Genomic DNA, 57,671 nt, shown 5'->3' with positions numbered 1-57,671 from the left:
ACCGGTCTTCAGCTGGCGCGCGAGCGTGCTCGGACGGTATTGCAGCGCGGTCATCGCGGCCTGCACGCGCGCGAGCGTTTCCTGACGCATCTGGTCGGTGCGGCCGTTGAGCACGTTGGAAACCGTGCTTACGGATACACCAGCGTGGCGGGCCACGTCCTGAATGGTGCTCATGAAAGTTCTTGTTTCGGACTTCGGACAACAGGCTACAGGCCGAGCCGGGTCGGCAGCCACAGAGAAAACGATGGCACCAGAATGAGTACCACGAGCGCGGCGCACAGCACCACCAGATATTTGACCATCGGTTTCGCGACGGCCTTCATTTCCGTGCCGGTGATCGCGCAGGTCGCGAAAAGCCCCAAGCCGACGGGCGGCGCGAACAGACCGAGCCCCATCGCCACGACGATCACCGTGCCGAAGTGCAGCGGGTTGATGCCGAGCTGCGTGGCGATCGGCGTGAGAAGCGGTCCAAAGATGATAAGCGCGGGTGCGCCTTCCAGCACCGCGCCGAATACGATCATGATGAGCACGGACAGCAGCAGGAACATCGTCGGTCCGTATTGATGCGCGAAGTTGATCATGGCATCGGAGACGAGCGCGGGAATCTGCTCGATGGTGAGCGCGAACGACACGCTCGACGCCGCCGCCACGATGAACAGGATGCTGCTTGCCATCGACGCCGAACGCACGAACACGCGCGCCACCTTGCGCGGCGTGAGTTCGCGAAACGCGAGCCAGCCGACCACGAGCGCATAGACCACGGCGAACGCCGACACTTCCGTCGATGTCGCGATACCCGAGGTCACGCCCTTGCCGATCATCGCGATCATCACGAGCGCGACGAACGCGCCGCCCATCAGCGGCAGAAACGCACGCGGGTTCTTGAGCGCATCGGCCACGTTGATACGACGCCCGAAGATCACCGCGACGACGGCAAGCGCGAGCGCCAGCACCGCCGCCGGGACCACGCCCGCGAGAAACAGCCCCGCGATGGAAATGTTCGCGACGAAGCCCATGATGATCATGTTCACGCACGGCGGAATGGTCTCGGCCATCACCGCGCTGCACGCGAGGAGCGCCGCCGCTTCGTTCGGGTCCTGCTTGCTCTGACGCACGGCCGGCATGACCACGCCGCCGACCGCCGCGATATCTGCGAGCTTCGAGCCGGACACGCCTGAGAAGAACGCCGTCGCCATGATGGTGATGAGACCGAGCCCGCCGCGCACGCGACCGAAAATACGCAGCAGGAGTTCGATCAGCCGCGACGACATGCCGTTGGTTTCCATCAGCAAGCCCGCAAGCACGAAGAACGGAATGGCGAGCAGCACGAAGTGGTCGGCGCCGGCCATCACCTGTTGCGAGTAGACGAGGATCGGCAGGGTCGGCTCGGCGAGAAAATACAGCAACGCGGAAAACGCGAGCACGAAGCCGATGGGCACGCCGAGCACGAGTCCGCCGACGAAACCGGCCGCGAGCAGAATGCCCGGCTTGATCGCGTGATCGGGCATGAGCGCGTTCCAGCCGAACAGCGCCGCCGCGACCACGACGCAACCGATGAGCGCGCCGAACACCGTCTTGCGCGGCCCGTTCAATGCATTGGCGAGCGCGAACACCGCCATGAACACACTGCCCGCGACGAGCGGATACACGTTGATCCACGCGGGCAGGCCGCTTGGCGTCATCTGGCCGTAGGAATCGACGAGCAAGAGGCACGACGAGAAGCACAGATTGGCCGCCACGGCCGCGATGATCCAGTGCCCGGCCTGAATCAGCGCCGGTTGCCAGCGTGCGGGCAGCGCCGCGCGAAACAGATCGACGCCGACATGCTGACTGCGCGCAAGCACGGTCGCCGCGCCGAAGAAGACCAGCACGATCATCAACGCACGCGCGATCTCCTCGGCCCAATCGACTGGATCGTGCAGAAAGTAGCGATAGATGACGGAGACGAACACCACGATCACATCGGCCGCGAGCACGGCGGCGCAAATGTATTCGATCCAGCGCATGACGACGGCGAGCGCGCGCGTGAGCGCGGTCTTCTGGCCGAAGCCGGGCGCGGCCGCAAGCTGCGCTTCGGGGCCGGGCGTCGCGGAGAAAGAGGTCATGGCGTTCAGCCTCGTGCGGCGGCGATGGCCGGAAAAAGCGGCGCGGTCGCGGGATACTGTTTCGCGAAATTCGCGTACAACTGCGTCTGCATTTCGTGACGCGCGGTCTCGCGGTCCGCGGGCGACATCGGGAAGAAAGTCATGCCGCGCTGCTTCAGTTCCTGCTCGGCGCGCGCCGCCGTCTGCACGGCTACCGTGCGTTGCTTCGCCGTCGCATCCTGCGCGGCCTTCTGGAAGGCCGGCCGAAGATTCGCGGGAATCTTGTCGAGCGAGCGGCGGCCCATCACGACGACGAGCGGGCTGAACACGTGCTGCGTCTGCCAGCACGACTTCACCACTTCGTCGTATTTGCTCGCGAGCACGGTCGCGCAGTCGTGCTCGAAGCCGTCGACGACACCGGTTTGCGCCGCCATGTACAACTCGCCGATGGGAATGGGCGTCGGCACCGCGCCCATCAGCTTGAACGTGTCCATGAAAGCGGGCGTGGGCAGCACGCGCAGTTTCACGCCCTTGATTTCCGCGAGCGAGTGCGCGGGCTTCTTCGTGAACACGTTGCGGCCGCCGAACGAATAGCCCCACGTGATGACCGAGCAACCCGCGCGCTTTTGCAGCAGGCTGTCGAAGCTCTGGCCGACGCTGCCGTCCATCGCGCGGCCGACGTGATCGAAGTTATCAAAGACGTAACCCAGATCGAGCATGCCGAGTTCGGGCAGAACCGTTGCCCAGATGGACGAGCCCGTCACCATCATGTCGACCGCGCCGACCTTCACTTGCTGAACGACGTCGCTTTCCTTGCCGAGTTGATTGTTCGGAAAATAATCGATGCGAATCTGCTCGCCCACGCTCGCCTTCAGGTTTTCAGCCAGGTACTGATACCAGACGTAGTGCGCGGCGTTTTGATTCGCGGGCATCGACGACGAAAGCCGCAGCGCGACCGGCGCCTGCGCGCGTGCGAGCGACGGCAACGCACCGCCCGCCACCGCGAGCGAGGCCGCCGAGGCGGTTTGAAGGAAGCGTCGCCGGGATGTCGATTGCATGTCTTGTCTCCTAAGAGCCGCGGATCGCAGTGCGCCGGTTGCGGCTGTATCGATTTAGTGTATCGATACAGTAAACGGCGGGCGGATCTTCACCCATAGGGGTTATCCCGCTGATTCTGCCGCGCTCCGATGGTTCTCTACGCGTCGACTCGCACAGCGCTAGCCCGCTCGCTGCGTCCGGCAAGCACCCACACCGCCGACGCCACGAGCAACGCACTCACGCCCGCCACACCTAACGCAGCCGCGAAGCCGCTCGCGAAACTCGTACGTGCGATCGCGACGACAGCCGCGTTGCCGCCCGCGCCCGCATGTGCCAGATCGCCCGCAAGCACGCGCGAGAGGAAGGTTTCATCGAACGCGTGCATGAGGGCAGGGAAACCGCTTGCATGCAGATCGAGCGCGCTTTTCGTGCGCGCCGCGAGCACCGCGCCGAGCACGCCCACCGACGTGACGATGGCCGTAAAGCGCGTCGTCGTGCTGATACCCGACGCCATGCCCGTGCGATGCGCCGGCACACACGCCATGATCGCCTTCTGCGTGTCGCCGTTGAGGATGCCCGCGCCGAGTCCGGTGACGATCATCGAGACCGCGATGAGCCCGTAATACGACATCGACGCGAACCACGCCGTCAGCAGATTGCCCACGCCGATGGTCGCAAGCCCGAACGTGAGCAGCGCCATTGCAGGCACGCGCTTGCCGAGCGCCGCGCCGAGATGCGGCCCGGCGATCATCGCGAGCGCGAACGGCAACATGCCGACGCCCGCGCGCACCGCGGTCAAGCCGAACGCGTTTTGCAGATAAAGCGGCAGGAACGTCATCATGACTTGCGCGCAGGCCGCGTAGCCGAACATGGCGAGCACGGCGGCGACGAAGCGCGATTCGCGAAACAGCGAGAGATCGATCATCGGATGCGCGCGCGAGCGTTGCACGCGCACGAACACGACCAGGAGCGCCGCGCACGCGGCAAGGCGCGCTTCGGTGCGCCAGCTCGTCCAGCCATCGGCCTGACCGCCGATCAGCGCCCAGATGCCGAGCGAAAGCGACGCGGCAAAGATTGCGCTGCCGAGCAGGTCGAGCGATCCCGCATGCGGATTACGCGACTCGCGCATGCCGCGCCACGCGCACCAGGCGAGCAGCGCGCAGATCGGCAGGTTCATGAGGAAGATCCAACGCCAGCCGAACCATTGCGTGATCGCGCCGCCGACGAGTGGCGCGACGGTCGTCGAAATACCCATGCAGGTGCCCCAGATCGCCCATGCACGAGCGCGCGCCGCGCCTTCGTGGAAGGTGTTGGCGATGATCGCGAGCGCGGACGTGAGCAGCATTGCCGCGCCGACGCCCTTCGCCGCGCGCGCCAGATTCAGCGCGAACGCGGAAGGCGCGAGGCCACAGCCGAGCGAGGCCAGCGCGAACGCCGCGAGCCCGGCGATCAGCATCTTCTTTCTGCCGATGCGGTCGGCGAGCGCGCCCGCCGGCAGCAGACACGCGGCGAACGCGACCATGTAGGCGCTCACGACCCATTCGACATCGGCGAAACCGGCGTGGAAATCGCGCGCGATGGATGGCAGCGCCACGGCGACGACGTTGGTATCGAGCGTGATCAGCGCGCAGGTCGCCGATGCGGTGAGAAGCACGAAGCGCGCGGCGGACCGGTTCGGCGAGACATCGGCGGTGTTGGACATGGCGGGCGAATGTTGACGATGAAGCTATCGATGCTAGTGAGATCGCTCTTGTCTGTCATTGACATAGAATCTCCAAATAATTGATGCATTCGACAATACGAAGCGAGGCTCTCATGCCAGTGGAATTGCGCCATGTGCGCTGCTTTTTGAGCGTCGCGCGGCATCTGCATTTCACGCGTGCCGCCGATGAACTCGGCATTGCGCCGCCCGCGCTCACGCGACGAATTCAGGAAGCGGAGCGGCTCCTTGGCGTGCGGCTTTTTCAGCGCACGAAGCGCTCGGTGGCGCTGACCGCGGCGGGCGAGGCGTATCTCGTCGAGGCATCGAGCGCGCTCGATCATCTCGCGCGCGGGGCCGAGCGCGCGGCGCTGGCGGAGCGCGGCGAGCTGGGCAGGATCGTGATCGGCTACGTCGGTTCGGCGGTTTATTCGGGCGTGCTGCAGACACACGTGCGCGGCTTTCGTGCGCGCTATCCGCAGGTTGCCATCGGTATCCGCGAGATCGTCATGCGCGAGGCGGGCGCGCTGCTCATCGACGGTCATATCGATATCGCTTACGTGCGGCCGCCCGTGCCGTATCCGGATGGCGTCGAGGTGCGCACGGTGCGTCGCGATGCGTTCATCGTCGCGCTGCCGGCCGATTCTCCGCTGACGGAAACGGAAACCATCACGCCCGCGCAACTGCGTGGTCAGTCGTTCGTGTTGCCGGAGCAGGAGTCCGGCACGCTCGAGGTTGGAAGACGCGGGCGCTTCGAGCCGCACATCGCCGGACAGCCGGGCACGCTGTCGGATGTGCTCGCGCATGTGTCGCTCGGCGGCGATGTGGCGGTCGTGCCACGATCGCTCGCGCAATGCGTGACGGTGCCGGGCGTTGAGTATCGCGAGATCGCGGGAAAGCCGGTGCCTTCGGAAGTCGCGGTGGTGTATCGGCGGTTCGAGAAAGGGGCGGCGGTGAAGGGGTTTTTGGAAATGGCTTCGAAGGCGTGAAGCGCATTTCCGGTTGCATTGTTGGCTTTGCTTGGATGATCGATACATATCAATGGGATTGGCCGATCGGGGTAGTTCTCTGATCAGGCGTCAAGATCGAAAACTGGCTCGACGGTCCCGCTTGAGACGCGCGTCCTGACGCAAGAGCCTTGCGGCCTCACGCTTTCCTAACTCTTCGCGCCCAGACTTCCCCTCACACGCTGCATGACAGGAGGGGAAAATGAAGATCGAACCGACACCCATCGCAGGCGCATCGCTCGTCGACATCGACATCGGGCGCGACGCACCCGTGATCGATACCGCGCCCACCTTGCCCGACACGCAAGCGACGGCCATGTCTTACGAAGCGCTGCTGCCCTATCTGCTGTTGCCGATCGCAGGCGCTTACTAAGCGAACAAGCCATGTTCGAACGAGACGGCGTCACTTACGTGTTTCACCACGTCTGCATTCCGATCGCATCGCCATGAAGCCGTCGTAAAGACGCTGAACGAGGAAGACTCGGCGCGCCGCACGGTCGTGCATCGCGCTTGACCTGTGCTTTTTCAGCGCCTATACAGGACGTTCACCGCGCGCATCGCACGATACCGCCTCGATCGAGACCGGAGTCCAGAGTGACGATAACCACAAGATTCAAGCCGCCAGTCCCGCTGACTTTCACATTGCCGCTCGCCCTGAGTCTCGCGCTCGCGGCCTGCGCAACCGACTCTTCCGCTCCGCCACCGCCCGGCACCGTCACGACGACGCTGCCATCGGGCGGCGTCTACAAAGGGACAATCGACAACGGTCAGGCCGATGCCACGCTGCTCGTGCTCTTCGATGGCTCGGCGTATCTCTTCTACGGCACTCCGAACGACACGCGCGGCACGAACCTGTCGGGCGTCGCCATCGCCACGGGCGGCACGCAGACGAGCGACGGCAAGTTCGCGAGCACCTCGGCGTTCGACTATCGCGTGGGCCGGGCGCCCGCCACCGCCGCCAACTTCAGCGCAAACTTCGCGCAAGCGCCGGCCGTAAGCGGCACGGTCGCAAGCAAGAACGGCGGCGCGGGCCTCGCCTTCAACGTGAATGCCGCGCCGATGCTCGACACCGGACCGAGCCTCGCCAACGCTGGCGGCCTCTACAGCGGCCGCGGAATGTCGCTCGGAGGCGCGACGACCACGCGCATCACCGTCGCCGCCGATGGCTACGCCGCCGGCACGACGAGCGCCGGTTGCATCTTCAAGGGAACGGTGGCGCCGCGTCCCGGCGCGAACGCCTACGACGTCTCGGTGACGTTCGGCCCCGCGCCCTGCCCGCTGCCCGACGCGACCGTCAAGGGCGCCGCCGTGCTCGACGGCCCGCGCCTGCTAGTCGCGCTGCCGAGCCCCGACCGTGCCAACGTCTTTCTCTTCGATGGCAGGAAATAGCTGCCGACGCTTTTTATCAGCGCGTGAAAAAAGCCGGCTCGCTGCTTGCAGCGGGCGATTCGTATTCTAAGATTGTTGCTACCGTAGGCAGCGGCGTCGTGATACGCGTGCTTGGTCGAGGTGCGCGTGACGCCGTCTCCTTCGGCGAGAGTCATCAGTCGTGTTGTTCAGTGAGGTTCAATAAGCCGTAACAACAAGGAGACAACCAGATGAACGCAACGCTCAAGCTTTTGCCGTTGGCGGTCGGCGCCATGCTCGCCTGCCTGCCGTATGCGAACGCCGCGCAAGACAATCTCAATTCGCTGTCCAACTTCAAGCAGACCGGCACGAGTCAGGCCGAAAAGGTGCCGCAAGGCGGCCAGACCGCCGACGCGCTGCGCGAAAATCTCAAGCAAATCAAACTGCCGCCAGGCTTCAAGATCGACCTGTATGCAATCGTGCCGGAAGCGCGGCACATGGCTATCGAGCCTTCGACGGGCGTGGTGTTCGTCGGCACGCGCAAGAATCGCGTATGGCAGGTGACGGATCGAACCAAAAGGCGCGTCGCGGATGACGTCGTTCAATTCGCCTCGTCGGTCACGTTCAAGGTGCCGAACGGCGTCTGCTTCTCGCCGGATGGCGTGCTTTACGTGGTCGAGCAGAATCGCGTGCTCGGTTTCCCGGCGGCCCAGTTCTTCGGCGACGGCGGGCCGGACGTGGCCGCGGCGGTCGTCGTGCCGCAAGGCAAGCTGATCCCGGCGACGTTCGAGAGCTTCAATCACGGCGCGCGCGCGTGCCGTATCGGGCCTGACAAGAAGCTATATATCGCGCTCGGCCAGCCGTGGAACGTGCCGCCGAAAGACAAACTCGCCGATATCGATAAGAACGGGCTCGCGGGCATCATCCGTCTGGATCAAGACGGCAAGAACCGCGAAACCTACGCGCACGGCGTGCGTAATTCGGTCGGCCTCGACTTCAATCCGAAGGACAAGACGCTCTGGTTCACCGACAACCAGGTCGACGGCATGGGCGACGACATTCCTCCGGGCGAACTTAACCGCGCGACCAAGGCGGGCGAGAACTTCGGCTTCCCGTGGTACGGCGGCGGCAAGGTGCGGACCGTCGACTACAAGGATCAGAATCCGCCGGCGAACCTGGTGTATCCGCAAGTCGAATTCGCGGCGCACGCGGCCGACCTCGGCATGTCGTTCTATAACGCTAAGACGTTCCCGGACAAGTACCAGGGCGGCATCTTCGTCGCGGAACACGGTTCGTGGAATCGCACGAAGCCCATCGGCGCACGCATCATGTACGTGCCCGTCAAGGACGACGGCACGGCGGGCGAACCGGAAGTCTTCGCGGATGGCTGGCTCACTTCGAGCGGCGAGTACATGGGACGCCCGGTCGATGTCCAGGTATTGCAGGACGGCTCGCTGCTGGTATCCGACGACTATGCCGGCGCCATCTATCGTATTTCGTATTCGGGGTCGAAGTGATGCGGCCGGCGCAGACAGCGGTGGTGGCGAGCCTGATGCTGGCGGTATCCAGCGTCGCGCTCGCAGCGGGCGATATCAAGGCGGGGCGCGCGAAGGCGGCACAGTGTCAGGCGTGCCACGGGCTCGACGGCATGTCGAAGCTGCCGGAAGCGCCCAACCTCGCGGGGCAGACGGAGGAGTATCTCGTGAAGGCGCTGACCGACTTTCACACGGGCGCGCGCCAGAACGAAATGATGTCGATGGTCGCGAAACCCTTGTCCGAGGCGGATATCGCCAATCTCGCGGCGTACTACCACAGTCTCGGCAAGCAATGACCGAAGCAGACTTGCTTGACGATGCCCTTCCCCAGCGCAAATTTTTTGGTTTGACGCTTGACTTGGATGGGTAAGGGTTTATACTAAGCCTTGTCTCCTCCATGTCTCAACCGATATGGATTCAAGCCCGCTCAATGCAGCGGGCTTTTTTTTCGCCCGCTTGCGGCGCTTACGCACGTCTCACCACCGAAGCGCACCCCCGCGCGCCTCGTTCCCCGCATTGACTGTTGGTCTCCCCTGCGCTTTTCCGCGCGGTGAATTTTCGTTCGTATCGAACATCGAACCTATTGGCCCCGCTCGCCTGGACGCCTTCGCGTCTCATCGTATGTGGTCTCCCCAGCGCTCCCCGTGCGCCGGTTGGGGTTTTCGTTTCCAGGGCGCCCCCGGCCCTGGTTGTCCACAGATCTTCTGCACAAGCCTGTGGATATCGTTATGGAAATCAGTGCAACGTGCTGATTCGAAACCGCTAACCGGGAGCGCCTTTGCATCGTGCGGCGCGCCTCGATTAGTGTCAGTCTGCGTCTGTCACGCACGACGCCAGCATCGTCGTCATGCGATTCAATTCGCTGCTGAAGAAAGTGTGCGGCGCGGTCGCTACGCTGAGTTCGTCGGCGGCCGAGCGCGGCATCGCCAATACGATCGTGCCCGTTGCCACGAGCGCGACGATCATCGATAAGAGCCAGGAGAAGACGTACATCGCCAGTTACCTCGTCTGTCTGATTTGCGCTCGCAAACGTGAGCGCCTGATGAGCAGATTAAGGTTCGATGGCGTTCTGCACAGCCCCGCGGATGGGGGGACGTGAAGGAGGGACGACGTGCGCCCGCCTTCACGCGTCGAGCCGGAAGGCTGTTAGCGCGAGCCGAACGGCCGCATATCCGGCGATGGATCGGGCGACACGCCCTGCGCGACAGCCGCGTCGCTTTGCGCGCGCATGGCTCGCTGGAAACCATCGCGTTCGCGCAATCGGGACCAATAGCGCGCGATCGGCTCCGCGAAGCGTTCGTGCAAACCGATATGCTCCGCGAGCATCAACGCATAACCAACCGAGATATCCGCGGCCGTGAACCGCCCCGCGCACAAAAAAGCCTCGCGCTCCAGCAGCGGCACGAGCGTGCGCAGACGCGCATGAAACCACTTCGCGTAATCCTCGGCGACTTGCGGCTGCCGGCGCTCGGGCGGCTCCAGATGCGTGTAACGCAAGACGAGCGTCTGTGGAAACGTGAGCGTCGCCTCGCCGAAGTGCAGGAAGTTGAGATAGCGGCCGAAGTCCGCTTCGTGCGAAGCGACATCAAGGGCGCCGGGCGAATAACGCGCCGCAAGATACTGACAAATCGCGGCCGATTCGGTCATGAAAAGCGCGTCGTCATTGAAGGCCGGAATCGTACCGAGCGGGTTCACTTGCATGAACTCGCGCGCCACCACACGCGGCGGAAACGGCAGCATCTTCAGTTGGTACGGCACGCCGATTTCCTCGAGCGCCCAAAGCGGCCGGAACGACCGCGCGCTCACGCAATGATGCAGCGTGATCATCGCGTCACCCGAGCCATGACGGCTTGCGCTTTTCGAGGAAGCTCTGCACGCCCTCGCGCCCTTCGTCCGATGCCCGAATGCGCGCGATGCGTTCGGCCGTATCGGAGATCAACGAATCGTCGATGACCTTGCCCGCGAGTTCCGACACCAGCCGCTTGCACTCGCCCACGGCGTTCGGGCTGTTGGACGCGATGCCGTTCGCCATTGCATCGACGGTTCGATCGAGCTCGCCGCTCGTCGTCAGTTGATGCACGAAGCCGATACGCAGCGCTTCCGTCGCATCGAAACGCTCGGCCGTCACGAAGTAGCGATGCGCGGCGCGCGCGCCCATCGCGCGAATGACGTAAGGCGCGATGGTCGCGGGCATGAGCCCGAGCTTCGCCTCCGATAGGCAGAAGTTCGCGCTGTCCACGCTCACCGCGATATCGCACGCGGCGACGAGGCCCATGCCGCCCGCGTAGGCATCGCCCTGCACGCTGGCGATCACCGGCTTCGCGCTCGTGTAGATGGTGTTGAGCATGGTCGCAAGCCCGAGCGCGTCCGCGCGGTTTTCCGCCTCCGAATAACCGGCCATGCGCTTCATATAGTTGAGGTCGGCGCCCGCGCAAAAGGCCGGGCCGTTCGCCGCGAGCACGATGACGCGCACGCTCGTGTCGTCGTTGAGCGCGCGGAAGGCGGCAGTCAGTTCGACGATGGTCGCGTCGTCGAAGGCGTTGCGTACATCGGCGCGATCCAGCGTCACGCGGGCGACGTGTCCCGTCACCGAGAGCTCGATGCGTTGCAGATTCATGGCGTCGGACATGTCCTTGTCTCCTTATGCTTGCCGCCGAAAGTTGAGCCGTGCTCAGTTCCCGGCGGATGAATTGCAAAGTTTCGGCGAACATCGCGGCGGCGGTCAATCGATTTTCATGAGTCTCACTCACACGAAATCATCCGAGGAGACCCATACTCGTCATGTGACGCAGCGAGCATGCCCGAACGCAATATAGTCGTATATATTACGGTGCTCGCCGGATTGCATGACCGCGCGAAGATCCAAGACCAGCATCGCGCAATCCGGTGCAGCCAATAAAACAGAACCCAAGGAGCTTTACGTGAAGACTCGTTTGTTGCGCACTTTGCTTTCGTTGGCGGTGGGCTTCGCCGCTTCGTCGGCGTTTGCAGGCGAAGTGCAGATTGCCGTGGCGGCCAATTTCACAGCGCCCGTGCAGGCCATTGCAGCGGACTTCGAAAAGGATACCGGCAACAAGGTCGTCGCTTCGTTCGGCGCGACGGGTCAGTTCTATGCGCAGATCAAGAACGGCGCGCCCTTCGAAGTATTCCTCGCCGCCGACGACACCACGCCCGCCAAGCTCGAAAGCGAAGGCATGACGGTGCCGGGAAGCCGCTTCACTTACGCGACCGGGGCGCTCGCGTTGTGGTCGGCGAAGGAAGGTTACGTCGACGACAAAGGCGAAGTGCTGAAGAAGAACCAGTTCACGCATCTGGCGATCGCCAATCCAAAAGCCGCGCCGTACGGACTTGCCGCCACGCAGACGCTCGACAAGCTCGGGCTCACGCAGGCGGTGGCATCGAAGATCGTCGAAGGGCAGAGCATCTCGCAAGCGCAGCAGTTCATCGCGACGGGCAATGCCGAACTCGGCTTCGTCGCACTCTCGCAAATCTACAAGAACGGCAAGATCACGAGCGGTTCGGCGTGGATCGTGCCGGAATCGCTGCACGAGCCGATCAAGCAAGACGCGGTCATTCTCAACAAGGGCAAGGACAATTCGGTCGCGAAGCAGTTCGAGGATTACCTCAAGGGACCGAAGGCCGCCGAGGTGATCCGCTCGTTCGGCTATCAGCTCTGATTGTTCGCGATGCCGCTCGATAGCGCCGATCTCCAGGCCATCACGCTGACGCTCGAACTGGCGTCGCTGGCGACGGCGCTTCTGCTCGTCATCGGCACGCCTGTCGCGTGGTGGCTATCGCGCACGCGCTCGCGGGCGAAGGGTGTCGTCGGCGCGGTGGTGGCGTTGCCGCTCGTGCTGCCGCCTACCGTCATCGGCTTTTATCTGCTCGTGCTGATGGGGCCGAACGGTTACATCGGCAAGCTCACGCAGGCGTCGGGCATCGGCCTCTTGCCCTTCACGTTCGCGGGGCTCGTAATCGGCTCGGTCATCTATTCGATGCCGTTCGTCGTGCAGCCACTGCAGAACGCGTTCGAAGCCATCGGCAGCCGTCCGCTCGAAGCCGCCGCGACCTTGCGCGCGGGACCGTGGGACACGTTCTTCACTGTCGTGTTGCCGCTTGCGCGGCCGGGCATCATCACCGCGACGATCCTCGGTTTTGCGCACACGGTCGGCGAATTCGGCGTCGTGCTGATGATAGGCGGCAATATTCCCGGGCACACGCGCGTGGTCTCCGTGCAGATCTTCGATCACGTCGAAGCGCTCGAATACGCGCAGGCGCACTGGCTCGCGGGCGGCATGGTGCTGTTCTCGTTCATCGTGCTGTTGCTGCTCTATTCGAGCCGTCGATCGGCGGCGGTGCATGCCTGAAATCTCGTCAACCGGTCAGGCCATCGAGGCGCGCTTTCTCGTCGAACAAGGCCGCTTCACGCTCGATGTCGATCTGCGCTTGCCGGGACGCGGCGTGACCGCGCTCTTCGGCCATTCGGGTTCCGGCAAGACCACGCTGCTGCGCTGTCTCGCGGGACTCGCACGGCCGCGCGCGGGAAGGCTCGTCGTCAATGGCGAAGTGTGGCTCGATACCGACCGCAACGTTTTTCTGCCGACGCACAAGCGTCCGCTCGGCTACGTTTTTCAGGAAGCCAGTCTCTTTGCGCATTTGAGCGTGCGCAAGAATCTTCGCTATGGGCTCGATCGCGTGGCGGCAAGCGAGCGACGCGTCGACCTGGAACAGGCGGCGGAACTGCTTGGCATCGGGCATCTGCTGGAGCGCGATCCGGGCGGATTGTCGGGCGGCGAACGTCAGCGCGTGGGCATTGCGCGGGCGCTGTTGACGAGTCCGCGTCTATTGCTTCTCGACGAACCGCTCGCCGCGCTCGATCAAAAGCGCAAGCTCGAAATCCTGCCGTATCTCGAACGTCTGCACGACGAACTCGATATCCCCGTGCTGTACGTGACCCACGCGCCCGAGGAAGTCGCGCGCCTCGCGGATCACCTCGTTCTGCTCGAAGCCGGCCGCGCGCTGGCGAGCGGCGCAATTGCCGATACGCTCGCGCGGCTCGATCTGCCGCTCGCGCTCGCCGACGATGCATCGGTGGTGCTGGAAGGCATCGTCGCCGATCACGATGCGCGTTATGGTTTGCTGTTGCTCGCGCTGCCGGGTGGCCGCGCCTCGCTCACCGTCGTGCATGCGCCAGTCGAACGAGGCCGCGCGATGCGTGTCGCCGTGAAAGCGCGCGACGTAAGCCTGATCGCCGGCAATGAACCGCACACGTCGAGCAGCGTTCTCAATCTGCTGCCCGCAGTCGTGTCCGACATCGCCGACGATGCCGACCCCGCGCAAGTCGTCGTGCGCCTCGACGTGGACGGCTCGCCGCTCCTCGCGCGCATCACGCGTTATTCGCTGGACCGGCTAGGGATTATCGCGGGCGTGCGGGTCTGGGCGCAGGTAAAGGCCGTCTCGCTGCTCGCCTGATCGCGGCGCTCTTTTAGCGCGGCGTATTGCAGCAGCATGATGGTCTTGCCGTCGGCGATTTCTCCGCTGTCGATCATGGCCAGCGCTTTCTCCAACGGCACCTCGATCACTTCGATTTCCTCGCCTTCGTCCTCCACGCCGCCGCCGTCACTGACGCGCATGGAGCCGTCGTATTCGCCGAGATAAAAGTAGAGTTTCTCCGTCACCGATCCGGGGCTCATGAACGCCTCGAAGATCTTTTCGACGTGCTGCACGCGATACCCGGTTTCCTCCTCGACTTCGGCGCGGATGCGTTCTTCCGGCGTCGAGTTGTCGAGCAGGCCACCGGGCGCTTCGATCAACATGCCGTCGTGGCCGTTGACGAAAGCCGGCATGCGAAATTGGCGCGTCAGGAGCACGTGGCCGTTATGCCGGTTACGCAGCAAGATGGTCGCGCCGTTGCCGCGATCGTAGGTCTCACGGCTCTGGCGCTGCCACGTGCCGTCGCGGCGCAGAAAGTCGAAAGTCACCTTTCTCAGCACGTACCAGTCGTCGGATAAAACAGCGGTATCGAGCACGCGTACTCGTTCCTTGGTCTCAGTCATTGCAGTCTTCCATGGCGTGGTGGTGGCTTCCATGGTAACGTGCAGTTTCGTGCAATTACAAGCAAATTCGTGCAACGATCATGCTCACGAGTCAACGCAAGAAAACAATCCTCGACGCCCTCGCGCGCGACGGTCAGGTGCTCGCCAGCGAGTTGAGCGCGAGCTTCGGCGTGTCGGAAGACACGGTGCGCCGCGATCTACGCGAGTTGGCTGCGGAAGGTCTGCTGCAACGCGTGCACGGCGGCGCCCTGCCCGCTTCTTCGGCCGTGGCGCCGTTTGCGCGTCGGCAGGAAATGGAATCGGAGGCGAAGCGCCGTATCGCGCGGCGCGCCGTTGAGATGATCGAACCGGGGCAAATCGTGATAGTCGATGGCGGCACGACTTCGGCCTTGCTCGTACAGCAACTTCCCGCGAGCCTCGCGGTTACGATCGTCACGCATAGTCCGAGCGTGGCCGTCGCGCTCGCCGAACACGCGACGGTGGAAGTCGTGCTGATCGGCGGCAAGCTTTTCAAGCATTCCATCGTCACGGTCGGCGCGGCGGCCGTCGAAGCGATGTCGCATATCCACGCCGATCTGTATTTCATGGGCGTCACGGGCGTTCATCCCACTGCCGGGCTGACCACCGGCGATTTCGAGGAAGCGCATATCAAACGCGCGCTCGCGGCGCGCGCGGCGGAGACCGTCGTGCTCGCGTCTGCCGCCAAGCTCAACGCGGCATCGCCATACCGTATCGGCGATATCGAGCTTGCGCAGACGGTCATCGTCGAAAGTGCGACGGATGCACGTCTCACCGATCCCATCGAACAAGCAGGCGTGACCATCCTTCGCGCCTGATCGATGCCGCAACTTGTTACGGGGTAACGCGCCGAAAGATTCATCGGGAGAGCCGTAATTGAATTTCCTCCGCAACTGGAATAGCGTAGAAAAATACGCCAAACGCGGTCCGGGCAGGAATTCTCCATGCTGTACGGTAACGGGTCAGGCGAAATTTTTTGGAGAAATGTCGTGAATCGCGTGAAGGCTCTCATCGCGTTGTCGGCGCTTGCCGCGGCGGGTTTCGCCGCCACGGCGCACGCGGGCGGTCACGTCGGCGTGTTTATCGGCGGACCGCTGTACTACCCGTATCCGGTCGCGCCCGTGCCGTACTACTATGCGCCGCCGCAGGTCATCGTTCCGGCGCCCGCCGCGCCGACCACTTATGTCGAGCAAGGCCAGCCCGACCAATCACAGGCTCAGGCTCAGTCGGGCGGCACCTGGTATTACTGCGAGGGATCGCGCACGTACTACCCGTATGTCAAGCAGTGTCCCGGTGGATGGCGCGAAGTTCCGGCGCAACCCCCGCCGCCATCGAATTGAATCGAAGCTGGCTTTTATGAATACTCGCAGGCTCGTTATTTTTCTCGCGCTCTCAGGCTTGGGTCTGTCCGCGTGCACGGTCATGCCGACCGGACCCAGCGTGATGGCGCTGCCCGGCACCGGCAAGACCTTCGACCAGTTCCGCGCGGACGACGCATCGTGCCGTCAGTTCGCGTTTCAGCAAACGGGCGGCGTCACCGCAGATCAGGCCGCGACGAACAGCGCGGTGGGGAGCGCCGTGGTTGGGACCGCCATCGGCGCGGCAGCGGGCGCGGCGTTCGGCGGCGGCACGGGTGCGGCTATCGGCGCGGGCGCGGGATTGTTGACCGGCAGCGCGGTCGGCATGGGCGCGGCGCAAACGTCGGGCTACGGCGTGCAGCGCCGCTACGACTACGCGTATCTGCAGTGCATGTACGCAGCGGGCGATCGTGTTCCGGTCGCAGGTCCGTTGCGCACGGCGCCACCGAACGGCGCGGCGTATTACGCGCCGCCACCGCCACCTCCGCCGGGCATGCCACCGCCTCCTCCGCCTTCGAGCTGACATCGACACGCGCCGCTTGAGCCTTCCTCAGCGGCGCTTTTTTTACGAAGGCATCGCAGCTCAGAGACGCGGTTTCCATTGATCATCGTCGGGGCGCGCCAGTGCCGGCGCCACGATTCCCGGCGCCACGAGCAGTCCGGTCACCCAGCCGATATAAAACCGCAGATCGCTGAAGAACTCGGCTGTGTCGTAAAGGCGAAACGACTGCACGTGCGCGAGCCATAGCACGCATTGCACCGCGCCCGAGAGCACGAGCCACGCAAGCGCGATCACCGCGAGTGCCCGTGCGCAGCGGCGAAACGTGTCCGCATCCCACTGTTCGCGCACGATGATGCATCCCGAGATCAGCACGAGAATCGCCGGAATCACGCTCGTGACCAGCACGTGCGTCTGCCATTCGAAAAGCACGCCGGTCAGATAGCTGAAGATCACGGCGAGCCCGGCTGCGGTCCACATCATCCAGACTGCCCCGCGCGCCGACATCCACGCAATCGTGATGACGAACGGGATCGCCGCCCATTGCAGCGCCTGTCCCACCGCCTTCGCGAGGTTCTCGCTGGCCTGTTCGTTCGAATGGCTCGCCGCTACATACACGGTGATCGCTTCGTGCACGCACACCGCGACGACCGCGAAGCTCAACGCTTCGCACGCGGCGAAGGCGGGCGATTTCTCCGCGCGATGCACGTGTCCCTGCAACCCGCGCAAGCGCTCCAGCAGCGGCTCGACGAAGAACGCGAGAATCGCGCCGATGAGCAACGCGGCGGCGGCATCCCTGAAGGAGAAATGTCCGAAGAGCGAGAACAGCCCTTGCCAGAGAAACTCGGGCGCGGCGGCGCACACCGCCACCCACAGCGCAAAAAAGAAACCGTTCGAAGCGAGTCTGAACGGCATGATGACCTCGATGGTCGATGAGCGCTGCGTTAGAGAGGAGCTTGCGGCAAATCGGCTGCCACGACGCGCGCCGCGATGGCATTTCGCACGCGCTCGCGCAGCCCGGGCGGCATGCCGAAACCTTCGTAGGCGAGCGCTTGCGCCACGGTCACCACTTTCATCTCTTCATAGCGCCGCCCGCTGCCGATGAGCGCCTCGAACGCATTCGCGCGCTCGTTGATCTCGATGGGATCGGCATCGACGAGCAGAACGGCGTGAGCCAGCACGGCATGGCGCGGTTGCTCGTCGAGGGACGACGACACGCGCCGCCAGTATTGCGCCGTGCCGGCGATCTTGCGCGCATCGTGGCCGGGACCCCAGGCGAGATTGAAGCGGCCATCGCAGAACGAACCTTCTACCGCTTGCCAGTGCGTGAGCACGCCGAGGGTGTTGAGCGCATCCGCGATGATGCCGCACAGATGCAGATAGACCGGCTCGGCAAGCGCGCCCATCGGCGCGTGCACGGGATACGCGAGACTCAGATTCAGAATGCCGGGACCTTGCGGAACCAGCCCGCCGCCCGACAAACGCAGCCAGACGGGACAGCCGCGTCGCGCGAAATCAGTGCGAGCATCGGCCAAGGGCGCATAACGCTGATAACTGCGCGGCACGATCAGCGAGCGCGGCGCTTCCCACAGATGCGCCACCGCATCGCCCGCTTTCGCGCGGTCGAGCAGCGCTTCCTCGGCTTGCAGCGGATTCCCGGGCAGCGTTTCGAAATCGAGCAATTCGAAGGGCATGGAGTGGATGTCAGGACGCGCGGTGACAGCGACATCGCACATAGTAGCGAAGAAGCGGGCGCGCGGCTGAGAACGCGCCGCCTCGACGGCGCGTTGCCTCGAACCTGCGCGCGATCAGACGCTCTTGCCCACATGCTCCTTCAACAACGCGTTGACCTCGTTGGCTTTCTCCATCTGGCTCATGTGCCCGGCATCGTCGAATATGCGCACGGTCGCATGCTTCGGCGCGTTTTCGGCATGCGCGGCCGGGATGATCTGGTCTTTCGCGCCCCAGATCACGAGCACCGGCTTGCCGCTTTCCTCGAGCTTTCTTCCGGGCTGACCGCTCTGGCGGCCACCGCCGAAGAGCGCGCCACCGAGCGCAGTCAGTGCTTCGCTCACGCCATCCAGACGCTTGTACTTGAGCAAGTCGTCGAGCATTTGGCGGCTGACGAGCTCCGGATTGGCGAACAGCAGCTCGACCACTGGCTTCAGCTCGCGACGCGATTGCGCGCTCACGAAACCCTCGGTGTACGCGTTGTTCACTTCATCGCCGAAACCGGAGGGCGACACGAGCGCGACCGATTGCACGCGCGCGGGCGCATCGACGGCGAGTTGCGCGGCGATGCCGCCGCCCATGGAGTGCCCGACGAGATGCGCCTTTTCGATATTCACCGCGTCCATGAAGTGCGCGACGAAGCGCGCGAGATCGGCGAGCGTCGTGCCCGGCACCTTGGGCGTCGATTGCCCGTGGCCCGGCAAATCGAGCGCGAACACGCGATTGTGTTCGGCGAGCGCGTCGAGATTGAAGAGCCAGTTGTCGAGATCGCCGCCGAAGCCGTGGATGAACAGCACCGCGGACTTGCCCGCATCGTCGCCGCCGCGCGCGGCATAGCGCACGCGAATGCCGTCGACATCGACGAAGTGATATGCCGACGCCGCTTCGTCGCCCTCGCCTTCCTCGTCCGGCGGCGTTTCGTAGGACGACACATAGGCGTCGATATCGGCGTCGCTGACCTCGGCCGGCGCGAGCACGCCGAGGAGCGCTTTCACCGGCAGCGTGTCGCCCGCCGACGCAACCCTGCGGCGCAACGTACCCGCGTCGGGCGCTTCCACCGCGTTGGCGATCTTGTCGGTTTCGACATCGAGAATCGGCATGCCGACGGCGATCTGCGCGCCCTCTTCCACGAGCCACTCGTTTACCGTGCCTTCTTTCATCGACAAGCCCCATTTGGGCATGACGATCGGTGTGATTGCGGGCATCAGTGCTTTCCTCCTTTCATCGTTTTACGCGCGGCGTCGGCGATTTGCGCGGCGCTCGGAATGTACAGATCTTCGAGCGTCGGCGAGAACGGCACGGGGGTGTGCGGCGGCGCGACCATTTCGATGGCCGCTTTCAGCGCGCCGAACGCTCGCTGCGCGACTTGCGCCGAAAGATCCGTGGCGATGTTGCAGCGCGGACTCGCTTCATCGACGACGACGAGCCTTCCCGTGTTCTCGACCGTTTCGAGCACGGTGTCCATATCGAGCGGCGATAGCGAGCGCAAATCGACGATCTCGGCTTCGATGCCTTCCTTCGCGAGCGTCGCCGCCGCCTCCAGCGCGCGGTGCACCATCAACCCGTAAGTGACGATGGACACATCCTTGCCGTCGCGCACGATGTTGGCCTCGCCGAACGGAATGGCATACGAGTTCTCGGGCACTTCGCCTTCGAAACCGTAAAGGTTCTTGTGCTCGCAGAAGATGACCGGGTCGTTGTCGCGAATCGCCTGAATCAAGAGGCCCTTGGTGTCGTAAGGCGTGGACGGACAGACGACCTTGAGACCGGGAATATGCGTGAAAAGCGGCGTCAGCATCTGGCTATGCTGCGCGGCCGCGCGAAAGCCCGCGCCGACCATCGCGCGAATCACGACGGGCGTTTCGGCCTTGCCGCCAAACATGTAGCGGAACTTGGCGGCCTGATTGAAGATCTGGTCGAAACACACGCCCATGAAGTCGATGAACATCAATTCCGCGATCGGCCGCATGCCGCACGCCGCCGCGCCGATTGCCGCGCCCACGTACGCCGATTCGGAGAGCGGCGTGTCGAGCAGCCGGTCGCCGTGCTTGGCGTACAGTCCTTTCGTGACGCCCAGCACGCCGCCCCACGCGTCTTTCTCGCCGTCCGCGCCGGCGCCGCCGACGATATCCTCGCCAAGCAGAATCACGCTCGGATCGCGGGTCATTTCCTGGTCGATGGCTTCGTTGATCGCCATCTTCATGCTCAGTTTTCGGGCCATGATGATTTGTCTCGCTAAGTGTTTTGAATGGGCGATCAATACTTCACGTACACGTCGGTGAGCAGGTCGGCCGCGGCCGGCAGTGGCGCGTCCTTCGCTTCCTGCACGGCGCGGTCGATCAGCGCGGCGACTTCGCGGTCGATGGCATCGAGTTCGCCGGGAGAGATCACGTCGGCTTGCGTCACGGCATGCGCGAACTTCTTCAGGCAATCCTTGTTCGAGCGGATATCGTCGAGTTCGCCGGGCGCGCGGTACGTCTGCGCATCGCCTTCGAAGTGGCCGTAGAAGCGGATCATCTTGCATTCGAGCAGCGCCGGGCCGCCGCCTTCACGCGCTCGGCGGATCACTTCGCCCGCTGCTTCGTGCACCGCGAAGAAGTCGGTGCCATCCACCGTCACGCCGGGAATGCCGAAGCCCGCCGCGCGATCCACGTAGCTATCCACCGCCGTGCCATAATCGCGCGCGGTCGATTCCGCGTAGCCGTTGTTCTCGATCACGAAGATCACCGGCAGATTCCACACCGCCGCGAGATTCAGGCTTTCGAGAAAGGTGCCCTGGTTCGACGCGCCATCGCCCGCGAAGGTGATGCCCACCTCGCCCTTGCCGCGAAACTTCGCCGCGAGCGCCGCGCCGCAGATCAATGGCGCGCCCGCACCGAGAATGCCGTTCGCGCCCATCATCCCTTTGGACAGGTCGGCGATATGCATGGAGCCGCCCTTGCCGTTGCACGAGCCGCCCTTTCTGCCGTAGATCTCTTTCATCATGGCGACGGGATCGACGCCTTTCGCGATGCAGTGCCCATGTCCGCGATGCGTGCTCGCAATGCGGTCGCCGTCGTTCAGGTGATGCATGATGCCGACGCCCGCCGCCTCTTCGCCCGCATAGAGATGGACGAAACCGGGGATGTCGCCGCGACCGAAATCGACGTGCAGACGCTCTTCGAAATCGCGGATCGTGCGCATCTTGCGGTAGACACTCAGCAGTTCTTCCTTCGATAACGGCAAGCCTCCCGCATGCTGCGGGGTTTGCGACGATGTCATGTCTGTCTCCTTCGATCGGGTTAAACGACGGTGCTGGCAGTGTTGCCGGATAAGCGCATGAGTCCGGCGCGCGCGGCATAGCGCATGCACGCGGCGACATCGATGCTGCGAAACGCGTTCTCACGCAAGGTGATGGTCACTTCGTCGCCGGGGCCGAAAGCAAGCTCGCGCTCGCCGTCCAGCGCGACGATGCCCGCGCGCTGCTTGACGCGTTGCGGCACGCCGTCGGCAAGGCGCTGCCAGCTTGCGATCGGCACGCGCTCCATCAAGCCCGGCGCAATGGGCGCGCAAAGTTCGAATTCGCCCTTGCCGGATGCGGCCAGTTCGACGGCGAGGCCGCCCGGCTCGTGACGGCCGATTGGTTCGAGCAAGCCCGCGATGGCCGACATGCCGATGGCCTGCGGATCGGCATAAGACACGTAGACGGCCGCGAGCGTGTCGATCTTCCAGAGCGCGCGTGCGCCGACGAATTTTTCGTGCGAGATGACGGCATCGACGAGCGCGATGTCATGGCGCACGGCGCCGTTCTGATCGCGTATGTCGATGTCGAGGCGCTTGTTCGACATGAGCGCCTGCGCAGCCGGAATGCGGCCGGTGGCGTAAAGACCCGTGGCGAGCCCGGAGATGGTCGGCTCGCGCATTTCCGGGTAGGCGTTGTTCGTGCCCGTCGATAAACCCGCGAGCGGCACCGCGCCGCACTCGCGCACCACCGCGCGATGCGTGCCGTCGCCGCCCAGCACGATGAGCGCCGCCGCGCCCGCGTCCTGCATCATGCGCGCCGCGCGAAAGGTGTCGTCGACCCGCGCGGTCACGGGCATATCGAGAAATTCGACGCTCGCGAGATCCGCGTCGTGCCCGTGCTTGCGCGCGAGATGACGCGCGAGCATGACCTTGAGCCCTTCGCGATCCGGCATCATCAGGACGCGCTCGACGCCGCACGCCGCAAGCGACGACAAGAGCCGCAGCACGATATTCACGCGATCCGCGAGTTGCAGGCTGTTCGCGTTGGCGATCACGCGCCGGATGTCGCGCGCCGAAACCGGATTGGCGATGATGCCGACGAGCGGCTCGACGCTGTCACGCATGCTGGTGTCTCCGTTGACCCTGGCCGAAAGAAAGACGCTTCGTCGGGCGTTGGAATGGTTGTGAGGCGAGTAAAGGCAAGCGCTATGCCAATTGGAATAGCGAGGGATTACCCGGAAATAACGGGTGTTTTACGAGAGGAAGGGCACGTTGCACGCGTGCCGCCGTGACAGGTGTCACAGCGGCAGGTGTCTCATGGAGTACAGGCGTATCGCGAAATGCGGATGCTCAACGTTCGCCCGCGTCACGTTGATTCGGCGAACGAATGCCATAGCGCGCCATGCGCCGATACAGCGTCATGCGGCTCACGCCGATCTGCCGAGCCACGGCGCTCAGGTTCCAGCTCGCCGCGCGCAGATACTGCATCAGCAACATGCCTTCGGGCGGCAGGCGATGTGTATCGAACGCTTCGTCGGCCACATGTGCATGCGGCGGTTGCGGCGCGGCGTCGTGCGCGGTCGATTCGACGAATCCATCCGGAAGATCGTCGACCTCGATCACGCCATCCGCGCACACCGCGCGCGCGTAGCGCAGCACGTTGTTGAGCTCGCGCAGATTTCCCGGCCACTCATGCCGATGCAAACAAACCCGCGCCGCCGGCGACAACGCAACGGGACCATGCGCGGTATCGGCATCGAGGAACTTGCGGATCAGCCAGTCGAGATCGGATCGTTCGCGCAGCGGCGGCAACGCGAAGCGCGCGCCGTTCAGACGGTAGTACAGGTCTTCGCGAAAGCGGCCGTCCTGCATCAGCGCGTCGAGCGAATGATGCGTCGCGGAAATCACGCGCACGTCCACGGAAACCGGACGCGACGCGCCTATCGCCAGAACTTCGCCTTCGGCCAGCACGCGCAAGAGACGAGATTGCAACTCACGCGGCATGTCGCCGATTTCATCGAGGAAAAGCGTGCCGCCATCGGCTTCCTGAATCAGGCCGCGCTTTGCTTTTGGACCCGCGCCGGAAAAGCTGTTCGGCAGATGCCCGAACAATTCGCTTTCGATGAGCGTCTCCGGTATCGCCGCGCAGTTCACCGCGACGAATGGACCCGCGCGCCGCGCACTCGCGCGATGCAGCGCCTTCGCGAAGAATTCCTTGCCGCTGCCGGTTTCGCCGTTCACGAGCAGATTGATCGGCGAATCGACGAGTTTGGCGGCGCGTTCGAGTTGCCGCGCAAGCGCGGCATCGCCGCCGCCGAGGGCGGCCAGCGGCGCGGGAATGCCGGGCGCACTTGCGGATTTTTCTTGCGTCGATGGCGCGAAACATGGCGCGGGCGGCATCACGCTCAGATAAAGCAGTGCGCCGCTGCGCGCAAGCGGCAGCGCGCGCAGTTCGCTCGGCCGCGAATAGACAAAACGGCTCAAATCTTCCAGACGCGCTTCGAAGAGCGCATCGAAACGCATGCCGATAAGCGACGCCGCCGTTTCTCCCGGCGCGATAGGCTTCCCGATCTCGGCCGCCAGCATTTCGTGCGCGCGCCGGTTATGTCCGACGATGCGCCCGCCCTCATCGAGCGCGATCAGATATTCAGGATCGACATCGACGAATTCGGGCGATGTGTTGAGCTTGAGAATCCAGTCCTGCCGATGCGTGCGCAGAAAAATCGCGTTCTCGATATGCCGCACGTAGATGCGCACGAGTTGCAGCGCGAGGTTCTGACTGTCGCGCGCTTGCGGTGAAGTCAGCGCGGAGATGTCGAGGATCGCGGTGAGCGCGCCGCGCGAATCGAAGAGCGGCGCGGCCGTGCAAGTGAGCGGGATATGCGTGGCGTCGAAGTGATCGATCTGATGCACGGTCAGCGCCTGCCCCGTCGCGAGCGCAGTGCCGACCGCACACGTGCCCGCGCCGTCCTCGCTCCATTCCGCGCCGAGATAGAGCCCGGCACGACGCAAGGCCGTATCGGCGTTCGCGTCGCCAATGTAATCGACCGTCACGCCGAGCGCGTCCGTCAGCAGCACGACGTAACCCATCCCCGCGACCTGCTCGTAAAGTGTTTCCAGTCCATGTCGAGCGATGCGCGCGAAATCGTCGATCCGTTGCTGATGCTCGCGCAAGCGCGTCTGCGTCAGGATGCGCGCTTCCTGCATGCGCGACGGATCGAGCCCGTATTGATGAACGCAACGACGCCATGAAGTCTGAATGATGCTTTCCTGCGTGCGCGCAGGCGCCAGAACCTGCGCGCGCGTCGTCGCCGCGACGACTGCCTCGATGTGCTCGCGTTGCCGCATGTCCATGCGTGCTCTCCTGGGTGTCTCGTGCCCGGACGCTCGTTGGCTGGCGTCTTTTGTCGCTCGCGCACGGTCGTGCGACCGCGGGTAAACCGCTCCGCGCGCGGCGTCGTTCAGGCCATATGATGCTCGAATCGGCAGGACGCGTCATGCAGCGCACTGGTTGCGCCGCAGCAATCAACGTGGAAAAACAGGAGACGAGCGATGGCAAAAATCGCCTACGCAGACTTCGAGCGGCAAGTCGTGCAGCATCACCTGATCAAAGGCAACGTGTATGAGAACGGCGCGACGCTGGTCGAGCGCGCGAACCGGTGGATCGAGGAAAACGGTGTGGATGTACTGAACGTCGAGAGCCTCTCGACGTTCGGCGCGGGCGACGATACCAGCGTCAGCCATTGGTACTCGGGCATTCGCGTCTGGTATCGCACCACATGAAAGGCGCGTTCGGCCGAATCAGCCGCGACCGACGAACGGCATCTTGGTCGCCATCACGGTATGGAACAGTACGTTGGCTTCGAGCGGCAGATTCGCCATGTAAAGCACCGATTGGCCGACGATCTTCACGTCCATCATCGGTTCGATGGCGGTCTCGCCGTTCGCCTGCGGCACGCCGCGCGACATGCGCTCGGACAGATCCGTCAGTGCGTTGCCGACGTCCACTTGACCGACCGCGATGTCGTACTTGCGGCCATCGAGCGATGCGGATTTCGTCAGTCCACCGACCGCGTGCTTGGTCGCCGTATAGGCGGCCGAATTCGGACGCGGCGCGCTCGCCGAAATGGAACCGTTGTTGATGATGCGGCCGCCTCGCGGTGTTTGTGCGCGCATCGTCCGGAACGCCTGTTGCAGGCAATAGAACATGCCGTTCAGATTGACGTTCACCACGCCTTGCCATTGCTCGGGCGTCCATTCCTCGAACGGTCCCGGCGGATTGCTCACGCCCGCGTTGTTGAACAGCAAATCGACGCGTCCGAAGCGCTCGACTGCCGCCGCAAAGAGCTTTTCGACCGATTGCGGATCGGAGACATCCGTCGGAACGGCAAGCGCGCGTTCGCTTGCGTCGGCTTCGCCGATGACCGCTTCGAGCGGCGCCGCGCGTCGGCCCGCGAGCACGACCGACCAGCCGTCGCCGAGTAGAGCAAGCGCCGCCGCACGGCCGATGCCGCTCCCCGCTCCGGTGACGATGGCAATGCGCTTCTGCTGATTCACTGCGTCGGACATGTCGGCGTTCTCCTGTTGTGGTGCGCGCGCACCCTTGTGAGTGCGTCGCGCGATTGGAAGAACATTATCGACGAATGCGGAGACAAGCGCGGCGCTTTTCAGCGAGCGCTTTCAAAGCCGTTTCAACGATTACTCGATGCTTCCGTCGCCACCGTGCGCGCGGTGTTGCGCATGTTGCTGCCATCGCAGAAGACGACGGTCATCATCATCGGCACGACTTCATGGACGATTGCGTTGCTGCCGGACTCGCGCACGCGATCCTCGACCGTTTCTTTCGCGCCGAGCACGACTACGCCGTAAGCCGAGTCGTTGATCGGACGGCCGTTGCCCTGCTTAAACATGGCATCGCCCTGTTCGTAGCCGAGCACGGCATATACGCGAAAGCCGTAGGCCGTGAGTTCGCTGCCTTGAGTCGGCTTGAACGCGTTGACCGAGTTGGCTTCGACGCGCATCGGCGCGGCGTCGATCGAGCGGTCGTCGCGCAGTGGCGCGATGAAGCGATGCGCGCTGGATTGGCAGTCGAGCTGGCTTTCGAGCGGACGGGCAGTCGAGAGGCCGGGTATCAGCGCGCCGGCGAGTGCGGCAAGGACGGTAAGCGTGGCGAAAGGGACGGTTTTCATGGCAGCAGCAATTCAACGGTTGAGTTGATCGACACGACATGGACTACGTTTTGTGTAATGCAATAAGCAAGCCAATTTTTTAGTTCGTCTTTGTTTGCGGTTGCCTGGGCGGTGAGTCGTGACGGTGGTGTGCGCTAACTGCTTGTCTTCGCTGTGGTTTTTACAATTGCGCGTGTAGTTGATTCGTGCGGTTTTGTAAGCGCGATTGAATTGCTTCGATACCCGATGTGTTTGGGTTTGGACGACAAAGTTGCATGTGCAACGACAGTCGGCCCGAGTGTGCGTCGGCGAAACAACGGGACCTTTGGATAGAAGTAATTGCAAGCGCCCAGGCCAGCTAATGATGCGAGCCGTTGATTACCATCGGCTATATTGAGCAATTCTTTTCTTCTGGAACCAGCATGACTTCTTTAGTCGATTTTCCGATCACCCAGAGGTGGCCAGCACAACACCCCGAACGCATTCAGCTTTACTCGCTACCGACGCCCAATGGCGTGAAGGTGTCGATCATGCTGGAAGAGACAGGGCTGCCTTACGAGCCGCATCTCGTGCGATTCGATACCAACGATCAAATGTCGCCCGAATTCCTGTCGTTGAATCCGAACAATAAGATTCCCGCGATCATCGATCCGAACGGTCCGAACGGCAAACCGCTGCCGCTTTTCGAATCCGGGGCGATTCTGCTTTATCTCGCCGATAAAAGCGGCCAATTCGTTCCGGCAGACCCGGCGCGACGCTACGAAGCCATTCAATGGCTGATGTTCCAGATGGGCGGTGTCGGCCCGATGTTCGGTCAGGTCGGATTCTTCAATAAATTTGCCGGCAAGGACTACGAGGACAAGCGTCCGCGCGATCGGTACGTCGCCGAAGCGAAACGCCTGCTCGCAGTCCTCGACAAACACCTCGCCGGCCGCGACTGGATTTCGGGGAATGAGTACAGCATCGCCGATATCGCGACGTTTCCGTGGATTCGCAATCTAGTCGGATTTTATGAAGCACGCGATCTCGTCGGTTTCGACGATTTTGCGAACGTAAAGCGCGTGCTCGATGTGTTCCTCGCGCGTCCGGCGGTTCAACGTGGACTGGAGATTCCGAAGCGCGTGTGATCGTTGGATTTTTGCTTGATCAACCGTCGCTGACGATATTGCCGAAATCGTGCGGAAACGGTTAAGGGCGAACGCACGCGCCAGTCGCAGCTTTTTGACACGTTAGACGCGTTCGCTGGGACAGGTCCACAATGTGGGGCATCGCGCGAAAATCAGACGTCGGGTTAAAAGCGTTTTGCATCAACGGTTTGCACCGACGTTGCTCAGGTTATCCACAAGCTTGTCCAGTGCGGATGTGGATAAAATCGAACCGCGCCTTTTCATTGCAACCGTTTCGGGAGCCGGCAACCCATGAATGTTATTTCCTGTTCCCAAACCGCGACGCGGCCCGGCCGCCGATTCGCCGTTGCCGTGCTTGCGTTGATTTGCGTGGTCGCTCATGCGGAAACGCAGTGTCCGGGTTACGTCGAAACCGGCGCCGGCAGCGCGTTCGATCTGGCTGGCATCATCAAGGACACCGGGTCGCCGCAACTTGCGCTGGATCGGGTGCGCAAAGCGGTATCGAAAATCGATGCGGGCGGCGGCTGCTCGATATTCGCCAACACTCGCGCGTGTGAGGAAACGCTCAACCTTGCGCATAAGGCAATCGACGCGTTGCAGACGTGTTCATCGACGTCGGCGCCGAAAGGCACATCGCACGGTTGAGAAAATCGCGGACGAAAAAAAACGCGCCGCCAAAACTGGCGGCGCGTTTCGATGCCTCAACAGCCCTTAAAACGATCAGCGATCCAAGAAAGGACGTAGCTTGTCCGCGCGGCTCGGATGCATGAGCTTGCGCATTGCCTTGCTTTCAATCTGGCGAATACGCTCGCGCGTCACATCGAACTGCTTGCCCAATTCTTCGAGCGTGTAGTCGGACGCCGTATCGATACCAAAGCGCATGCGCAGAACCTTCGCTTCGCGCGGCGAAAGCGCGTTGAGCGCATCGTCGATTGCGGCGCGCATATTCGCGTGCACGGCCGCATCCGCCGGCGATGCCGCGCCTTGGTCCTCGATCATGTCACCGAGCGTCGCGTCGGCATCTTCACCGACCGGCGTTTCGAGCGACACAGGTTGCTTCGCAATCTTCAGGATGCCGCGAATCTTCTCTTCCGGCATTTCCATGCGTTCCGCGAGCACCGACGGATGCGCTTCCTGTCCCGTCTGCTGCAGGATTTCACGCGAAATGCGGTTCAGCTTGTTGATCGTTTCGATCATGTGAACCGGCACGCGAATCGTGCGCGCCTGATCGGCAAGCGAACGCGTCACAGCCTGACGAACCCACCAGGTTGCATACGTCGAAAACTTCCAGCCACGACGATATTCGAACTTGTCCACTGCCTTCATCAAGCCGATATTGCCTTCCTGAATCAAGTCGAGAAACTGCATGCCGCGGTTGACGTACTTCTTCGCAATCGAAATCACGAGACGCAGATTTGCCTCGATCATTTCACGCTTAGCCTGACGCATTTTCAACTCGGCAGCCGTCATCTGACGATTGATCTGCTTGAGCTGCTTGAGCGGCAATGCAACACGCGCTTCGATGTCGATGAGCTTTTGCTGTTCAGCCTGAATGGCCGGCAAACTGCGCTCGAGCGACGCGCCGTATTGACGCGAAGCCGCCGCAGTGCGCGCCGTCCATTCGAGATCGGTCTCGTTGCCCGGGAACGATTCGACGAACTTGTCGCGCGGCATGCCGCAACGATCTACCGCGATTTGCAGCACGCGACGCTCGATCTCGCGAACTTGCGCAACCTGCTGCTGGACGTCCGCGCACAAACGGTCGATGGTCTTCGCCGTGAAGCGAATGGAACCGAGCTCGCGTTGAATCTCCGCGCGTGCCCGTTCGACGGCCTTCGAAGCCGCGGCGCCTGAACTCTTCGGACTGCTTGCTTGCTCGGCAAGGTCGCTCACGCGCGCGAAAACTTCCAGGCAATCCGCTTTGAGTTGCTTCAAACGCGCTTCATTCGATGCAGCGGAATCGCCGCCTTCGAGGTCGTCTTCGGAATCTTCATCGTCGCCGGATTCTTCGGTGTCCGTATCAATCTCGGAAGTGTCCGATGTATCGGATGCCGAAATATCTTCTTCTACCGTATCGTCTTCCTTCAGACCGTCGACGAGTTCGTCGATCTTGATCTCACCCGATTCGACCTGAGCCGCGTCCGCAAGAATAGTGGCGACCGTGGACGGGCACGCAGCGATGGCCTGAATCATTTCATGCAAGCCATCTTCAATGCGCTTCGCAATGGCGATTTCGCCAGCGCGCGTCAACAGTTCGGTTGCACCCATTTCACGCATATACATGCGAACGGGGTCCGTCGTGCGGCCGAACTCGGAATCGACGGTTTGCAGCGCGTTCTCGGCTTCTTCTTCCGACTGTTCATCGGCGACGACAGCAGGCGCGTTATCGCTCAAAAGCAGTGTTTCAGCATCGGGCGCTTGCTCATACACCGCGACGCCCATGTCGTTGAACGTGCTAACGATGGTTTCCATCGCCGCAGTTTGCGCGAAGTTGTCAGGCAAGTGGTCATTGATTTCGGCGTGGGTCAAATACCCCCGCTCCTTGCCCAACTGAATGAGCGCGCGCATTTGGCGCTGACGCTCCTCTTCCTGCTCCGCCGTCGTGGGGACATCGGGCTGCATCGTGCCGGTCTGGCCCTTACCCTTCCCTGCCCGTCGACCCGCGGACCTGCGCGCCGGCGCGACAATATCCAGCTCCGAATCTTCCCGATCAAAACTTGCCATACTTTCTCCTCGACAGGTTTGCTCGACGATGACAGGTCCGTGCGCGAGCAAAAAGGCTCGCTGACTTTGGTAAGCATTCGGCGCACGCTTTTCGTTGCCGAGACTGCTGACTCTATATGGACGGGTGGCTGAAAATCGCTTCGAGCAAAATGCACAGTCCCGTCTAGTTCGACGTACTGCACCTTCCATTCGCCCTAGCGGGCGCAACCTTAGACTATATCAGCATTCGTTACGATGTGGGCTGTTTTTTCAATATGCCAGCTTGGGCTTCAATATAGCCAGTGTCGGCGACAAGGCTCGAGATTCGCGTACGCGCTGGCACTTGTTCGATGCTCGCCTTTTCGATGACGGACGCACTGTTCAACGCTCTTGGCAGTCCATTTAGCCCTTCGGCCTGTTTAGCAAGTATGAGCAACTTCAGCGCTTTCAAGCGCGACTGCGCCGCGTGCGAGCAAGTCGACGTCTTTAGGTCATGCGTGTCATCGATTTGAGATTTAGAGCGCGAACCTTGCGCTGGCGGCGCATCAGATCTGTGCGGAACGATCTTCCCGGCTTTGATGGCCGCGAGGAGGTCGGTCGCCCAGGCGCCTGCCCTAGTGCGGGAGTGTCGCTCGTTGCGATGATGCGTGGTGACGGATTTTGCGTCCTCAGAAACGAGGAATGTTCTTGCTCCGTCATGGCTCACAAAAGATTGACCGGCAAGTTCGGCAGAGGCTCTTTGCAGTTCGATGTCGCGAGCAATTTGAGTTTGCGTCTCAACGTGTCCTTCGTGAATGGTCCGCACGCGGTATGCAAAGTCGACGGGGGCACGAAGTAGTGCCCGAAGATAGCTGATCGGATGCTTCGCCCGTTGGAGGTGTTTCCAGGAGGCTTCGACTACATCGGACAGACGCTTTGCGTGTTCAGACGCTTCGCGCATGAGCCGGAAGATCAGGAAATGACGAAAGCCCAGACCGCGCAGGCGTTCGAGGTCCGCGGGGAGCTTTCCTGGTTGTCTCTTTTGATTAGTAGGGTATAGATCCTTATATATAGTGCCGTCTGCCACCGTGGCAGACGGCGAGGCCAAGGAAGAAGGTTGCTCGCGGTTTGATTTCGGCTCGTTTAAATTTTGAGCCTGAGTTGTCGTATCGCTACCTGGCTCAACAAGACCCAGAAGCGTAACGATCTTTGGGGTGAGATGTAGATAGGCACGTCCGAACAGCCCAGCGGCGCCGTAGCGAGTCTGCGGAGGGCGTGCAATCAAGCCTTCCTTCTCCAGATCCTCAAGGCTTCGATAGAACGTACGCATAGACTGCATTGCGCGGCCGGTTAGCAATTCACGGCGAGCGAAGATTGCCGCGTAGGGACGACGTGCGTCGACAGTGCGAGCCAGAGCGGCGAGTAGGGCTCGAGCGCGGGCAGGCAGTGCGGCGAGATGATTCGCTCGGTGAGCGGCTCGAAAGATGACCCAGGGAAGATTGGACCGATCGCAAGCGTAATCATCGAGCGCTTGTTGGTCCGCAAAGTTCTCGGATAATTCGTGGTTTTCGAGGCGAGAAAAGTCCTCGCCTGCAACGGAAAGTTGCGCGATATGCATGTCAAGTACATCCATTTTTGAAAATGGAGGACAAACGCTTGACTGCCGATCGCGATCCGCTAAACTTCGATCTGTGTACTTCGTGACCCGATTGGCGTCGGGAAGCGGACCGGGCGAGCAGCAGTTGAGCCCGAATTCAAAAGCCTTCGGTTGGCGCCGAAGGCTTTTGTCTTTTTAACGCAAATTACTTACATCGTTGCCTCGCGTTTATATTTTCAAGTGATTGATTATTAACGAGTTTCTAGTAGGCTCATCGGTTGGCGCCATCTGAGCTACAAGTAACTCGTTGATTTAAAAGTAAAATCTAGTAGAGCCTCAGCTTCTTTCGGTTTCGGTCAACGTCTTGTTGATGAAGTCTGCAATTCGTTGCCCCCATTGCTCGGCGTCACCTGCGTCGTTCTCGAAGAATCGAACTCCGACTACGCCGTTCCTCGTTGAGACCTCGCAGACCTTTCTCCGTCCCGCACGAACGACAGTAGTACTAGGTGCGATCGCCTTAGGCTTCTCCGCCGCCAGCGCCACTGCTTTGTCTTGCGTAAAATTTTCGTCATCAATCAATCGGCGAATTGCTTCAACGACTTTTTCCGCTTTGCCTGCCTCAGTTAAAGCGGCGAGCTTTTGCGCAGCATTGCTGCCGAGTCTTTCCGGCTTTTCCGCAAGCGCCGCTTTCGCAGCCTCTGGCAGAGCGTCGAACGAAAAAATGCGGGTAACGTGGCTTTTGCTAAGTCCCGCGCTCTCCGAAATTTCGGTGCGCGAAAGCCCGCTCAGCTCCTGCAGGCGTTTGAAATTCCAATACTTCTCGAAGTCGGTCAGAGAAGGTGAAAGCAGGTTCGAGAAGAACGCCGCAAATTCAATTTCACCTTCTTCGATCGACGCCACGTTAGCGCGGATAGTGTTGCGACCAAGCTCGCGATATGCGGCCACACGGTTGTGACCAGCCACGATTTCATAACGCCCATCGGTAAGCGTGCGCACCAAAATTGGCGTTGCAAGAGCGTGCTGGGAAAGGTTGCTCTTCAGTTCCTGGAACTGTTCGCTGGTCAGCTTCCGCCGCCGCCCGCTGACCTCGATCAGCGCGTCAAGCGGTACTTCCAAGGCGGCTCGCTCTTCGAGCTGCGTTTCCAATTCTTTGATGCGCGCCTGCGCCGTGTTGATGCGATGCTGCGCGTCCATCAACCTTCCGGGTGACGTCCGCGCCTCCGTGCTCGTGGCACGCGGCTGATTTGGCTCGGCCGCCTTGGTTCCAATGTTTGCCGTCTTTGCCAGCAGTCTGTCGCCGATACCCATTTAAGCCTCCGATTGATTCCAGGCGCGGACGAACTGCGCGTCGAGATGTTCGGCGAGCCGATCGAGCGGCTCTTTGAACCGGTTGTACGCGGCAGTGCTTCCATCGGGCTTCGACAAGTCATAGACCGTGGACAGCTGAGCAGAAGCGCCCTTCGGTACCGTCGACTCGGGAATCTCAAACGGAAGGACGCGATCGCCATAAGCCTTCTGAAGCCAGCCGCGCACGACGCGCGACACATCGTCGGACTTTGCCTTGGTCAGAATCACATTGACGAAGTCGAAGCGCTTCTGTTCGAGCACGCCGGGCAGCTTCTTCGCGATGTCCGCGAATAGATGCCAGAATTGAGTCGAGCTGGCAAAGTCGAGTGCTTCGGGCGGGCAGGGCAGCAAGATTGCGTCGGAGGCGAGCAGAGCGTTGATCGTGAGGTAACTAAGCGCAGGCGGCGTGTCTATGACAACGGCGTCATACTCCGCCGTTAGCGGCAACAGGCCTTTGCGCAAAATCTCCCAAAACTCGAACGTGCTGTCGTTGAGAACCTTGGCAGGAATCTCGAACTCGGCGTCAAACAAGGACGATGACGCTGGGACGAGATCCAGGTTGTGCCAATAGGTCTCCTGCACCGCGTAGTGCAGCGTTTGCTGATCGCCGTATATAAGTGGAAGGAGCGTCTGATCGTCGGAGATCTCCGCATCCGGTGCCCAGCCGCAAAGCTGCGTAGTCGTGCCTTGCGGGTCGCAATCGATTACCAGCACGCGCCGGCCGAGCAGAGTGAGCGCTTGGGCGGCGGATACTGCAGTGGTGGTTTTCGCAACACCACCCTTGAAGTTCGCGACAGTAACGATACGTCCGCGTTTACCCTCGGGTCTTCGCGCTCGCTCCTTGGTCGCCCGAATCCACGTCAACGTTTCTTCAAGCGTGAACTCCTTGCTCCGGCCGGCGCCTTTCGACGTTCCAGCGGGAAGTTCACCCTTGGTCGTGAGGTACTGAAACCGCTGCTTATCGACTCCGCAAAGCGAGGCCACCTGAGCACTCGTGAAAGTCGGCGCGCTTTTGCGGGGATACGGCTCCAGCATTGCGTCGCGGATCTGATTAAGAATGTCAGTGGCTTGGGCGGCCACTCCCAAGAGCGTCTCGATTGAGACGGATTGATCGACTTCGGGAAGCCGAGCGCTTAGCATTGAATTCGCGGTCACTGGCGGGCCTAAGTAAGCTATAGATTCTTCGGTTTGTGGAAAACATGCTGCAAACCGAAGAATAAACGGCCAACCGGTAAACCTCAAGTAAACTCTGAAGTTGTTTTATCCCGAAATCGGGCGTTTTTACAACACGACGTTTACTTGACGGGCAGCGAATCAGTCGACAAGGGCCCTTGAGCGGCGAATGTTGCCCTCCGAATCAATCGTTCGACGCCTAGTAGTTTGGACGAATCCTGATTTTCCAGGTAAACCTTCGTCGTCGAAAGTTTCGAATGACCCAAGTTAGCGCTGACCTCCGGTAACGCAGCGCCGTGCGTCAGCGCATGAACGGAGTGCGTGTGTCGAATCCAATGAGTGCTGGCCTGTGCGAGGCGCTTGCCGGAGCCGGGAACATAACCCTCGGCGAGAGCGGCCGCATTTGCGAACACCCGCTTGAACAGTTTGCCGATGCCATCCGGCCCAAGTGCATTGCCGCCGCGAGTCTGCGCGAGAATCGGCGTGCCTTCTGGACAGGCCAAGGGATCAGACAAACCGCGAAGCGCCAGATTTTCGATCAGCGCTTCCGCAACGGCCGGCGGCAAAAACACTGTTCTTGGTTCGCCGCGCTGACGCGCGACGCGTACTCGCCAGATCGGACCGGCAACGCCGGAAAGCCGTCCGACCGATAGCGCTTCCGTAGTCGCTGCGGCTAGTTCTCCCCGACGCATGCCGGTGGCATACGCCAAAAGCAGCGCCAAGCGGTCACGATGCTCGGCGAAACCATAGACATCGCGCGATACCGACTGCAGCACAATCTGCCACTGATCCGTATCGAGTGAGCGGTCCACGGCGTCGAAGACCGGCGGCTCGGCCACACGCGTCTGTGCAATAAATGGGTTTGTCGCCAGATACCCCTGCGCCTCTAGCCACGCGCCCATCGCGCTTAAAATTGCGCGCGCGGATTCCCGGCTTCGATCAGAAAGTGGCCCGGCAAAAGGCCGCCAGCTCGAAAGGCATCGATCGACGCGACCTTTTGCCACCCAGCGCGCGGAAGGCTGCGGATTCGGTAAAAAAGCCGTGATGTACTCGTTGCAGTCGGCCTCGTCTAAAGACGACATCGGCTTGTGTTTTTCCACCACGGCCCAGAGCAGCAACCGTTCTGCTTCCCGGCGATAAGCCCTTTGCGTGTGCGCGCTGGCCGTTCGCGCGGCGAGCCACGCGTGGATTGCCTGCAGATCCGTGCCAAATTCTGACGGCCGTCGATTCGTCCCCTTCGACCCATCAAGCGCAGCAGGAACTCGCAGCGCTTCGAGCGGGGCAATCCGAAGCGTCTCGTCCCGCGACCCGGTCCATTCAGAACCTCGTGCCGATGCGTCACTCGGCCAATCGCGCCGCGGCACAAGGGCCAACGGTGAAAAAGTATGGCGAAGCGCGTTCGCGTGAAGTTGCAGCCAGTCCACGATTCGCTGCGCGCCTTTCGGCCCGAGTCGCGGAACCACCGTGTACCAGCGGTGGCGCCGAGTTTCGATCAGCGAAACGACGTCCCCGACGGTGGAAAGCCCGACCGCCGCGAGCCGCGCGGTCACAGCCGGTTCGAACCAGCCGTCCAGCGGGTGATCCGGCCGTGGCTCTTGCGCGAGACTTGCCTCCATTCGCGAAAGCGCGTCGGTCTGCCGCCGTCGCAGCCGGAGATTGCGGGAAGCCCGCCGATCCAGCGCCGGTGTGGCGCCGGGTGGATATTCTTCCTCGTGGAGCGCTAGTAATTCGGCTTCGCTATAGACGCCGTCGGGGTCGATCCGCTCACGGTATTCATCGAGCGATGGCGTGTCTTGCGTCTGCGGCGGCTCGAAAAGCGGGATACTGCCCGGCCGCAACCGTAAGAGGTAAGCGGCGTCGGTATCGTGCGCGCGTCGGGCCAGCACGGAAAGCGTGTCGCGCAACGTGACGATAAGCCGACGCGTGGTGCGGACATCCGTACCGGCATCGCCATAAGACGCGTGAAGTTTTGCCTCGGAGACGCCATCTAAATAGCCGCGATACAGCGCAAAGTGTTGGCGAGTCAGGCGGCGCGTGAGCGAAAAGCGGGGCGTGTCCGCAGCCGGATTGGTTATACTCGCCGGGTTAGCTGTTGCCATCCTGCTTGATTTCCCTTTGTATTCAACAATTTGCGGGAAGGTTATCAACCAGCTTCGAATTTGACAAGGAAAATCGCACAGTCTGATAAGTGGATTAATCAGACTGTGCGATTCGAAGGCCGATGTCGAACGAACCGTCAGCTTGAATGTTCAATTCGCAAGGCGCATATTTCCAGCACGTTCATAGCGGACTTTCAGGAGAGACGTGCCGATGCGCGGACCCAGACGCCCCGAGTTGAAGCAATCGGGAGAGGACGACGCTCCCCGCCCGAGTCTTCCGGAGGTCTTCGCGTCGGTGCGCGTGCCGGTGGGCGGATGGTGGTTCAGGCGCTTTCTCGCTTTCGCCGGGCCAGGCTACATGATCTCGGTCGGCTATATGGATCCGGGCAACTGGGCGACGGACATCGCGGGGGGATCGCGCTTCGGCTATACACTGCTCGCCGTCATCCTTCTTTCCAATCTGATGGCGATTCTTCTGCAATCGCTTGCCGTGCGGCTCGGCGTGGCGACCGGCCGCGATCTGGCGCAGGCGTGCCGCGATCATTATTCGAAACCGGTGAATCTCGCACTTTGGCTCGCCTGTGAGGCGGCGATCATCGCGTGCGATCTGGCCGAAGTCATCGGCACGGCCATCGCGTTGAAGTTGCTGTTCGGTATTCCGTTGATCGCCGGTGCCCTCGTCACCGCGCTCGATGCTTTCCTGCTGCTCTTCCTGATCAACAAGGGTTTTCGCCTGCTCGAAGCGTTCGTCATCGTGTTGCTCGTCGTGATAGCAGGCTGCTTTGCCTTGCAGATCGCCGCAGCCGCGCCACCTTGGGGCGAGGTCATGCGCGGCTTCGTGCCATCGACGGAAATCGTGACGAATCGCGAAATGCTGTACGTGGCCATTGGCATCCTCGGCGCGACGGTCATGCCGCACAACCTGTATCTGCATTCTTCGGTGGTGCAGACGCGCGCGTTCGGCGATTCGATTCCCGCCCGCCGCGAGGCGATCCGTTTCGCGACCATCGACAGCACGATCGCGCTGACCCTCGCGCTCTTCGTCAACGCGGCGATCCTGATCGTGGCCGCCGCCGTGTTCCACGCGAAGGGCCATTTCGAAGTCGTCGAGATCGAGGAAGCGTTCCGGCTCTTGTCGCCGCTTTTGGGTTTCGGCATTGCATCGACCTTGTTCGCGGTCGCGCTGCTCGCGTCGGGCCTGAACTCGACCGTCACCGCGACGCTCGCCGGCCAAATCGTCATGGAAGGTTTTCTGCGACTGCGCATTCCGAACTGGGCGCGACGGCTCATCACGCGAGGTCTTGCTATCGTGCCGGTCGTTGTCGTTACCGCGCTGTATGGAGAGAAGGGCACGACGCATCTGCTCGTCCTGAGTCAGGTGATCCTGTCGATGCAATTGCCTTTTGCCGTCATCCCGCTCGTCCGATTCGTTTCGGACCGACGCAAATTGGGTGTCTTCGTCGTTTCGCGCTGGACCGCCGCGCTGGCGTGGCTGGTTGCGGCGGTGATCGTCGTGCTCAACGTGAAACTGCTCGTCGATACCTTTTTCGTTTGAACGCGCCACGTCCTCTATATAGATAGAACGGCCGAGTAGTCGAAATGGCTTAAGGACGGAGTGATGGCACAAAGCCTTTCAACGACCATCCATCAAAGACGAAGTCCCTGAAAACGCCGACGCGATAGATTCTTCAGCATGCTTTGCTTAAATGAAACCCGTGCACTAACCTGACCTTTGCACCGTGGTAGCAGGTGAGTCGGTCGTTGGCGTGCGTGCAACTCTCCGCATCCACGCCAGGAAAAACGAAACAGTCGGGGCGTCGGAAAAAACATGAACTGCTTGAGGCCCGCTGTTCACCTGACGCCGCTCGTTCGAGGGTTATCGCTCGCGTTCGGTGTCTTTTGTCTTTCGCGCGCGCTGCCGGCTCTGGGCGCATGTGATAACAACGCACCGCAATCCGGCGAGACGGCTACGTGCGATACCCGCGTGCCCAATCCCTCGACCTCGCCGGTCATCGCGGTTTCAGGCAGCGTCAACGTAACGATCGAAGTGTTGCCCGGCGCCGAACTCGATGTCGGTAGCAACAGCGGCATCCTCATCCGCGACACGAGCCTCGCAAGCAACGGCGGCACGCTGCGGATCAACGCTGGCGGCGCCAATGCCATGACAAGTCAAGGCATTGGCGCCGGACGAAATACGCTGCTGAACGGCGGCGCCGTCTTTACCACCGGCTCGGGCGCAGCGGGCATCTTCAACTCCGCTGCCGCGGTCACGATCCACAACGAATCGACGGGCGTCATCCGCACGAACGGTGCGAACGCCGCAGCGATGATCGACTCTCAAAGTTCGGGCAGCGGCACGCTGATCAATGACGGAGGCGTCGCCACGAGCGGCGCGAACTCGTACGGCATGGCCGCCGTGACGCATGGCGATTCCCTCGTGAACAACGGCACGATCACGACGACCGGTGCATTGGCGCACGGCGTCTTTGTCAACGCCAGTGCGGGCGGCAACGTCATCACGAACAATGGCGCGATCGACGTGTCGGGCGATGGCGCGCATGGCATCGCTTCGCTCGATGCCTCGCCAGGCGCAATCGCCAACACCGGCACGATCACCGCGCGCGGCGCTGGCGGAACGGGCGCCTCCATCACCGGGCGCGTGTCCTTCGTGAATGCGGCGGGCGCGAGCATCGTGAGTCAGCAGGCAAGCGGGATCGCAGCGAACGGCGGCGGCACGCTCGACAACGCCGGCTCGATTCAAGGCGCGACCGGCGTGACGATTGCCAACGGAGCCGAGACGATTAGCAACTCCGGGACGATTCGCGGCGACACCGGTGAGGCCGTCGTGGCGAACGGGCGCATCAACGTGTCGATCAGCAATACGGGCGTGATTGCCGGAAGCGCGGGCGTTGCCGTGCGCACCGATACCGGAAGCGACACGTTCAACATGAACGGCGGAACGGTCACGGGACAGGTCCGCCAGGGCGATGGCATCGACGCCTTCACGATGACGGCGGGCCAGCTCGATTCGCTCGATCAAGGCGATGGACGCGACACGCTCACGATGTCCGGAGGACGCATCGTCGGCGTGTTCGCGAATGGCGATGTTGCGCAAATCACGGGCGGGCGCATCGGCACAGCGGACCTGAACATCGGCAACAACGTCTTCACGATGTCCGGCGGACAAATCGACGGCAACGTCACCGCCGCCCAGAACGACGACACTTTCTCGCTTTCGGGCGGGACGATTGGCGGACGGGTCGATCTCGGCAGCGGCACGAACACGCTGACCATCACGGGCGGCACGATCGGTCAGGGCGTGACGACGACGAGCGGAGCGGACACGCTCGCTTGGAGCGGCGGCGCGATCAGCGGGCCCGTGTCGCTTGGCGCGGGCAACGACACTGCCACGATTCGCAATCTGACCGATGCGACATTCGCCGCGACGACGCGCATCGACGGCGGCGCGGGCATCGACGCTTTGACATTCGACAATTCGCAAGTGAGCGGGCTGAACCGCTTCGTCGGTTGGGAGACGATTACTGCATCGAATGCAACGCAACTCACGTTCGATGCAAACGGCCTGACGCTCGGCGATACCACGACCGGCGCCGGATTACTCAATCTCGATGCGGCGAGCACGATTTTGGCGGGCGGCATCGGGCGCGCGGCGCTCCAGCCCGCCGTCGTCGGACAACTCGTTACGCTGAACAACGCGGGAACGATCGACCTGACGAACGGCGGCGCGAGTACGAGCGATGCGTTCGTCGTGAATGGCAACTACACGGGCAACAACGGCCGGATGCTGGTGCAGAGCGTCGTAGGCGCGGACGGCGCGCCGAGCGACAGACTCGTGATTGCGCAAGGCGTGGGCGCCGGGACGACTTCGATTGGCGTAACTAACGTCGGCGGCGCTGGTGGGCTCACGGCGAACAACGGGATCCAGGTCGTGCAGGCAACCAGCGGCGCGACGACATCGGCGGGCGCGTTCACGCTGGCGCATCCGGTAGCGGCGGGCGCTTTCCAGTATTACCTGTTCAAGGGCGGTGTCAGTGATGGAACGGCTGACAACTGGTATCTGCGGTCGAGCGTGCCTCCGGCTCCGGTTACGCCCGCGACACCGACACCGGCACCGGCACCGGCACCGGCACCGACACCGACACCGACACCGACACCGACACCGACACCGACACCGACACCGACACCAACGCCAACGCCAACGCCAACGCCAACGCCAACGCCAACGCCAACGCCAACGCCAACGCCAACGCCAACGCCAACGCCGACGCCGACGCCGACGCCAACGCCAACGCCAACGCCAACGCCAACGCCGACGCCGACCCCGACGCCGACGCCGACGCCGACGCCAACGCCAACGCCAGCGCCAGCGCCAGCGCCAGCGCCATCGCCATCGCCAACGCCAACACCAACACCAACGCCAACACCAACACCAACGCCAACACCAACGCCAACGCCAACGCCGACACCGACACCGACACCGACACCGACACCGACACCGACACCGACACCGACACCGACACCAAACCCACCGACTCCAACCGCCGCCGCCGGAACACCACCGCTTCCGCCGCCGCCACCGCCAGGCGCGGCTCCGACGCCGCTTTATCGAACCGAAGTGCCCGTCTACACCGAAGTGCCGATCATCATGCGCGAACTGGCGATCCAGCAAATCGGCACATTCCACGAACGTCAGGGCGAGCAGTCATTGCTAGGCGAAACCGGCGCGCTGCCCGCCGCATGGGCGCGCGTCTGGGGCGGCCACGCGACGCTGCGCAACAGCGGCGCGGCGGACCCGGAATTCAGCGGTGGAATCGGTGGCGCGCAAGTTGGACACGATGTGTACGCCGATGCCAGCTCCACCGGTCATCGCAATCACTATGGCTTTTTCCTCGGCTTCGCGCGCGCAAGCGGCGACGTCAGCGGCTTCGCGCTCGGCTTCCCCAACTCAGCCGTGGGCCATCTCTCGGTCGATGCCTACAGCGCCGGCCTCTACTGGACGCACATCGGCCCCGGCGGCTGGTACACGGATGCCGTCGTGCTCGGCAGCACGCTCACCGCCGATCCGGTATCGAACCGCGGCGTCGGCGCCAGCACACACGGCACGACATTCGCCGCATCGTTCGAAGCAGGGCTGCCCATCGCGCTGCCCGCGGGCCTCGGCATCGAGCCGCAAGTGCAACTGATCTGGCAGCACGCGAGTCTCGACGATATCGATGACGGCATCTCGCACGTATCGTTCGATGAAGCGAGCGGTCTGATCGGGCGGCTCGGCCTACGTTTGTTCGGCAACTTCGATGCGGCCGGGACTTCGTGGCAGCCTTATTTGCGCGCGAACCTCTGGCGCTACTTCGGCGCCACCGATACCGTGACCTTCGCCGCATCGACCGTGATTCCGACGAGCGTATCCGCCACGACCGCGCAACTCGGTGCGGGTATCGTCGCGAAGGTGAGCGCACGCGGCAGCGCGTTCGCCAACGTGAATTACACGACGAATATCGGCGGCGCGCGTCGCAGCGCGATCGAAGGCGGTCTCGGCGTGCGGTGGAAGTGGTGAGCGCTCGTTGAAACCTGTTCGCTCGCGTGACTCCATGCATACTATTGGAGACTAAAAGAGCACGAACACAGGAGACGAAGATGAGCAGCGCGCCGCAATGCCCCCTGCACGACGATGCCTCTCTCGCCCCGAACGGCTGCCCTGTCAGCTCGCGCGCGGCCAGTTTCGATCCCTTCGGCGACGGCTATCAGCAAGATCCGCCCGAATATGTTCGCTGGGCGCGCGAGCAGGAGCCCGTCTTTTATAGTCCGAAGCTCGGCTACTGGGTCGTCACGCGCTACGACGACATCAAGGCGATCTTCCGCGACAACCTCACGTTCAGTCCGTCGATCGCGCTCGAAAAGATCACGCCCACGGGTCCCGAAGCCAACGCCGTCCTCGCGTCCTACGGGTTTGCGCTCAACCGCACGCTCGTCAACGAAGACCAGCCCGCGCACATGCCGCGCCGCCGCGCGCTGATGGAGCCCTTCACGCCCGACGAGCTCGCGCATCACGCGCCTATGGTCCGCGCGCTCACGCGCAGCTACGTCGATCGCTTTATCGACGATGGCCGCGCCGATCTCGTCGATCAGATGCTCTGGGAAGTGCCGCTCACCGTCGCGCTGCATTTTCTCGGCGTGCCCGAGGAAGACATGGACACGTTGCGCCGCTACTCGATCGCGCATACGGTCAATACATGGGGTCGTCCGAAGCCCGAAGAGCAGGTCGCCGTGGCGCACGCGGTCGGCAATTTCTGGCAGTACGCGGGCAAGGTGCTCGACAAGATGCGCGAAGATCCGTCCGGTCCCGGCTGGATGCAGTACGGAATCCGCAAGCAAAAGGAGCAGCCCGAGGTCGTCACCGACTCCTATCTGCATTCGATGATGATGGCGGGTATCGTCGCCGCGCACGAAACCACCGCAAACGCGACCGCCAACGCCATGAAGCTGCTGCTGCAACATCCCGACGCGTGGCGCGACATCTGCGACGACCCGAGCATCATTCCCAACGCCGTCGAGGAATGCCTGCGCCACAACGGTTCGGTCGCGGCGTGGCGGCGGCTCGCGACGAAGGACGTGGTCATCGGCGGCATCGCGATTCCGGCGGGCTCGAAGCTGTTGATCGTGACCTCATCGGCGAATCACGATCAGCATCAGTTCGCCGACGCCGACCTCTTCGACATCCGCCGCGAAAACGCCAGCGATCAACTGACTTTCGGCTACGGCGCGCATCAATGCATGGGCAAGAATCTCGCGCGCATGGAGATGCAGATTTTCCTCGACGAACTCACGCGCCGTTTGCCGCACATGAAGCTCGCGGAGCAGCGCTTTACCTATGTGCCGAACACTTCGTTTCGCGGACCCGAGCACGTGTTCGTGGAATGGGACCCGGCGATGAACCCGGAGCGCGCGGACGCGTCGGTGCGCGAGGCGCGCGAAGTGGTGCGGATCGGCGAGCCGTCGGCGCATGCGGTGAGCCGGCCGGTGATCGTCGAAAGCGTAAAGGCGTGCGCGGATCGCGTCGTGCGCGTGCGTCTCGCTTCCGCCGATGGCCGCGCGTTGCCGCGCTGGACGGCGGGTTCGCATATCGATGTCGTCTGCGGCGACACGGGACTATCGCGGCAGTATTCGCTGTGCGGCGACCCGGACGAGCGCGGCGTGTTCGAGATCGCCGTGCTGCGCGAGACGGAGAGTCGCGGCGGCTCGGCATGGGTGCACGGCAATTCGAAGCCCGGCGCGCATTGGTGCATTCGCGGGCCGCGCAATCACTTCCGGCTCGACGAGACCGCTGACAGGCTCGTGCTGATCGCGGGCGGTATCGGCATTACGCCGATCGGTGCGATGGCGCGGCGCGCGCGCGCCGTTGGCATCGAATACGAAGTGCACTACAGCGGCCGCTCGCGCGCGTCGATGGCGTTCGTCGATGAACTCACCGCGCTTCATGGCGACCGTCTGCGTGTGTATGTGTCGGCGGAAGGCGAGCGCATCGACTTCGCGTCGCTGCACGTCGATGGCGGCACGCAAGTCTACGCATGCGGTCCCGCGCGCATGCTCGATGCGCTCGCCGCAGTCAGCGACGCGTGGCCGGAAGACGCGCTCACCACGGAACATTTCGAATCGACACTCAGTGCACTCGATCCTGGCAGCGAGCACGCGTTCGAAGTGGAACTGAAGGACTCCGGCTTCACGCTGACGGTTGGAGCGGGGGAAACTTTGCTTGCGACACTGAGGCGCGCAAACGTCGATGTGCAAAGCGATTGCGAAGAAGGTTTATGCGGCTCTTGCGAAGTGCGCGTGCTCGAAGGAGAAATCGATCATCGCGATGTGGTCCTGACTAGAGCAGAGCGGCAATCGAATCGCCGCATGATGACATGCTGCTCACGCGCGAAAGGACCGCGGCTCGTTTTGGAGCTTTGATAATCGGCTGGGGCGAACCTTCTGTGCGGCGCTCGAGCGCATTTAAAAGGTCGTTCATACGTCCGATCTTTATCAATCGTAAAGCCGATTAACCCGAAGGTGAACTGTTGATATTCCGCTCCGTCATCGTTCGTATAAGTTTTCGGAATGTTTTGTGATAACCAAAGCATATCTGTAACGATCCAAATAGTGAATTGTGATCACACGTCTTATCTGCAGATTGCCCGTCCTTATACGGACGGATTAATGTCATGCAAGACTTCGACTGAATAAGATGATTAATGAACGGCCGTGCGGTCCTTTAGACAATGCATCTGCTGCAATTCAAAGGACTTTTTACTTCAACTAGGGTTATTACCTAGTAATATGTGATTTATTGTTCACCTTTGTCGTTTAAAATCAGTCTCAATTGGTGCGACGCACAAGCACCATTCATCGAACAACTTCAAGTCTCCGTTTGCGCATTCGCACGATATCCGTGCGACGGAGTCGCTCGCTCGCGATTCTTGCACAGTCGGAGGTACGCGAGGGCAAACGCTGAACCTGAGAGATTTTCAATAAGGTCCATTAAAAGGACCACTCGATTTTTGCAAGCTAGTTGGTGCACCGTTTGGTGCAAAACTTCCTTAATCGACATTACTGAATTTGTCGTTGCGTCGACTGAATGCATAGGCGCGGCGTGCTAAAGGCTGCCACGCCGCCAACTGGAGGACGCTTTCCGAACATTTCGGGCAGGCATGCTTTTGCCTGACATCTTCGCGCCGCGAGACTGCAAACCAAAAGTGCGGCGCGAGAAGCAGTTGAACATCATCAATCTGAGAGAAACGTAACGAGGGCTATCATCAATGACCAAGCGAATTGCAGTGGTAACGGGCGGCATGGGCGGACTGGGCGAAGCCATCAGCATCAAATTGCACGATGCGGGTTTCGCTGTCGTCGTGACGCATTCGCCGGGAAACGCGTCGGCGTCCGAGTGGCTCGCGAACATGGATCGTCAGGGCCGCGCCTTTCGCGCCTACGAAGTGGATGTCGCCGATTACGATTCCAGCCAGCACTGCGTCGCGAAAATCCAGCATGAAGTCGGTCCCGTCGATATCCTCGTGAATAATGCGGGCATCACGCAGGACACGACTTTCAAGAAAATGAGCAAGGTGAACTGGGATTCCGTCCTGCGCACGAACCTCGATTCCGTCTTCAATATGACGAAGCCGGTTTGCGAGGAGATGGTCTCGCGCGGCTGGGGCCGCATCGTCAATATTTCGTCGGTCAATGGATCGAAGGGGCAAGTCGGGCAGACCAATTATTCGGCGGCGAAGGCGGGCATGCATGGCTTCACTAAGTCGCTCGCACTCGAAGTGGCGAAAAAGGGCGTGACGGTCAACACGATCTCGCCGGGCTATCTCGCCACCAAGATGGTGACCGCGATTCCGCAAGACATTCTCGACTCGAAGATCCTTCCGCAGATTCCAGCCGGGCGACTTGGCAAGCCGGAAGAAGTCGCGGCGCTCGTCGCGTTCCTGTGCTCTGAAGACGCAGGCTTCGTGACCGGCTCGAATATCGCCATCAACGGCGGCCAGCACATGCATTGATGAGCAAGGAGCGACGCGTCATGCGTTCAATCGCGCGTGGCGCGTCGATGACGTCCGACATGTCGATACGGGTGAGTCCATGAACCAACTCAGCGCGGATGCCGCCGTCTACAACATCGGTCATCTCGATTCCGCGATCGAGCATCTCGAACAGGTGCTGAATCTCGAAGGCGCGAATTCGCTTTTTTCGAAGACTTACTGGCGCAATCGCGTCGTGCAGGCGCTATCGACGCCGGGACTCGCGCCGAGTCAGCATACGCGGCTTCAGCGGCTGCTCGATCGCATCGCGCAATCCTGAAGCGCAGGCGCTGTGTTTCCTCTGACCCGTGAAGAAAATCGCGGGCGCTTGTAATATGCGGGCCGTACATCAATCACGGCTCATTTCAAGCGTATGTCTTTACCATTCTTCACACTCGCGCGTCTGTGCGGCGCGCTCGCGTTCGCTCTTTCACTCACCGCGTGCGGGACCACGAGCGAAGTCACGGCCGGCTCGCGGCCAGATGTCTACACCGTGACCGGCAAGGCGACCGGCACTCGCATGTCCTGGTCGACCGCGCGCAGTGCCGCAATGGACGCCGCCAACGACTACTGCAAGCAACGCGATCAACGCGTGTCGATCCGATCCGAAGCGACGAGCGGCATACGCTCGCTCGAAGAACAGACTTCGACGGTATCGTTCAGTTGCGTGGCGCGCGTGGAGCAAGCGGCGCGCGATTAAACTCCCGCACCCGAAGGCGCGGGAGCTTCACAGCGACTTACTGGCTTGCGCCTTGTCCGATGCCCGCTTTCTTCTGAGCGTTCTGGACGTCTTGCGGATACGTGGAATCATCGCGCTTCGCGGGGTTGTAGCCCGCGTCTTCGAGCTTCTTCAGCTCGGCATTCTTCTTCGCGCGTGCCTGCTTGCGGGCGGCTTTACGTTGCGCCTTGGTCGACGGTGCGGCTTGAGTCGCGTCCGTCGTGCTGCTGGTCTGAGCAAAAGACAGCGGCGCGACGGAAACACCGAATGCAGCCACGATGACGGAAACGACGAGCTTACTGGCAAGCGTTGCTTTCATATCCTCTCCAAAAGTCGATTGATTCGTGCGGCCGGGACCGGCCGCCGAGGTCGGTTATAAGCACAGTCACAATCAGAAGCACCAGCGAACAGCCAAAGCCAAGCGACCGGCGTGCGCTCACCTTTTGGATTGCGCCGCCCGCCGCTGCCGTGCATTGTAAGGTGGTCCGCGCAATTGTTCAGCAAAGTGAAAGAGCGCGAACGGACGTGCCGGTTTGGGCAACGTCGCGGGTCGAAAGGCGTGTTCGTATTGGGCGATGCGATCAAGCGCCTTCAGGCGCCGTCAAGCGTTTCCAAGCGCTGACCGGTTATGATTCGCACCGGCCTGATTTGAAAAAAATCTTCACATGCGCGTCGGCCGAAGCGCGCAAATACGTGCGCCGCGTACCGAGCGTCATTCACGAAACCATATCCATCGGAGTTGTCCATGCCATTGCGGTCCGGTGTCGATGAAACCACGTTTCGTCGCATTCTCTTGCGAAATATCGCGCTGCCGTTGGGGACGGGCATCGTCACCGCAGTCGCGTTCGTCGCTCTCGTGTTGTATCTGCTCTCGGGCATCGACTGGGTCGAGCACTCGGAACGCGTGATCGGCAATACGCAGGAAATCGGGCGGCTCGTCGGCGAGAAGGAAAGCGCGGTACGCGGCTATCTGCTCACCGGCGACGAGAGCTTCCTCGCGCCTTACGAGACCGCCAAACCCAAGCTCACCGCCGATATCGATACGCTCGCCGCGCTCGTCTCGGACAACACGCCGCAAGTGGACCGCATGATCCGCATCCGCGCGTTGCAGACACAATGGGACAAGGTCGCCGATGCCGTGATCGCCGAGCGTCGCGCCAACGGCAATGCGCTCGCGCAGATGCGTGCCGGAGGCGGTGCGGCGGAACGCGCCGAGACGGTGCGCGAGCTGGACGCGTTTCTCAACATCGAGCAGACGCTGCGGATTCAGCGCGTGGAGTCGGCGAAGGAACTGACGACCATCACCGTCATCGTGTTTCTCGTGCTGAGCCTGTCGCTTTCAGTGATTCTGGCGGTCTTCGGCCGCCGCGAACTCTTGCAGCTTTCGAACGCGTATGGCCTGGCACTCAGCGAACACGAGAAGCAGACGCGCGCGTTGCAGGAGCAGGCGTGGCTGCGCGAGGGACAGACGCTGCTCGCGGCGCAGGTGATCGGCAGGCAGTCGCTCGACCAGTTGTGCCAGACGGTGCTCGACTTTCTGGCCGACTACCTCAAGGTATCGATAGGCGCGTTCTACGTCGTCGATGTCGACGGCGCGCTCCGGCGCACCGCGAGCTTCGGCTTCGACCCGGACAGCGAGACGTCGCCGCAGACGCTCGCGGGCGTGAAGAGTCTCGTCGGGCAGGCCGTGCATTCGAAGCGCCTGACGAACGTGGACGAAGTGCCGGCCGGCTATTGGAAGGTCACCTCTTCGCTCGGCTCGGCCACGCCGACGAGCCTCGTCGTCGTCCCGATCGAAAACGAGGGCGAGGCAAACGGCGCCATCGAACTCGGCGCGATGCACGCGCTCACGGAACGCGAGCGCCAGTTCATGTTGTCGGTGGCGGGGAATATCGGCGACTTCGTGGAGGCGGCGCAGTATCGCGAGCGCTTGCAGCAAGTGCTCGAAGAGACGCAGCAGTTGAACGAAGAGTTGCAGACGCAACAGGAAGAACTGCGCACGACCAACGAGGAACTGGAGCAACAGACCAACGCGCTGTCGCAGGCGCAGGTGTATCTCGCGAACCAGAAGGCCGAGCTCGAACAGACCAACGATCAACTCGCGGAACAGGCGCGCGTGCTCGACGAACGCAACGCGGCGCTGAACTCGGCGCAGGAAGTGCTGGAGCAGCGCGCCGAGGCCTTGCAGCGCGCAAGCCGCTACAAGTCCGAGTTCCTGGCGAACATGTCGCACGAGTTGCGCACGCCGCTCAATAGCTCGCTGATTCTCGCGAGACTGCTCTCGGAGAACAAGCACGGCAATCTCACGCAGGATCAGATCAAGTACGCGCAGACGATCTATTCGGCGGGCAACGATCTGCTCAATCTGATCAACGACATTCTCGACTTGTCGAAGGTGGAAGCGGGCAAGCTCGATCTGCACATCGAGCATGTGCCCGTGCAGCGCATCGTGGATACGCTTTCGCGCACCTTCGAGCCGCTCGCGCGCCAGAAGAAGCTGAAGCTCGAACTGCGCAACGACATCGAGCAATATCCGACGCTCACGACCGACTTCCGCCGGCTCGAGCAGATACTCAAGAACCTGCTCGCCAACGCGGTGAAGTTCACCGACTCGGGCACGGTCTCGCTCACGCTGAAGAATGCGGGCAAGGACGCGGTGCAGTTCGTCGTGACGGATACGGGCATCGGCATTGCGCCGGATCAGCAGGAAGCGATTTTCGAAGCGTTCCAGCAAGCCGATGGCACCACGAGCCGTCACTACGGCGGCACGGGTCTGGGCTTGTCGATCTCGCGCAGTCTCGCGCATCTGCTCGGCGGGTCGATTGCGTTGCAGAGCACGCCGGGCGTGGGCAGCACCTTTACGCTCACGATGCCGGTCATCTATGACGCCCTCACGCCGCCCGTGCAAAACGCGCTCGAACTCGTGGCGCCTGTGCCTGCACCCGCGCCCGTTCCGGTGGAGACGCCCAGTGCGCCACTCGATGACGTGGCCGCGTTGGTCACACCGACGCCCGTGATCGACGACGACCGGCTCGACGCCGCAGCCGCCGGCCGGCGCCTCGTGCTCGTCATCGAAGACGAAGCGAGCTTCGCCCAAGTGCTGCTCGATCTGGCCCACGAGCTGGGTTATCGCTGCATCGTGAGCGGCACGGCGGGCGAAGCGCTGCGGCTGGCGCAAGAACGTTCGCCGAGCGCGATTCTGCTCGATATCGGCTTGCCGGATCGCTCGGGGCTCGTCGTTCTGCAAGAGTTGAAGGCGAACCCGAAGACGCGGCATATTCCCGTGCATGTCGTGTCGGCGTCGGACAGAAGCGAGGCCGCGCTGCACCTCGGCGCGATCGGCCACGCGGTCAAGCCGACCACGCGCGAACAACTCATGGGCATCTTCCAGCGGCTCGCCGACAAGAGCAGTCAGAAGATCAAGCGCGTGCTGCTGGTCGAGGACGATGCGCGGCAGCGGCAAAGCATCGTCGAGCTCATCAGCGATCAGGACGTGGAAATCACGCCTGTCGAGTTCGGCAAGGACGCGCTGGAGTTGCTGAAGACGACCATCTTCGACTGCATGATCATCGACCTGAAGCTGCCCGACATGCAGGGTGGCGATCTGCTGCGGCAGATGGCGTCGACGGATGCCTTGTCGTTTCCGCCGGTGATCGTCTACACGGGCCGCAATCTGACTCACGACGAAGAAGCGGAACTCATGCGTTATTCGCAGTCGATCATCATCAAGGGTGCGCGTTCGCCGGAACGTCTGCTCGATGAAGTCACGCTGTTCCTGCACAAGGTCGAATCCGACCTGTCGGCGGATCGCCAGGCGATGCTGCACGTCTCGCGTTCGCGCGACCGCGTGCTCGACGGACGCCGCGTGCTGCTGGTGGACGACGACATCCGCAACATCTTTTCGTTATCGAGCGCGCTGGAGCATCAGGGTTTGAAAGTGGCGATCGGCCGCAATGGTTTCGAAGCCATCGAGGCGCTCGACCGGCACGCGGACATCGACGTCGTACTGATGGACGTGATGATGCCCGGCATGGATGGACTGGAAGCGACGCGACGCATCCGCGAAGATGCGCGCTTCAAGAAGCTCCCGATCATCGCGATCACCGCGAAGGCGATGAAGGACGATCAGGAGCAATGCCTCGCCGCGGGCGCGAGCGATTATCTGGCGAAGCCGATCGATGTGGATCGGCTGTATTCGCTGTTGCGGGTGTGGATGCCGCGGCGAGTCTGAGCGGCTCTAGATGTTGAGCGCGCGCTTGTTCACCGCAAGCGCCGCTTCCCGCATCACCTCCGACAGCGACGGATGCGGGTGCGAGATCATGCCGATGTCTTCCGACGCCGCCTTGAACTCCATCGCCACCACGGCTTCGGCAATCAGATCCGACGCGTTTGCCGAGACGATATGCACGCCGAGAATCTCGTCGGTTTTCGCATCGGCGATCACCTTGATGAAGCCGTCCGTTTCACCAATGCCCATCGCGCGGCCGTTGGCCATCATCGGGAACTGGCCGGCCTTGAACTCGCGGCCCTCGGCCTTCAGCGCCTGCTCGGTCTGACCGACCCATGCAATCTCCGGATGCGTGTAGATTACCCAAGGAATGCAGTTGTAATCGATGTGCGGCTTCTGACCGTTGATGATCTCCGCCACCAGCACGCCTTCGTCCTCGGCCTTGTGCGCAAGCATGGGACCGCGCACGACGTCGCCAATGGCATAGACGTTCGGCACCTTGGTCGCGCAATGGCCATCGACGGGGATGAAGCCGCGCTCATCGGCGGCGAGCCCGATCGAGTCGAGACCGAGATTCGCCGTATTCGGCACGCGGCCGATGGAGACGATCAGACGGTCCGCATCCAGCGTCGCCGCGTTGCCGTCCTTGTCCTTGTAAGACACGGAGACGCCCGCGTCGCTCGTCTTCACGCTGTCGATCTTCACGCCGAGGTGGATCGTCAATCCCTGTTTCTTGAATTGCTTGGCGGCTTCCTTTTGCAGCGCGGTGTCGGTCGAGCCTAGAAAGTCCGGCAGCGCTTCGAGTATGGTCACTTCCGCGCCGAGCCGCCGCCACACCGAACCGAGTTCCAGACCGATCACGCCTGCGCCGATCACGGCGAGCTTTTTCGGCACGGAATCGAAGGCGAGCGCGCCTTCGTTGTCGGAGACGATGCGGTTATCCACGGGCACGTTAGGCAAATGACGCGCCTTCGACCCCGTCGCGATGATCACGTATTTCGCCGTATGGCTCCCGTCCTTGTCGCCGCCGCTCACTTCAATAGTGAAGTTGCCGCCAGCCTTGCCCGCGAGCTTGCCGTGGCCCTTGAGCCAGGTGACCTTGTTCTTGCGGAAAAGGAACTCGACGCCGCCCGTGATCTTCTCGACGATCGCTTCCTTGCGGCCGATCAGCTTGGTCAGATCCAAACTCACGTTCTCGACGTTCACGCCGTGATCGCCCAGATGCAGTCGCGCATTCTCGAATTCTTCCGACGATGCGAGCAGCGCCTTCGACGGAATGCAGCCGACGTTCAAGCACGTGCCGCCGAGCTTCGGCTTGCCGGCCGGGTTGATCCACTCTTCGACGCACGCGACCGAATAGCCGAGTTGCGCGGCGCGGATCGCGGCGATATAGCCGCCGGGACCGGAGCCGATCACGATGACGTCGTAATCGGCTTTCTCGCTGGATTCGGCTTGAGGCGCGGGCGCGGGTGCTGCGGCAGCGGCCGGTTGTTCGGCGGCGGGCTTTTCAGGCGCGGCGGCCGGCTTCTCGGCAGCCGGAGCCGGCGCGGGCGCTGCTGCGGCTTTTCCTTCCGTATCGATGGCGGCGAGGATTTCATCCGCGTGGACGATATCGCCTTCCTTCTTGAGAAGTTCGCCCAGCACGCCGGACGACGGCGCGGGAACTTCCAGCACGACTTTGTCGGTTTCCAGTTCGACGAGGATTTCGTCTTGCGTCACCGGGTCGCCCGCTTTCTTTTTCCAGGGCAACAGCGTTGCCTCGGTGACGGACTCGGAAAGCTGCGGAACCTTGACTTCAACCCTTGCCATTCAGATTCTCCTTGTGAGCATGCTTGTGCGATGGAAACCGTGCGGCGGCGAAGGGCGGGGCGCTTGCCTCCGTTTGCATCTGTTTGCATCCGTTTCGTCCGTCCCGGCCGCGCAGAAGCCACAGGATACGCCGTGTGCGGCACGCTCGCCGCACTGCCGCTTGCCGGACGGTCCTCGCTATATTCGGTGGTATATTGCGAAAACAGACGCGGACCGACTATTCCCGCCCGATCGAACATGAGGTGATCATGCAGGCCCCTCCGTTTCCACTTGCCCGCCCGACTCGCACCGGCATGCACGCGCACACGTCCGACGCATGTTGCGAGCCGAAGCCGCAGCCGCAACGAGTCGCGGCCGTGGCTGCCGACGCGCGCGGCGCGAGGAAGCGCGTGCGGCTCTCCGAGCTGGATTCGCATCTGCATTGCTCGATTATCGGTACTTGTCTCTCCACCAACGAGTTGCGCAAGCTGGTGCCGAAGTTCACGAACCTGGATCGTCATCACGCGAGCGATCTCGACATTCACCACGCGGCGGTCGAACTGGCGATTGCGGGCGGCGCGGGCGCGAAGGCGCTCAACAAGGCGCTCGACGAACGTTATTCAGGCGCGCTCCGCCGTTTCGATGCCGCGCGCAGCAGCGACGCACTCCTCGACCTTTGGTCCGATGCGCTCAAGTCCGGCGACATCCCGCCCGCCTACTGGGCGCTGATGACGCATCCGCACGCGAATATCGAAGTGCGGCAGTCGGCGTTTGGCGAGCTGCACATGCTCTCGCATCTCGTGGGCGCGGCGAATCGCGCGGATATCCGGCGTCTCGTGGCGCTCGAAAAAGAGAACGCGGAGCTGCGCGACAAGATCGAACGGCAGCAGGCGCGTCTGCTGGAAGTGAGCGGCGAGCGCGACGCGTCGCTGCGCCAGTTGAGCGAGTTCGCGGCGCAAGGCGAACGCAAGCCGGAGACGGACCCGAGCGAACTCGAGGAAGAAGTGCGACGCCTGCGCGAAAAGGCCGAGGAAGGCGAGCGCCGTCTCGCGCTGCATACGAGCCGTCGCGAAGCCGCGGAACGGCGCGCGCAGCAGGAAGAGGGCGAAGCCGAGACGCTGCGCGCGCGGCTCGCCGAGGCACAAGCGCTATTGAAAGTCGTGCAGGCGGAATGCGCGGCGCTGGAACGCGCGACGCTCGATAACGCCGAAGCGTCCGACACGCGTCAGCGCGCCTTCGACTGGGTGAACGGCAAACGCATCGTCTATGTGGGCGGCAGACCGAACTCGAACGCCGTGTTGAAGTCGCTCGTCGAAACGGCAGGCGGCGCGCTCACCGTGCACGATGGCGGTATCGAGGATCGCAAGGGATTGCTCGCCGCCGCGCTGCCGAACGCGGACGTGGTGCTGTTTCCGGTGGACTGCATCGACCATGATTCGATGAACACGTTGAAGCGCGTCTGCGACCGTCACGGCGTGGACTACGCGCCGTTGCGCACGGCGAGCGTCGCGAGTTTCGTGGAATTCGTCGCGCGGCTGGATGTCGACGAGCGCGTGAGCCGCACGAGCGTGCCGCCGCGTTCGGCGTTCTGCCTGCGCCACGGTTAGGACTTGAGGAGCTTCGTCAGTGCGCCGATGTGTCCGGCGCACGCGGCGTGCGCTTCGGTTTCGATATCGCGGTAAAGCTGCACGATGCGTTCGCCCACGGGCGTCAACACGCAGCCGCCGCCGCTCTGGCCGCCTTGCTCCGAGACGGTCGCGGGCGACTTCAGCGAGCGGTTCAATTCGTCGATGAGCAGCCACGCGCGCCGATACGACATGCCGAGACTACGCGCCGCCGCCGAGATCGAACCGTGTTCGCGCACGGCTTCGAGAAGCACCACTTTGCCCGGCCCGAGCGCGATTGCTTCACCTTTGCGGATGCGCATGCGAAAGCGCACTTCGACGGCTTCTTGGGCCGTCGCCGCAGGTTTCGTTTTGAGGGATGTGGCCATGCCCGAGAGAATACACGAACGAGACCCTCCGAACGCTACTGGCGAAACGGATAGCAGAAGCGGTAATCCTCGCAACCCGGACAGCCCGGCGCGCAGGTCGGCGCAACGCCGTTTGCGCTCGCCACCTCGTACGCGAGGAACTTCTTCCAGCGCATTTCGTCGACGTTGCGCGCGGCGAGCGCGGGGTAATGGCGTTCGAGCATGGCGCTGACATCGGCGCGGCCATCGAGTCCGAGATCGCGCCATAAATGGTCGGGACGCAGGCACGCCGTGGCGATGATCATCGCGAGACAATGCGCGTCGTCGGGAGAATGCGTCAGCGTCACGTCATGGCGCATCAGAAGCGCATGAAGATCGTGTACGAACACGCGGTGCGGCGTCGACGGCGGCGTATGATCGCCGTCGATCGTCTGCGTGAAATGGCGCGTGGTCAGGGCATCGAGTTCCGGCTTGTTAAGGCCGAGCAGCGATACATCGCCGGCTTCCATGCGCGCGCCGATCAACCGCGCGAACAACACCGTATCGGGCACGGCTGCATGGGCCGCGCGAGCGAGAAGGGCGCGCGCCGCCGCGTTCACGTTCATGGCGAGTGGCCGCTGCCGAGCACGTGGGCATCCACGCGTACCAGCCGCTTCAGGTGGCGCGGCGCGTGCACCGTATCCGCGCCGGACACCAGCACCGGCAGGCCATCTTCGACGCCGAGTTCGCGATCCGCACACGCATACGCCACGATCACTTGCTCGCCCACGGGCGTGTTGAAAAGCTCATGCCAGGAAAACGTCACCGCATAGCCATCGTGCGCATGCGCGAGAAACACGGTGCGCTTGAAATCCGTGCTGCCGGGACGGCGCACGCCAGCGGCGTCGAGCAGCACGCGCAACTGCACGCCCTGATATCGTTCCACTGGTCGAATATAACGGCCGGTCGAAAAGCAGACGAGATCGAAGGGATCGATGCTCGCGCTCGCAAACTCGCGCAAGGCGGCGACATCGAGCACGAGCGGACGTTCGACCGCGCCGCCAATCTGAACGACAGGTGAAAGGCTGAGCGAATGCGCGTGATTCATGGCGATGACCGGGCAGATGCGATGTATCGCTGAATATATTACGGCAGATTGTACGATGCCATGCCTTTCGCGGCATGATGATCATGGATGCGGCATTATTCACAACTATCGTTTTCCGGCCAACGGGAGAGCCTTCATGAGCCGTCGTCCTGCGTGGATCGCGATTTTGGCGCTCGTCACCGCCGCATGCACTTCGGGCGGAGGCTCGGTCAGCGCGCCGCAGACGGTCCAGCTTTCCGGCTCGCCGAACGGCGTCGCGGTGCGCGCGTCGGATGGCGCGGTGTTCGTCACCGACGACAAGACCAACAGCATCGTGATGACCTCGAATCTCGACGCTGCATCGCCCGACTTTTCGCTCTACGCGCGCATTCCCGCGCAGGAAGGCGAGCGCGGCGCGCTCAGTCAGATTGCGTTTGCGCCGAACGGACATCTGCTCGTCGAGCGCTTCGGCTTCGGCAAGAACAGCGCGGTGTTCGACATCGCCGCGAGCGGACAAGTCGCACTTGCCGCCGATGCAAACCCGTCGCGACGCCGCCTCGGGCTCGTCGTGCTGGACAGCGGCACGTTTTTATCGAGCTGGTTCGGCAAGGAAGGCGATGCGCCGTCGATGGGCGGCGTTAGCCTGATCACGCGCGGCGCGACGCCGGGCAGCGTGACCGAGCGCGATCTCGTCATCGGCCTGAAGAAGCCGGTGGGCCTCGCGGTCGTCGGCGACACGCTGTTCATCAGCGATCAGGCGGCGAACCGCATCTTCAAGGTCGATCTGCAGGACGCGCGCACGGCGGGCGGCCCGGTGCAGGCCACCAATGTGTTCGCCACCGTCGATGCGCCCGATCTCATGGCCGCATCGCCCGATGGCACGCTCTACACGAAATGCGGCGCGCACGCGTTGTGCAGTGTGTCGAAGCGCGGTACGGCGGCGGTCATCGCCAGCGACTTCGACGCGCCTCGCGGCGTGGCCGTCGATGTCGCGCGCAAGCGGCTGATCGCGGTGGATCGCGCGGGTGCGTCGTCGGGCAAGACGAGCGCGCTGCGCGTGTTGCCGATCAGATGAGCGAGCGCAGGGGCGATCCGAAAAAAGAAGGCGACGCATTCGCCGCCTTCTTTCGCGCCTACGTCACGTCGAACCTCAACGCGGCGACGACCAGCCCTTGTAATTCGCCACGTTTTCGCGCGTGACGAGCGTCGACGGCATGAGGATCATCGTGCTGCTCGGCTTCTTGCCGTTCATCAAGTCATAACCGACGCTCACCGCCTGCTGCGCCATCGACCACGGGTCCTGACTCGCGGAAGCCTGAATCTGCGTATCGGTCTTGAGCGCGTTTTCGATATCCGGCGCGCCATCCACCGACGTGATCACGATATTGTTGCGACGCAGTTGCTTCGCCGCGAGATCGCTGCCGATGGCTTGCGGATCGTTGATCGCGAAGAGGCCGTCGAGCTTCGGAAACCGCGTGAGATAACCTTGCATCGCGTTCATGCCGCCTTCGCGCGAACCTTTCGCGTCCTGGTC

The 57,671-nt window shown here is 62.4% G+C and carries 51 protein-coding genes and 1 pseudogene (2 of these 52 cut by a window edge); 22 read left to right on the top strand and 30 right to left on the bottom strand.

From position 1 onward, the window contains the following. The 4 genes from P9250_RS05490 to P9250_RS05475 all read right to left on the bottom strand — a co-directional run. Positions 1-174: the start of a LacI family DNA-binding transcriptional regulator gene (locus tag P9250_RS05490; RefSeq protein WP_244829842.1), read on the bottom strand. Its footprint begins 879 nt before the window's first position; only the first 174 of its 1,053 coding nucleotides appear in the window; it begins with the start codon at positions 172-174; the stop codon falls past the left edge of the window. A gap of 32 nt (positions 175-206) precedes the next feature. Then, positions 207-2,105, bottom strand: coding sequence for a TRAP transporter large permease subunit (locus tag P9250_RS05485; protein ID WP_310391626.1), 1,899 nt, complete (start codon positions 2,103-2,105; stop codon positions 207-209). A gap of 5 nt (positions 2,106-2,110) precedes the next feature. Next, a complete protein-coding gene (locus P9250_RS05480; protein ID WP_250469012.1) occupies positions 2,111-3,142 on the bottom strand; it encodes a TRAP transporter substrate-binding protein in 1,032 nt (343 codons plus the stop codon). A gap of 137 nt (positions 3,143-3,279) precedes the next feature. Beyond that, entirely contained in the window at positions 3,280-4,824 is a 1,545-nt protein-coding gene (locus tag P9250_RS05475; protein ID WP_310391623.1) for an MFS transporter, read from the bottom strand. Between the two features lie 113 nt (positions 4,825-4,937). On the opposite strand from P9250_RS05475, the gene P9250_RS05470 reads away from it, so the two are divergent. The 5 genes from P9250_RS05470 (at position 4,938) to P9250_RS05450 (ending at position 9,006) form a co-directional block, all read left to right on the top strand. After that, positions 4,938-5,810 carry a LysR substrate-binding domain-containing protein gene (locus P9250_RS05470; protein WP_244829846.1) on the top strand — a complete coding sequence of 291 codons (873 nt, stop codon included), beginning with the start codon at positions 4,938-4,940 and terminating at the stop codon, positions 5,808-5,810. A gap of 220 nt (positions 5,811-6,030) precedes the next feature. After that, complete coding sequence (locus P9250_RS05465; protein ID WP_244829849.1) at positions 6,031-6,201, top strand: hypothetical protein; 171 nt, start codon at positions 6,031-6,033, stop codon at positions 6,199-6,201. A 221-nt stretch (positions 6,202-6,422) separates the two neighbouring features. After that, entirely contained in the window at positions 6,423-7,217 is a 795-nt protein-coding gene (locus P9250_RS05460) for a hypothetical protein (RefSeq protein WP_250469004.1), read from the top strand. 209 nt (positions 7,218-7,426) lie between these two features. After that, positions 7,427-8,692 carry a sorbosone dehydrogenase family protein gene (locus P9250_RS05455; protein WP_244829851.1) on the top strand — a complete coding sequence of 422 codons (1,266 nt, stop codon included), beginning with the start codon at positions 7,427-7,429 and terminating at the stop codon, positions 8,690-8,692. Further along, positions 8,692-9,006, top strand: coding sequence for a cytochrome c (locus P9250_RS05450; RefSeq protein WP_250469002.1), 315 nt, complete (start codon positions 8,692-8,694; stop codon positions 9,004-9,006). The genes P9250_RS05455 and P9250_RS05450 overlap by 1 nt, the downstream gene beginning before the upstream one ends. Before the next feature lie 511 nt (positions 9,007-9,517). On the opposite strand, the gene P9250_RS05445 is transcribed toward P9250_RS05450, so the two are convergent. The 3 genes from P9250_RS05445 to P9250_RS05435 form a co-directional block, all read right to left on the bottom strand. After that, entirely contained in the window at positions 9,518-9,703 is a 186-nt protein-coding gene (locus tag P9250_RS05445; RefSeq protein WP_250494396.1) for a hypothetical protein, read from the bottom strand. A gap of 153 nt (positions 9,704-9,856) precedes the next feature. Further along, positions 9,857-10,537, bottom strand: coding sequence for a glutathione S-transferase family protein (locus P9250_RS05440; protein WP_250494395.1), 681 nt, complete (start codon positions 10,535-10,537; stop codon positions 9,857-9,859). A gap of 4 nt (positions 10,538-10,541) precedes the next feature. Continuing rightward, positions 10,542-11,327: an enoyl-CoA hydratase/isomerase family protein gene (locus P9250_RS05435; protein WP_370652264.1), complete on the bottom strand. Its 786-nt coding sequence runs from the start codon at positions 11,325-11,327 to the stop codon at positions 10,542-10,544. A gap of 304 nt (positions 11,328-11,631) precedes the next feature. Here P9250_RS05435 and modA point away from each other — a divergent pair, with 304 nt between their 5' ends. The 3 genes from modA to modC are packed head-to-tail and all read left to right on the top strand — an operon-like array spanning position 11,632 to position 14,182. Further along, positions 11,632-12,387, top strand: coding sequence for a molybdate ABC transporter substrate-binding protein (modA, locus tag P9250_RS05430; RefSeq protein ID WP_250468988.1), 756 nt, complete (start codon positions 11,632-11,634; stop codon positions 12,385-12,387). 9 nt (positions 12,388-12,396) lie between these two features. Continuing rightward, positions 12,397-13,077: a molybdate ABC transporter permease subunit gene (gene modB / locus P9250_RS05425; protein ID WP_310391617.1), complete on the top strand. Its 681-nt coding sequence runs from the start codon at positions 12,397-12,399 to the stop codon at positions 13,075-13,077. Continuing rightward, on the top strand, positions 13,070-14,182 hold the full coding sequence (modC, locus tag P9250_RS05420) for a molybdenum ABC transporter ATP-binding protein (RefSeq protein WP_310391613.1): 1,113 nt from the start codon (positions 13,070-13,072) through the stop codon (positions 14,180-14,182). Before modB ends, modC begins: the two co-directional genes overlap by 8 nt. Here modC and P9250_RS05415 read toward each other — a convergent pair. Next, positions 14,104-14,766 (bottom strand): NUDIX domain-containing protein, encoded by a 663-nt coding sequence (locus tag P9250_RS05415; RefSeq protein WP_310391611.1) that lies wholly within the window; start codon positions 14,764-14,766, stop codon positions 14,104-14,106. The two genes, modC and P9250_RS05415, sit on opposite strands and share 79 nt — an antisense overlap. 80 nt (positions 14,767-14,846) lie before the next feature. Here P9250_RS05415 and P9250_RS05410 point away from each other — a divergent pair, with 80 nt between their 5' ends. The 3 genes from P9250_RS05410 (at position 14,847) to P9250_RS05400 (ending at position 16,665) form a co-directional block, all read left to right on the top strand. Next, positions 14,847-15,602, top strand: a complete 756-nt coding sequence (locus P9250_RS05410) for a DeoR/GlpR family DNA-binding transcription regulator (RefSeq protein WP_310391609.1) — start codon at positions 14,847-14,849, stop codon at positions 15,600-15,602. A 171-nt stretch (positions 15,603-15,773) separates the two neighbouring features. Further along, a complete protein-coding gene (locus P9250_RS05405; RefSeq protein WP_244829861.1) occupies positions 15,774-16,124 on the top strand; it encodes a hypothetical protein in 351 nt (116 codons plus the stop codon). A gap of 16 nt (positions 16,125-16,140) precedes the next feature. Continuing rightward, entirely contained in the window at positions 16,141-16,665 is a 525-nt protein-coding gene (locus P9250_RS05400) for a YMGG-like glycine zipper-containing protein (protein WP_244829862.1), read from the top strand. Positions 16,666-16,725: 60 nt separating this feature from the next. Here P9250_RS05400 and P9250_RS05395 read toward each other — a convergent pair whose 3' ends face one another. From P9250_RS05395 to P9250_RS05365, 7 genes are all read right to left on the bottom strand, one after another. Continuing rightward, positions 16,726-17,556 (bottom strand): hypothetical protein, encoded by an 831-nt coding sequence (locus P9250_RS05395; RefSeq protein WP_244829863.1) that lies wholly within the window; start codon positions 17,554-17,556, stop codon positions 16,726-16,728. 29 nt (positions 17,557-17,585) lie between these two features. Then, positions 17,586-18,335 (bottom strand): lipoyl protein ligase domain-containing protein, encoded by a 750-nt coding sequence (locus P9250_RS05390; protein ID WP_310391606.1) that lies wholly within the window; start codon positions 18,333-18,335, stop codon positions 17,586-17,588. Between the two features lie 114 nt (positions 18,336-18,449). Then, positions 18,450-19,577: an acetoin dehydrogenase dihydrolipoyllysine-residue acetyltransferase subunit gene (locus P9250_RS05385; RefSeq protein ID WP_310391604.1), complete on the bottom strand. Its 1,128-nt coding sequence runs from the start codon at positions 19,575-19,577 to the stop codon at positions 18,450-18,452. After that, positions 19,577-20,593, bottom strand: coding sequence for an alpha-ketoacid dehydrogenase subunit beta (locus tag P9250_RS05380; RefSeq protein ID WP_310391602.1), 1,017 nt, complete (start codon positions 20,591-20,593; stop codon positions 19,577-19,579). The genes P9250_RS05385 and P9250_RS05380 overlap by 1 nt, the downstream gene beginning before the upstream one ends. Positions 20,594-20,628: 35 nt before the next feature. Beyond that, entirely contained in the window at positions 20,629-21,633 is a 1,005-nt protein-coding gene (locus P9250_RS05375; RefSeq protein WP_244829867.1) for a thiamine pyrophosphate-dependent dehydrogenase E1 component subunit alpha, read from the bottom strand. A 20-nt stretch (positions 21,634-21,653) separates the two neighbouring features. Beyond that, positions 21,654-22,718, bottom strand: coding sequence for an ATP-NAD kinase family protein (locus P9250_RS05370; RefSeq protein WP_250468948.1), 1,065 nt, complete (start codon positions 22,716-22,718; stop codon positions 21,654-21,656). 226 nt (positions 22,719-22,944) lie between these two features. Continuing rightward, positions 22,945-24,948 (bottom strand): sigma-54-dependent Fis family transcriptional regulator, encoded by a 2,004-nt coding sequence (locus tag P9250_RS05365; RefSeq protein ID WP_310391598.1) that lies wholly within the window; start codon positions 24,946-24,948, stop codon positions 22,945-22,947. A 198-nt stretch (positions 24,949-25,146) separates the two neighbouring features. Between P9250_RS05365 and P9250_RS05360 the strand changes: the two genes are divergently transcribed. Continuing rightward, entirely contained in the window at positions 25,147-25,377 is a 231-nt protein-coding gene (locus tag P9250_RS05360) for a hypothetical protein (protein ID WP_310391596.1), read from the top strand. Between the two features lie 18 nt (positions 25,378-25,395). Here P9250_RS05360 and P9250_RS05355 read toward each other — a convergent pair whose 3' ends face one another. Both P9250_RS05355 and P9250_RS05350 read right to left on the bottom strand, forming a co-directional pair. Beyond that, positions 25,396-26,163 carry an SDR family oxidoreductase gene (locus P9250_RS05355; RefSeq protein WP_244829871.1) on the bottom strand — a complete coding sequence of 256 codons (768 nt, stop codon included), beginning with the start codon at positions 26,161-26,163 and terminating at the stop codon, positions 25,396-25,398. Between the two features lie 122 nt (positions 26,164-26,285). After that, positions 26,286-26,783 (bottom strand): hypothetical protein, encoded by a 498-nt coding sequence (locus P9250_RS05350; RefSeq protein ID WP_310391594.1) that lies wholly within the window; start codon positions 26,781-26,783, stop codon positions 26,286-26,288. Between the two features lie 401 nt (positions 26,784-27,184). Here P9250_RS05350 and P9250_RS05345 point away from each other — a divergent pair, with 401 nt between their 5' ends. Beyond that, on the top strand, positions 27,185-27,889 hold the full coding sequence (locus P9250_RS05345; RefSeq protein WP_250510869.1) for a glutathione S-transferase N-terminal domain-containing protein: 705 nt from the start codon (positions 27,185-27,187) through the stop codon (positions 27,887-27,889). Between the two features lie 180 nt (positions 27,890-28,069). On the opposite strand, the gene P9250_RS05340 is transcribed toward P9250_RS05345, so the two are convergent. The 6 genes from P9250_RS05340 to P9250_RS05315 all read right to left on the bottom strand — a co-directional run bounded on the left by P9250_RS05340 (position 28,070) and on the right by P9250_RS05315 (position 36,835). Continuing rightward, positions 28,070-28,468 carry a hypothetical protein gene (locus tag P9250_RS05340; RefSeq protein WP_310391592.1) on the bottom strand — a complete coding sequence of 133 codons (399 nt, stop codon included), beginning with the start codon at positions 28,466-28,468 and terminating at the stop codon, positions 28,070-28,072. Positions 28,469-28,609: 141 nt separating this feature from the next. Further along, positions 28,610-30,613, bottom strand: coding sequence for an RNA polymerase sigma factor RpoD (gene rpoD, locus P9250_RS05335; protein WP_250510867.1), 2,004 nt, complete (start codon positions 30,611-30,613; stop codon positions 28,610-28,612). Positions 30,614-30,842: 229 nt separating this feature from the next. Then, entirely contained in the window at positions 30,843-32,189 is a 1,347-nt protein-coding gene (locus tag P9250_RS05330) for a replication protein O (protein WP_310391590.1), read from the bottom strand. Positions 32,190-32,504: 315 nt separating this feature from the next. Then, the gene (locus P9250_RS05325; RefSeq protein ID WP_310391588.1) at positions 32,505-33,476 is read right to left on the bottom strand and encodes a ParB/RepB/Spo0J family partition protein; all 972 of its coding nucleotides are present in this window, start codon (positions 33,474-33,476) and stop codon (positions 32,505-32,507) included. After that, positions 33,477-34,655, bottom strand: coding sequence for an AAA family ATPase (locus P9250_RS05320; RefSeq protein WP_309848244.1), 1,179 nt, complete (start codon positions 34,653-34,655; stop codon positions 33,477-33,479). It lies immediately after the preceding gene. Between the two features lie 155 nt (positions 34,656-34,810). Beyond that, entirely contained in the window at positions 34,811-36,835 is a 2,025-nt protein-coding gene (locus P9250_RS05315; RefSeq protein WP_310391586.1) for a phage integrase family protein, read from the bottom strand. Positions 36,836-36,998: 163 nt separating this feature from the next. Here P9250_RS05315 and P9250_RS05310 point away from each other — a divergent pair, with 163 nt between their 5' ends. The 6 genes from P9250_RS05310 to P9250_RS05285 all read left to right on the top strand — a co-directional run bounded on the left by P9250_RS05310 (position 36,999) and on the right by P9250_RS05285 (position 47,065). Continuing rightward, a complete protein-coding gene (locus tag P9250_RS05310) occupies positions 36,999-38,342 on the top strand; it encodes an Nramp family divalent metal transporter (protein ID WP_310391584.1) in 1,344 nt (447 codons plus the stop codon). A gap of 273 nt (positions 38,343-38,615) precedes the next feature. After that, positions 38,616-42,362: an autotransporter outer membrane beta-barrel domain-containing protein gene (locus tag P9250_RS05305; protein WP_310391582.1), complete on the top strand. Its 3,747-nt coding sequence runs from the start codon at positions 38,616-38,618 to the stop codon at positions 42,360-42,362. Between the two features lie 80 nt (positions 42,363-42,442). Beyond that, the gene (locus P9250_RS05300; RefSeq protein ID WP_310391580.1) at positions 42,443-44,758 is read left to right on the top strand and encodes a cytochrome P450/oxidoreductase; all 2,316 of its coding nucleotides are present in this window, start codon (positions 42,443-42,445) and stop codon (positions 44,756-44,758) included. Positions 44,759-45,603: 845 nt separating this feature from the next. Next, on the top strand, positions 45,604-46,347 hold the full coding sequence (phbB, locus tag P9250_RS05295) for an acetoacetyl-CoA reductase (RefSeq protein ID WP_244829882.1): 744 nt from the start codon (positions 45,604-45,606) through the stop codon (positions 46,345-46,347). 79 nt (positions 46,348-46,426) lie between these two features. After that, complete coding sequence (locus P9250_RS05290) at positions 46,427-46,645, top strand: hypothetical protein (protein WP_244829883.1); 219 nt, start codon at positions 46,427-46,429, stop codon at positions 46,643-46,645. Positions 46,646-46,738: 93 nt separating this feature from the next. Further along, complete coding sequence (locus tag P9250_RS05285; protein ID WP_310391577.1) at positions 46,739-47,065, top strand: hypothetical protein; 327 nt, start codon at positions 46,739-46,741, stop codon at positions 47,063-47,065. A gap of 37 nt (positions 47,066-47,102) precedes the next feature. On the opposite strand, the gene P9250_RS05280 is transcribed toward P9250_RS05285, so the two are convergent. Next, a complete protein-coding gene (locus P9250_RS05280; RefSeq protein WP_244829885.1) occupies positions 47,103-47,402 on the bottom strand; it encodes a DUF4148 domain-containing protein in 300 nt (99 codons plus the stop codon). 426 nt (positions 47,403-47,828) lie between these two features. Between P9250_RS05280 and P9250_RS05275 the strand changes: the two genes are divergently transcribed. After that, positions 47,829-51,314, top strand: coding sequence for a response regulator (locus P9250_RS05275; protein ID WP_250468899.1), 3,486 nt, complete (start codon positions 47,829-47,831; stop codon positions 51,312-51,314). A gap of 6 nt (positions 51,315-51,320) precedes the next feature. On the opposite strand, the gene lpdA is transcribed toward P9250_RS05275, so the two are convergent. Together lpdA and P9250_RS05265 are read right to left on the bottom strand one after the other, a co-directional pair. Beyond that, positions 51,321-52,730 (bottom strand): dihydrolipoyl dehydrogenase, encoded by a 1,410-nt coding sequence (gene lpdA / locus P9250_RS05270; protein ID WP_250494676.1) that lies wholly within the window; start codon positions 52,728-52,730, stop codon positions 51,321-51,323. A 171-nt stretch (positions 52,731-52,901) separates the two neighbouring features. Continuing rightward, positions 52,902-53,120: pseudogene (locus tag P9250_RS05265) on the bottom strand (biotin/lipoyl-containing protein); the annotation flags it as partial. 248 nt (positions 53,121-53,368) lie between these two features. Here P9250_RS05265 and P9250_RS05260 point away from each other — a divergent pair. Beyond that, the gene (locus P9250_RS05260; protein WP_310391573.1) at positions 53,369-54,706 is read left to right on the top strand and encodes a DUF2325 domain-containing protein; all 1,338 of its coding nucleotides are present in this window, start codon (positions 53,369-53,371) and stop codon (positions 54,704-54,706) included. On the opposite strand, the gene P9250_RS05255 is transcribed toward P9250_RS05260, so the two are convergent. Genes P9250_RS05255 through P9250_RS05245 form a run of 3 tightly spaced genes read right to left on the bottom strand, consistent with a single transcriptional unit; the run spans position 54,703 to position 56,158 of the window. Then, positions 54,703-55,092, bottom strand: a complete 390-nt coding sequence (locus P9250_RS05255) for a winged helix-turn-helix domain-containing protein (RefSeq protein WP_244829888.1) — start codon at positions 55,090-55,092, stop codon at positions 54,703-54,705. The genes P9250_RS05260 and P9250_RS05255 overlap by 4 nt on opposite strands. Before the next feature lie 35 nt (positions 55,093-55,127). Then, complete coding sequence (locus P9250_RS05250; protein WP_310391570.1) at positions 55,128-55,676, bottom strand: nitrogen fixation protein NifQ; 549 nt, start codon at positions 55,674-55,676, stop codon at positions 55,128-55,130. Next, complete coding sequence (locus P9250_RS05245) at positions 55,673-56,158, bottom strand: molybdopterin-dependent oxidoreductase (RefSeq protein ID WP_250468894.1); 486 nt, start codon at positions 56,156-56,158, stop codon at positions 55,673-55,675. Before P9250_RS05245 ends, P9250_RS05250 begins: the two co-directional genes overlap by 4 nt. A 136-nt stretch (positions 56,159-56,294) precedes the next feature. Between P9250_RS05245 and P9250_RS05240 the strand changes: the two genes are divergently transcribed. Continuing rightward, positions 56,295-57,212 (top strand): hypothetical protein, encoded by a 918-nt coding sequence (locus P9250_RS05240; RefSeq protein WP_250528035.1) that lies wholly within the window; start codon positions 56,295-56,297, stop codon positions 57,210-57,212. A gap of 75 nt (positions 57,213-57,287) precedes the next feature. On the opposite strand, the gene P9250_RS05235 is transcribed toward P9250_RS05240, so the two are convergent. Continuing rightward, on the bottom strand, positions 57,288-57,671 hold the final stretch of the coding sequence (locus P9250_RS05235; protein ID WP_250468890.1) for an ABC transporter substrate-binding protein. The gene runs 567 nt beyond the window's last position; the window shows 384 of its 951 coding nt (coding positions 568-951); its start codon lies beyond the right edge, outside the window; the stop codon is at positions 57,288-57,290.

This window comes from Caballeronia sp. LP006 (assembly GCF_031450995.1).
Classification (GTDB): domain Bacteria; phylum Pseudomonadota; class Gammaproteobacteria; order Burkholderiales; family Burkholderiaceae; genus Caballeronia.
This window is presented reverse-complemented; position numbering and strand designations above follow the sequence as displayed.

Coding starts and splice junctions, on each gene's coding strand:
- P9250_RS05285 (WP_310391577.1), top strand. CDS start 46,739: ATGTCTTTACCATTCTTCACACTCGCGCGTCTGTGCGGCGCGCTCGCG.
- P9250_RS05395 (WP_244829863.1), bottom strand. CDS start 17,556: ATGCCGTTCAGACTCGCTTCGAACGGTTTCTTTTTTGCGCTGTGGGTG.
- P9250_RS05465 (WP_244829849.1), top strand. CDS start 6,031: ATGAAGATCGAACCGACACCCATCGCAGGCGCATCGCTCGTCGACATC.
- P9250_RS05475 (WP_310391623.1), bottom strand. CDS start 4,824: ATGTCCAACACCGCCGATGTCTCGCCGAACCGGTCCGCCGCGCGCTTC.
- P9250_RS05255 (WP_244829888.1), bottom strand. CDS start 55,092: ATGGCCACATCCCTCAAAACGAAACCTGCGGCGACGGCCCAAGAAGCC.
- P9250_RS05245 (WP_250468894.1), bottom strand. CDS start 56,158: ATGAATCACGCGCATTCGCTCAGCCTTTCACCTGTCGTTCAGATTGGC.
- P9250_RS05415 (WP_310391611.1), bottom strand. CDS start 14,766: ATGACTGAGACCAAGGAACGAGTACGCGTGCTCGATACCGCTGTTTTA.
- P9250_RS05350 (WP_310391594.1), bottom strand. CDS start 26,783: ATGAAAACCGTCCCTTTCGCCACGCTTACCGTCCTTGCCGCACTCGCC.
- P9250_RS05355 (WP_244829871.1), bottom strand. CDS start 26,163: ATGTCCGACGCAGTGAATCAGCAGAAGCGCATTGCCATCGTCACCGGA.
- P9250_RS05435 (WP_370652264.1), bottom strand. CDS start 11,327: ATGAATCTGCAACGCATCGAGCTCTCGGTGACGGGACACGTCGCCCGC.
- modB (WP_310391617.1), top strand. CDS start 12,397: ATGCCGCTCGATAGCGCCGATCTCCAGGCCATCACGCTGACGCTCGAA.
- P9250_RS05360 (WP_310391596.1), top strand. CDS start 25,147: ATGGCAAAAATCGCCTACGCAGACTTCGAGCGGCAAGTCGTGCAGCAT.
- P9250_RS05365 (WP_310391598.1), bottom strand. CDS start 24,948: ATGGACATGCGGCAACGCGAGCACATCGAGGCAGTCGTCGCGGCGACG.
- P9250_RS05370 (WP_250468948.1), bottom strand. CDS start 22,718: ATGCGTGACAGCGTCGAGCCGCTCGTCGGCATCATCGCCAATCCGGTT.
- P9250_RS05485 (WP_310391626.1), bottom strand. CDS start 2,105: ATGACCTCTTTCTCCGCGACGCCCGGCCCCGAAGCGCAGCTTGCGGCC.
- P9250_RS05440 (WP_250494395.1), bottom strand. CDS start 10,537: ATGATCACGCTGCATCATTGCGTGAGCGCGCGGTCGTTCCGGCCGCTT.
- P9250_RS05330 (WP_310391590.1), bottom strand. CDS start 32,189: ATGCATATCGCGCAACTTTCCGTTGCAGGCGAGGACTTTTCTCGCCTC.
- phbB (WP_244829882.1), top strand. CDS start 45,604: ATGACCAAGCGAATTGCAGTGGTAACGGGCGGCATGGGCGGACTGGGC.
- P9250_RS05260 (WP_310391573.1), top strand. CDS start 53,369: ATGCAGGCCCCTCCGTTTCCACTTGCCCGCCCGACTCGCACCGGCATG.
- P9250_RS05410 (WP_310391609.1), top strand. CDS start 14,847: ATGCTCACGAGTCAACGCAAGAAAACAATCCTCGACGCCCTCGCGCGC.
- P9250_RS05385 (WP_310391604.1), bottom strand. CDS start 19,577: ATGCCCGCAATCACACCGATCGTCATGCCCAAATGGGGCTTGTCGATG.
- modC (WP_310391613.1), top strand. CDS start 13,070: ATGCCTGAAATCTCGTCAACCGGTCAGGCCATCGAGGCGCGCTTTCTC.
- P9250_RS05300 (WP_310391580.1), top strand. CDS start 42,443: ATGAGCAGCGCGCCGCAATGCCCCCTGCACGACGATGCCTCTCTCGCC.
- P9250_RS05455 (WP_244829851.1), top strand. CDS start 7,427: ATGAACGCAACGCTCAAGCTTTTGCCGTTGGCGGTCGGCGCCATGCTC.
- P9250_RS05275 (WP_250468899.1), top strand. CDS start 47,829: ATGCCATTGCGGTCCGGTGTCGATGAAACCACGTTTCGTCGCATTCTC.
- P9250_RS05375 (WP_244829867.1), bottom strand. CDS start 21,633: ATGACATCGTCGCAAACCCCGCAGCATGCGGGAGGCTTGCCGTTATCG.
- P9250_RS05325 (WP_310391588.1), bottom strand. CDS start 33,476: ATGGGTATCGGCGACAGACTGCTGGCAAAGACGGCAAACATTGGAACC.
- P9250_RS05250 (WP_310391570.1), bottom strand. CDS start 55,676: ATGAACGTGAACGCGGCGGCGCGCGCCCTTCTCGCTCGCGCGGCCCAT.
- P9250_RS05445 (WP_250494396.1), bottom strand. CDS start 9,703: ATGTACGTCTTCTCCTGGCTCTTATCGATGATCGTCGCGCTCGTGGCA.
- P9250_RS05305 (WP_310391582.1), top strand. CDS start 38,616: ATGAACTGCTTGAGGCCCGCTGTTCACCTGACGCCGCTCGTTCGAGGG.
- P9250_RS05320 (WP_309848244.1), bottom strand. CDS start 34,655: ATGCTAAGCGCTCGGCTTCCCGAAGTCGATCAATCCGTCTCAATCGAG.
- P9250_RS05470 (WP_244829846.1), top strand. CDS start 4,938: ATGCCAGTGGAATTGCGCCATGTGCGCTGCTTTTTGAGCGTCGCGCGG.
- P9250_RS05390 (WP_310391606.1), bottom strand. CDS start 18,335: ATGCCCTTCGAATTGCTCGATTTCGAAACGCTGCCCGGGAATCCGCTG.
- rpoD (WP_250510867.1), bottom strand. CDS start 30,613: ATGGCAAGTTTTGATCGGGAAGATTCGGAGCTGGATATTGTCGCGCCG.
- P9250_RS05450 (WP_250469002.1), top strand. CDS start 8,692: ATGCGGCCGGCGCAGACAGCGGTGGTGGCGAGCCTGATGCTGGCGGTA.
- P9250_RS05380 (WP_310391602.1), bottom strand. CDS start 20,593: ATGGCCCGAAAACTGAGCATGAAGATGGCGATCAACGAAGCCATCGAC.
- P9250_RS05340 (WP_310391592.1), bottom strand. CDS start 28,468: ATGCGCAAGGTTGAGCGTTTCCTCACACGCGCGAGTGTTGGCGAATAT.
- P9250_RS05400 (WP_244829862.1), top strand. CDS start 16,141: ATGAATACTCGCAGGCTCGTTATTTTTCTCGCGCTCTCAGGCTTGGGT.
- P9250_RS05480 (WP_250469012.1), bottom strand. CDS start 3,142: ATGCAATCGACATCCCGGCGACGCTTCCTTCAAACCGCCTCGGCGGCC.
- P9250_RS05280 (WP_244829885.1), bottom strand. CDS start 47,402: ATGAAAGCAACGCTTGCCAGTAAGCTCGTCGTTTCCGTCATCGTGGCT.
- P9250_RS05290 (WP_244829883.1), top strand. CDS start 46,427: ATGAACCAACTCAGCGCGGATGCCGCCGTCTACAACATCGGTCATCTC.
- P9250_RS05310 (WP_310391584.1), top strand. CDS start 36,999: ATGCGCGGACCCAGACGCCCCGAGTTGAAGCAATCGGGAGAGGACGAC.
- P9250_RS05240 (WP_250528035.1), top strand. CDS start 56,295: ATGAGCCGTCGTCCTGCGTGGATCGCGATTTTGGCGCTCGTCACCGCC.
- P9250_RS05345 (WP_250510869.1), top strand. CDS start 27,185: ATGACTTCTTTAGTCGATTTTCCGATCACCCAGAGGTGGCCAGCACAA.